This is a genomic window from Microbispora hainanensis (genome assembly GCF_006874475.1).
GTDB classification, from domain to species: domain Bacteria; phylum Actinomycetota; class Actinomycetes; order Streptosporangiales; family Streptosporangiaceae; genus Microbispora; species Microbispora hainanensis.
This window is the reverse complement of sequence record NZ_VIRM01000059.1, coordinates 1-56,108: the sequence shown is the minus strand read 5'-3', so window position 1 is coordinate 56,108 and position 56,108 is coordinate 1. Positions and strand designations below refer to the sequence as shown.

Below are 56,108 nucleotides of genomic sequence, written 5' to 3'. Positions count from 1 at the left end.
GGAGTTCGCCAAGGACAAGGTCAAGGCGGCGACCGGCTGGCTGAAACGGCAGAACTGGTTCGTCCGCATCATCGCGGGCGCGCTCACCCTGCTCTGCGCCGCGGCCATCGTCTGGGCGTCGGTCCGGCTGACCCTCGGCATCGACCTGATCCACGAAGCCCGCGATCTCCTGACCGGGCCCCCGTTGTCGACCTGATCGGTGTCGGCCTGGTCCACGAAGCCTGCGATCTCCTGAGCCGGCCGCGGGTGTCGACCTGATCGGTGTCGGCCTGATCGGTGTCGGCCTGATCGTTGTCGGCCCGATCGGGTCGGCCCGGTCCAGGAGGCCCGCGACCTCCCGGGCCGGCCGTCAGACGCGGGCCAGCCTGCGGATCGCGAGCTCGCCGAGCAGCGTCGCGCCGTCGGACAGGATGGCGTCGTCGAACTCCGCCTCCGCCGAGTGGTTGGCCGGGGCGGTGGCGAGGTCGCGGCCGGGCGGGCAGGCGCCGACCACGAGGAACGCCCCCGGCACCTGCTCCAGCACGTACGAGAAGTCCTCCGAGCCGGTCGCCGGGGTCGGCAGCGGGAAGTAGCGGTCCTGGCCGAGGGTCTCCCGCACCGTGTGGGCGGCGAACTCCGCCTCGGCATCGTTGTTCACCGTCACCGGATAGCCGATGCCGAATGCGCAGTCGACGGTGAGGCCGTGCGCCTCGCCGATGCCGCGGGCGAGCCTGACCAGGCCCTCCCTGACGCGGTCGCGTGCGCCGGCCGAGAACGTGCGCACGGTGGCCTCGAAGACGGCCTCGTCGGGGATGACGTTGTCGGTGGTGCCGGCGTGGAAGCTGCCCACGGTCACCACGACCGGGTCGAACACGTCGTAGCCGCGGGTCACGTGGGTCTGCAGGGCCGTCACGATCTCGCAGGCGGCGGGGATCGGGTCGAGGGCACGGTGCGGGGAGGACCCGTGGCCGCCTCTGCCGCGGACGGTCACGGTCAGCGTGTCGGCCGCGGCCAGCACGGGCCCGCTCCTGGTCAGGAACAGCCCGCGCGGGATCGTCGTGGCGAAGACGTGCATGCCGTACGCCGCGACCGCCCTGGCTCCGGCCGCGTCGAGCACGCCCTCCTCGATCATCAGCCGGGCGCCCTCGTCACCCTCCTCGCCGGGCTGGAACATCAGCACCACGTCTCCGGCGAGGTCGGCGCGGCGCTCGCTGAGCAGGCGGGCGGCCCCCACCAGCATGGCCGTGTGCAGGTCGTGGCCGCAGGCGTGCATGCGGCCGTCGAAGCGCGACCGGTAGGGCACGTCGGTCTTCTCATGCACCGGCAGCGCGTCCATGTCGGCGCGCAGCAGTACGGCGGGGCCGGGACGGCCGCCGCGCAGGACGGCGGTCACCGACGACAGGCGCTCGCCGGTGGTGATCTCCAGGGGCAGGCCGTCGAGCGCCGCGAGCACCTTCTCCTGCGTGCGGGGCAGGTCGAGGCCGAGCTCCGGCTCCTGGTGCAGCGCGCGGCGAAGCTCGACGAGGTCGTCCTGAAGGGTCATGGCTCACCTTGGCGCGAGGGGGGCGGGAGGGGGCGGGAGGCCGGAGACAGCGGCCGTGGGGTCAGAGGTAGAGGCCGGTGCCGTGGTCGGTCTGCTGCGTCGCCACGGCGTGCAGGTCGCGCTCGCGCAGGACCAGGTAGAGCTGGCCGTGGACCTCCACCTCATACTGGTCCTCGGGGTTGAACAGGACCTTGTCGCCGGTCTTGACCGACCTGACGTTGGCGCCCGCGCCGCACACCTCGCCCCAGACGAGCCGGTTGGCCATCTTGACCGTGGCCGGGATGACGATGCCCGCGCTGCTGCGCCGCTCCTCGGAGTCCCGCTGAACCCTGACCATCACGCGGTCGTGGAGCATCTGGATCTCGAACTTCGGGTCAGCCACGCTCGCAGTTTACGCGCAGCGGCCCGGGGCGCCGTCATCGGAGGTGCACGTCCGCCCGGTGGTCAGCGGCGGCCCATGGCCAGCTTGTAGCCCGTTCCTGAGCGGCGGTAGACGCCGCCCTTGCCCCACTTCAGCACCTGGAACCGTACGTGCACGGTGTTGGAGGCGACGCCCGTCAGGTCGGCCATCATCCTCTCGGACAGGTCGACGATCGCCGGGATGTCGTGCTGGGCCACGGCCCACTCGGCCGGGCCGAAGTCGTCGACGACGCCGATCGCGCTCTTCTTCTTGTACGTGATCCGCACCCTGGTGCCGAGGGGCCAGTAGGGGCTGGCGATGGTCCGGTAGCGCATCGGCTTGCCCGAAGCGGTCTGGGCGTCCCAGAAGGACGTGGCGGTGGCGACGCCGGAGGGCATGGAGGCGGCCTTCCTCGCCTTGACGTACGCCGTGCGGAGGGCCGCGTTGAACGCCGCGCCCAGGGCGGCCAGGTCGCCGGGGATCGGGCGGGCGGTGTCCGGGGAGGCGGCGGACGCCGCCGGGGGGACCGGCGCGGGGGATGGAGCCTGAGGGATCACCGAGGCGTCCGCGGCGGTGGCCGCGCCGGCGACGAGTGTGGTTCCGGTCATCGCCATGATGATCACCTGACGGGCTCGCTTGCGCATGAGGTTCCTTTCGTCTCGATCGCGGGGGCGGCCCTCGGGGGAGCGGGGCCTCGCGTCGTCGAGGAGTCCCGGCCGGCGGGCTCCGCACGCGCGCCCGCGCATGGCGGAGCAGCCCTCGGAAGGGAGGAGGAAGGCTCCGGAAGCGGGCCGCGCGTTCCCTGGGGAAGGGGATACGACGGTTTTGCGATGAACGGGATTTACAGGGGCAAAAGGTGATGTGAGGCACGAGTATAAGGAAAGAGTGAGTAAAGTGGACAAATCGATCTAAATACCAGGTAGATCGTCCTTGACGCGGGCGCCCGGAAGGGCTCTCATAGCAAGATCAGTCAAAGCGACGGCAGGGGACCGGCATGGCGTTCGACGACTTCACGTGGATCAACGAGCCCGCCGAGTGGTCGCGGTCGGGGGAGGGCCTGCGGGCCGTCGCCGGCGCCCAGACCGACCTGTGGCAGCGGACGCACTACGGCTACTCGTACGACACCGCCCACATGTTCGGCCGCCAGGTCGCCGGGGACGCGCGGCTGACCGTGACGTTCGAGGCCGGCTACGCCGAGCAGTACGACCAGGCCGGGGCCGTGCTGCGCATCGACGAGGAGAACTGGATCAAGGCCGGGGTCGAGTTCGTCGACGGCGGCCACCAGCTCAGCGTCGTCGTCACCCGCGGCTTCTCCGACTGGTCGGTCACGCCCGCGCCCGCCGGGCTCGTCTCCGCGACGTTCGACCTCGAACGAGCGGGCGACGCCGTGACCGTCCTATACGGCGTGAACGGCGCGGAGCCGGAGCACCTGCTGCGCCTGGCCTACTTCCCGCCGCAGGAGCCGGCGCTCGCCGGGGTCATGTGCGCCGCTCCCGTGGGCAAGGGCTTCGAGACCCGCTTCACCCGCGTGTCGCTCAGGTAGCCCCTCACGCGCCGGTGAGGCGCTCCCGTCCGCGTGCCGTGTGCCGCTCCTGGGCGTCCAGCACGGCGTCTCCGTAGCGCACGGCCCACTCGCCCATCGCGCGCATGGGGGCGAGCAGGGCCGTGCCCGCCTCCGTCAGCGCGTAGTCGACGCGCGGCGGCGCCTCGGCATACGCCCGGCGTTCGACCAGGCCGTTGCGCTCCAGGCGGCGCAGCGCCTCGTTGAGGACCTTGGGAGAGATCCCGCCGATCCGGGCGCGCAGCCGCCGCGGCCGCATCGGACCGGCCTCGCCGAGCGTGAAGACCACGACGCTGTCCCAGCGGTTCGCGAGCACCTCGAACGCGAGGCGCGCCCGGCAGTCGGAGGTGTACGCGCGCTCGCCGGGGAACTCGTCCATGGCCTCATCCTGCCCGGTGCGAAGGACACCGTGTGGTGTGCGTCGGCCGCTCTAGCCTCAGGGGCCGTCACCTTGTTCGTACGGAACGGAAGAAGGCACCATGCGCATCGGCATCCTCGGCACCGGCGCGATGGCCACGGCGCTGGGCGGCGCCTGGGCCCGCGCCGGGCACGACGTGCTCGTCGGCGGACGCGACCGGGCCGCGGCCGCCGCCACGGCGGCCCGCATCGGCGGCGCGAAGGACGGAACGCTCGCCGACGCGGCGGCCCACGGCGAGCTCGTCCTCGCGGCGGTTCCCGCCGGGGTCGCGCCACGGCTGGTGGACGCTCTCGCGGACGCCCTCGCCGGGCGGACCGTCGTCGACTGCTCGAACCCCCTTGAGCCGGGCGATGACGGCCCGGTGCTGACGACGGGCGGCACGACCTCGGTCGCCCGGCTGATGGCGGACGCCGCGCCGGACGCCCACGTGGTCAAGGCGTTCAACCTGTGCCACGACAGCGTCTGGACGCTGCCCCGGCCGGTGTTCGACGGAGCGCCGCTGGCCGTGCCGTTCTGCGGCGACGACCCGGCGAGCCTCGGCAGGACCGCCGCGCTGATCACGTCGATGGGATGCGAGCCGATGCCCTGTGGTGGGCTGTCCCGCGCGGTCTACGTCGAGGCCGCGGCGGCCTTCGCGATCGGGGCGTGGTGGTCCGGGGCGGAGCCGCGGTTCGCCTTCCCCGCCTCCGAACGGGCCCCGCGATAACGCATCAGGCGTCGGTCGTGGGCAGGACCAGCTCGGCGAAGATCGCCCGGTGGTCGGTCTCCGGCAGCCGGTGGACGCCGAACGCCCGCACCGCGACGCGCGGGTCCACCAGGACGTGGTCGATCGTGACGGGCGGCACCGGCAGGCCGCCGAAGTCCGACGACCTCCGGTAGGGCCAGGTGCCGGCCAGGCCCTTGCCGGTCGCGTCGGCCGCGTCCCGGTAGCCCGCGTCGAGCAGGCGCCGGACCCGGGCGTGGTCGAGCGTCGCGTTGAAGTCGCCCGACAGGATCCGTACGGGCCCGCCCGGGGCGGGCAGTGAGGCGAGTGAGCGCGACCAGCACCTGAACCGGAACGCGTAGCGCGGCGCGCACGGGTGCACGGACACGATGGAGACGGATCCCGCGCCGGGCACGTCGACGATCCCCGCCGCCTGCCGGCGGCCGTTCACCGTCGTGAGCTCCTCCGGCCGCAGGGGGAACCGCGTGAAGAGCCCGGAGCCGCTGGAGCCCTCCTCGGCCCGGTCGTCCGCGTACGGCAGGAGCGCGCGCAGGCCCGCCGCCCGCAGGCCCTCCGACGCCTGCGGGGTCAGCTCCTGCAGCGTCAGGACGTCGGGGCGCAGCCGCCGCACGAGGTCCACCAGCGCGGCGGGCGGCACCGAGCCGTAGAGCAGGTTGGCCGACAGGATCCGCAGGGCCGGGCCCGCGTCCCCGGCCGCCCGCACTCCGGAGCCGGCCGAGACGCGCGTGGACGGGTCCGACAGCGCGCGCGGCAGCACGCAGGCCGCGAGCGTCGCGGTGACCGCGAGGCCCGCGACCAGCGCCGCCGGACGCCGCACGAGCAGCGCGACCAGCGGCGCGACGACCGAGGCGAGGGCGACGTACGGCGTGAACGCCACCAGTTGCACCCACCGGAAATGGACGTCGCCGGGCACCAGCCGCAGCACGGCCCACAGCGCGAACGGAGCGACCGCCGGCCACGCGATCAGGCCGCGCCAGACCCCCGGGCGGCCCACCCAGCCGGCTGTCAGTCTCCCCATCCCGGACTCCTTCCTGAAAGATCCACCGTACGACGGAATGCACGTGCATTCCGGGGCTCCACGCCGGTCGGCGGCAGGCCGTACAGTCTGCGCCATGGATGTCGAAGCAAGAGTCCTGGACGCCATCGACGAGGCGGAGACCGTGCGCCTGCTGGCCGACCTGGTGAGGGTGCCGAGCGTCACCGGCACCGACGCCGAGTCGGACCTGCAGGACAGGTGCGCCCGCATGCTCACCGAATGGGGCCTCGACGTCGACATGTGGAAGCTCGACCTCGACGATCTCCGCTCCCGCGAGGGGTTCCCCGGCACGGAGGCGGAGCGCGCCGAGGGATACGGCGTCGTCGGCGTCACCGAGGGCGAGGGCACCCCCGCGCTGATCCTCCAGGGGCACGCCGACGTCGTGCCGATCGGCGACCCGGGCAAGTGGGAGGGGCAGGACCCCTTCGGCGCCCGCCTCACCGCGACCACCCTGCACGGCCGGGGCGCCTGCGACATGAAGGCCGGTCTCGCCGCCAACCTCGCCGTGGTGCGCGCCTTGCGCGCGACCGGTGTGCGGCTCGCGCGCCCCCTGGCCGTCCACTGCGTGGTCAGCGAGGAGGACGGCGGGCTCGGCGCGTTCGCCACCCTGGCCAGGGGCCACACGGGGGAGGCGGCCGTGATCACCGAGCCGACGAGCGGGAAGCTGATCACCGCCAACGCCGGGGCGCTGACCTTCCGCCTGGAGGTCGCCGGCCGGGCCGCGCACGGCGCCACCCGCTATGAGGGGGTCAACGCCGTCGAGGCGTTCGTGCCGGTGCTCCAGGCCGTCCGGCGGCTCGAACGCGAGCGCAACGCCGATCCGGACTCCCTGTTCGCGGGCAACCCGCTGCCGTACCCGATCGAGATCGGCACCGTCCGCGCGGGCGACTGGGCGAGCACCGTGCCCGACCTGCTCGTGGCCGAGGGCCGGCTGGGCGTGCGGCTCGACGAGGACCCGGCCGACGCCCGCGCCGCCCTGGAGAGCGCCCTCGCCGACCTGGACGACCCCTGGCTGCGGGACAACCCCGTACGCGTCACCTGGCCGGGCGGGCAGTTCGCCAGCGGCCGGCTGCCCGAGGGGCACCCGCTGGCGGAGGAGGCGGCCCGGGCGGTGGCCGACGTGACCGGGGCGCGGCCGGGACGCACCGCCGCGCCGTACGGGAGCGACCTGCGCCTGTACGCGGCGGCGGGCGTGCCGAGCCTGCACTACGGGCCGGGCGACGTCCGGTTCGCACACGCCCCGCGTGAGCAGGTCGACCTGCGGGAGCTCCGCGACGTCACCCGCGCCCTGGCCCTGCTCGTCCTGCGCCGCTGCGGCGTCCGCTGACCGTCGTTCGCCGATCGTCGTTCACTGTTCGTCGTTCGCCGAGGGCGGGTCAGCAGTCGGCGGTGACCGAGGCGATCTCGTTGAGCGGAAACTCCAGGTAGTCGCCGGCCTCCTCGCACCACGCGTCGAGCACGCCGCTGCGCAGCTCGCCGTGGCTGACCGTGGCGGTGACCCCGTCGGCCAGCGTGATCATCGCGCGGACGTCGCGGTCGACGACGAAGCCGAGCAGCGACTGCTGCGCCGCGGGCAGCCGGGTCGCCATGCGCCCGATGACTGCCCAGGTCTGGCGGGGCTGCGCCGTCGCCGCCACCGGGCCGCCGCTGACGAGCAGCCGCCTGGCGTGCTCACGCGGGTCGGGCGGGGGCTCCAGCAGGGGTCCGGAAGGTTCGAGCTCGGCGACCCGCCCACCGGGCAGGAGGATCAGCCGCCCGCCCTGCGGCTCGCGCCGGACGGTGATCTCCCCGGTGTCGTCCACCGGCACGGGGGCGTAGCCCGCATCCCTGAGGGCGGCCAGCGTGGCCGCGGCGGGCGCCGCACCCGCGAGCACGGTCGGCGCCAGCAGCCGCAGGCCCAGCTTGGCCAGTTTGCGGTGCGCGGCGATCTCGGCGAGCAGCGCGGGGTCGGAGCCCTGGACGATGCAGCCGACCGACGACACCGTGACCTCGCCGTGCCGCCGCGCCACGTCCCTGATCAGGTAGGTCAGCGGCTGGGGGAGCGTGCCGGCCTCAGACAGGTCGGCGATGAGGGTGTCGGCCGTGTCCCCGCCGTCCAGGGCCCGCCGTACGCTCGCGGGGCTGAACCGCCAGACCGACGCGGTGCCCTGCGACTCGCGGTCGGCCGCCCGGTCGAGCAGCGCGGCGAGCTCGACCGACGGCGGGCCGGTGACCACGGCGGTGAGATCGGCGCCGAACAGGGCCGTGCGCTGGGCGCTCGCCATGGCGTGCGTGGCGGCCTTCGCCAGCGCGGGGTCGTGCTCGACCTCGGGCACGCATTCGCGCGTCTCGTCCCCGGCCACGGCCGCGAGCGGGGCCAGGGCCCGGCCCAGGGCGGTGAGCGTGTCGCAGGCCACGAGCCCCAGCAGGCGGGCCTCGGCGAGCACGGCCGCCGCGCAGCCGTCCAGCAGTTCGCGGTCGAGCAGCGGGGCGCGCCAGTGCACCCGCTGCACGAGCTCCGGCAGCGTCGCGAAGGCCCTGCCCTCCGGGATCTCGGCGAGCGCCGCGAACAGGGCCCACCGGATCCTGGCGATCGTCTCGCCGGCCGGGTCGTCGCCGAGTGCGGCGGGGTGGCGGCCGTCCACCCGGCGCAGCGACGAGCGCTCCATCCGCCACCACGCGGCCAGCAGGACGCGCAGCCGCGTGGGCGCCTCCTCCAGCCGCCACGCGTCGTAGCGGGCGGCCGGCGTCAGCCCGCCCGCCTCCTCGTCGATCGAGATCAGCCGGGCGACCGCGCAGACCTCGAGCAGCAGCCGGGTCTCGTCCTCGGCGCAACCGGTCTCCCTGGCCAGGCGCTTGATCTCCCGCACGCCGACCCCGCCGTTCTTGAGCAGCGGCAGCGGTGTCTTGTCGACGTTCTCCAGCAGCGCCGTGGCCCGGTCGAGCACGTGCGGCGCGGCCAGGCACATGGCGTGCTCCACGCCGTCGGCCTCCGCCTCGGCCGTGGCCAGGTCGGGCGGGTAGGGCGTGAACGGCCCGCGATAGTCGGGCCCGCGCAGCGCCAGCGCGACCTCGCGGGGCATCTCCGCCAGGTCCCACTGGGTGCGGAAGAGCAGGCCGCGGTCGAGGGCCCACTTCTCCGGCGTGCCCGGGGTGATGAACCGGTTGCCGTTCACGCTGCGGACCGGGCCGTCCCAGGCGAAGTCGTCGAGCATGCCGAGCGTGCCGTCGGGGGCGTCGTCGAGAAGCGCCCCCAGCCGCTCGCAGTCGCCGAGCAGTGCGGTGATCCGGGCGATCACCTGGCGTCTGCCGCCGTGCGGGGACAGGTCGAGCACCCGGCACATGCGGCGCAGCGCGTCGGTGCTGAGCTTCCAGGAGTCGAGGTAGGCGCCGAGCGGCTCGCCCAGGCCGCAGGGCGCGGTCCACCAGCGGGCGACGGCGCCGGCCGCGGTGATCCTGCCGTCGCGGCCGGGCCAGGCGACGGCGTGGTCGTACAGATGGTCGAGCCAGGGGATCACCGCCGAGGTGCTCACCCCGAGGAACCGGGCCAGTTCGTCCTCCGTCGGACGGCCGCCGATGACCAGGCACGCCTGCAGGAGTTCGAGCGGGGGGAGGGGGAGGCCGCGCATGACCTCCATGACGGCGAAGGTGTCGGTCAGACGCTGCGCGAGAGCGTCCAGGCGCCGGGGCCACGGCGCGGCGATCGCGTCCGGCCGGTTGGCCAGCACTCGGGCGAGCCTGTCTTCGTCAAGACTGGTCAGCCAGCCGATTAGGTGATCGTCCATCGTAGATCTCTCGGGAGTCCCAGGAAGCCACCGTAGTGCAGATCACCGTCGTGCCGGGGTCCGTGGGCGAACAAAGAGCGCAAAGTCACGGATCCCGAGATCACGATATTTCTCCGCCGATCGCTGGGGAACGAGCACGACGCCGGGCCGTCACGGCCCGCGCTCAGCCCATCATCGCGCGCCGCGCCCGGCCTCAGGGGCGGTTCCGGGGAATCCGGGCCGCCGGCCGGAGGGCGCTCCCATGCATTCCGGGCTGCACGGGAGCGCTCTTCGGCCGGCGGACCATGACCGGCGACAGGAAGATCTGGCGATCGGGTTAGGTTTTCCGGTGCCCTCCGAGGGAGGGCCGGAACTCCCCGCCCGGCCGGCACTCCCCGTCCGGGACGGCCGGAGCCCACGGCGAAGCGAGTGGCCCCGTCGTCCGGCCGCGGGCCGGTGGTCAGGCCGCCAATACGGCCCACACCGCCTTGCCCTGCGGGACGAGCGGGCACCATCCCCAGCACACGCTCAGCGATTCCACGATATGCAGCCCGAGGCCGCCCGGCTCGAAGGGCGTGGGGTCCCGCAGCACCGGCGCGGACGACCCGGGGTCGGTGATCGCGCAGGTCACGTGCCCTCCCCGCCGGATCAGCGACAGCCGCATGGCCTCCCGCACGCGGCCGTCCGCGAGCGTCATGCCGTGCCGCAGGGCGTTGGTGACCAGTTCCGAGACGACCAGTTCCATCCCGTCGAGCAGGTCGGCCAGCTGCCAGCCCGCGAGGGTCCCCGCGGCGAAGCTGCGCGCCGAGTGGACCGATTCCGCACGGGGTGGCAGGACGAAGGTGGCGCTGGCGGTGGCCGACCCGGGTTCGAGGAGATCGCGTGCCGGCTCCGGCCACCAGCCGATAGGAGGCCACCAGTCGAGCGCCGACCACTGGTTCTGGCCACGAGTCAGGTTCGTGGACTGCACGGGATCATGATGAGGGACACTCCCGTGCATGTGCAAGAGCGAATGCACGTGCAAGCGTGTTGTGCACGCGCTACGGTTACCCCCGAACACCACTGGGACGAAGGGGGCGATCTTTGACAGACTGTGAACCAGTCCACAAAGCGGAGGAATAGCACGTGTCCATAGATCCGCCCGGATCCGGTTCCACCGTTCGGCGCATCATGCTCGGCGCGAGCCTGCGCCGGCTGCGTGAGCAACGGGGCCTGACCCGCGAGGTCGCCGGATTCCACATCCGTGCCTCGGAGTCGAAGATCAGCCGGATGGAGCTCGGCCGGGTCGGGTTCAAGACACGTGACGTCGAAGACCTCCTCACGCTGTACGGCGTCCACGACGACGCCGAGCGGCGTGGCCTGCTGGAGATGGTCCGCGAGGCGAACACGCCGGGGTGGTGGCACAAGTTCGGCGAGGTGCTGCCGAACTGGTTCGTCACCTACATCGGGCTGGAGGAGGCCGCCAGCGTGATCCGCACCTACGAGGTGCAGTTCGTGCCCGGCCTGCTGCAGACGGCGGAGTACGCCCGCTCGGTGATCATGCTCGGTTATCCGGACGCCACGGAGGACGAGCTCGAACAGCGCGTCCATCTGCGGCTCCAGCGGCAGGAGCGGCTCACGCGCAAGGACGGTCCCCGGCTGTGGGCCGTCATCGACGAGGCGGCGCTCAGGCGGCCCATCGGAGGGAGTCCGACGATGCGGGAACAGCTCCAGCATCTGCTGGAGGTGTCCACGCTGCCGAACATCACCCTTCAGGTGATGCCCCTCCGCTATGGGATGCACGCGGCCGAGGGAGGCGCGTTCACCATCCTCCGCTTCCCGGAGTCCGACCTTTCGGACGTGGTCTACGTCGAGCAGCTCTGGGGTGCGCTCTACCTGGACAAACGTGAGGACATCGATCCCTACCTCACGGCCATGGAGCAGCTGTGCGTGGAGAGCACCACGCCCGGCGGCACTGCCGAGATCCTCGGCGAACTTCTCAGAGAGACATAAATGCACGCATATAACGGGATGCCCGCAACCGACATCGCCGGGGTCACCTGGCGGAAAAGCGCCCACAGCAACTCGACCGGCAACTGCGTGGAGCTGGCCGAGCTTCCCGACGGCAGCGTGGCCGTCCGGAACTCCCGCTATCCCGACGGGCCGGCCCTCATCTACACCCGGGACGAGATACGGGCCCTGGTGCTCGGGGTCAAGGACGGCGAGTTCGACGGCCTCCTGGTGTGATGGACTCGTGTGACCGACTCGTGTGATCGACTGGTGTGACCGGAACGGTCTGACCGGCTGTGGGGTGGCCCCGTGTTCACACGTGTCTCGCGGGCGTAACGTCGCGACGCGAGAGGCGTAACACGGATCCGGCAGAGTGGGGTCCCAGGAAAGCTCACAAGGGGGACCCCGTGCTGGACCAGATGACTCTCTACCCGGTGGCCGACGACGTGCTGTTCGCACCCGGAGGCCGCGTGGTGATCCGCACCTACGGAGTCGCCGCGCCGGCCGACCCGGCGAACGGGCGGCCGAGGTCGGTGGCCTACCGGACGTGGGTCACCGGGGTGCGGGAGCAGCCCAGGTACTGGCGGTGGGGGCACTTCGAGGACGCCCGGCGCGGCCACCGCAAGGTCCTGGAATGGCTCACCGGCCGAGGTCCGCAGCCCCAGCAGGTCGCCCAGGTGGACGCTGCGTGACACCCGGGTCCCGGGTCGCGTGACTCAGGCCGGCACGTCCGTGGCCGGCACATTCCAGTGGAGCAGGACGGGCGCGTCGTGCTCGTGGCCGAGGACGGAGTACGTCCCGGTGTCGAGCCGGAAGAGCCTGCCGTGGTCGGCGGGCAGCGACAGCCAGCGGGCCGCCAGCACACGCAGTATGTGGGCGTGCGCGACGACCAGCACGTCCCCGTCCGCCTGGCGGATCCGGGCGAGCACCTTGTCCGCCCGTTCCCCGACGTGCTCGACGGTCTCGCCCGGGTGCGCCTCGTCTCCCGGGACGACGCCGTCGCGCCAGACGTACCAGCCGGGGCGTGACCGGCGGATCTCGGCGGTGGTGATGCCCTCGTAGCCGCCGTAGTCCCACTCCCACAGGTTCGGGTCCACCTCGTACGACCCGGCGCCGGCCAGCTCGGCCGTACGGCGGGCCCGTAGTGCGGGACTGACGAGGACCAGTGCGAACGACCGGCCCGCCACCAGGCGGGACAGGGCTCGTGCCTGCTCCTCGCCGTGGGGTGTCAGCGGCAGGTCGGTGCGGCCCGTGTGCCGCCCGGCCCTGCTCCACTCGGTCTCGCCGTGCCTCAGCAGGATGACGTTCATAGAGCGTCCATCTTGCCCGTACGGGCGTTTTCACGCGCGACGGGCCCCCTTGACCGCCTGCCTGCGACCTGCAGTAGGGTCCCCCCGCGGGAAAGGGGGCGCCACATGGAGCCGGTGCGGGTGGGACTCGTCGGTGCGGGACCGTGGGCGGAGATGGTGCACGCGCCCGCTCTCGCGGCCGGGCCGCACACGACGCTGTCCGGGGTGTGGGCGCGCAGGCCCGAGGCGGCGCGGGCGCTGGCGGACGCCCACGATGCGCCCGCCTTCGAGCGGCTTGAGGACCTGTTCGCGGCGTCGGAGGCGGTCGCCTTCTGCGTGCCGCCCGCCGTGCAGGCCGAGCTCGGCGTGCTCGCGGCCAGGGCGGGCAGGGCGCTGCTGCTGGAGAAGCCGCTCGCGGCGGGCCTCGACGGCGCCCGGCGCCTCGCCGGGGCGATCGAGGAGGCGGGCGTCGCCTCCCAGATGCTCTTCACGTTCCGCTACTCGGCGGCGACGGCCGGATTCCTGGAGCGGGCCCGGCGGATCGAGCCCTTCGGCGGGCACGCCGCGAACATCTCGGGAAGCCTGCGCGGCGGCCCGTTCGCCACGCCCTGGCGGCTGGAGCGCGGGGCGGTGCTCGACGTGGGCCCGCACACGATCGACCTGCTCGACGCCGCGCTGGGCCGGGTGGTCGCGGTCAAGGCGCACGGCGACCCGCTCGGCTGGGTCGGCCTGCTGCTGGAGCACGAGGGCGGCGCGGTCAGCGAGGCGTCGCTCAGCATGGCCGTCGAGGGCGAGACCCCGCCCAGCCGCATCGACGTGTACGGCCGGCTCGGCACCGCCTCGCTGCTCGGCTCCGAGATCGGCGACGTCTTCCCCGAGGTGGTGCGGCAGTTCGCGAGCACGGTGCGCGACGGCGGCGGGCATCCGCTCGACGCCCGCCACGGCCTGCGCATGCAGGAGATCATCGACGACGTGGAGCGGCAGCTGCGGGCCGGCTGACCAGGGCGAGGCCCGCCACCAGAGCGACGGACGCGACCACCGGCGCGGGGCCGGGCGCGAACCCGGTGATCGTGAGCGTGAGCAGCGCGCCGCCCACCAGCGGGACGGCCGCGGGCACGTGCCGGTGGGCGGCGGCGCCCGCGGGGTTTTCGAAGCGGCCGAGCAGCGCGGTGAGCGCGACCAGCACCAGCGCCAGGACGGCCAGGCACAGCGGGGCGGCGCTCCACCAGGCCGCCGGGCCGGCGGAGGTCGTCAGCCCGAACCCGATGATCGCCACACCGGCGACGGCGACGAGCGCGGTCATGTGCCACAGATAGACGGTCATCATGCGCGGCGCGAGCGCGGTGAGCACCCTCTCGGCCCTCGGCCGGGAGGCCAGCGCGTTCACGGCGGGGCGCAGCAGCATCGCCAGGCCGAGCTGACCGGCGAACAGCGCGAGCAGGCAGGCGCTCGGCGGGGCCATGTTCGAGATCATCCCGGGCATCCCGATCATGCTGGAGGGGTAGGGCCCCGTCGCCACCAGGGCCGCCACCATCGCGAACCCGGCGACCGCCAGCCCCGCGGCCCGCCGCCCCCTCAGCCACTCCAGGCCGCCCTCGGCGTACCGGAACCCGACCTGATGGACGGCCAGCCAGACGAAGGCGACGTTGAGATAGCCGGCGGCCTCCAGGCCGGAGAACCGGACCACGTCCGTCAGCACCGCGCCGCCCGCCAGCACCGGCAGGACCACCCCGGTCCGCATCCGCAGCAGGTGCGGCGTGGCCACCACGGCCAGCAGGTAGACCGCAAGGAACCACAGGAGCTGCCCGACCGTCCGCGCGGCCACCTCCACCGGTTGCGCGGGCACGCCGAGGGCCGTCAGGAGGTGGGGGAGCGGCAGCCACACGACCGCCAGCGGCACCACCGGCCAGGCCAGGCGGCGTACGCGCCGCGCGGTCCACTCCCGCGCCACGCCCGGCCGTGCGTGCGGCCCCGCCCGGCGCGCCGCCGACCGGAAGCTGATCGCGTTGGCCGCGCCCCCGGCGAAGAAGACCAGCGGCATCACCTGCGAGATCCAGGTGACGTACGGGATCCCGGCCAGGGCGTTGCCGGTTGTGAGACGCCCCTGGGCGTACGACAGGACCGGCATCGTCCAGTGCTGGACGACCACCAGGACCATCCCGAAGACGCGCAGGACGTCGATGAAGCGGTCTCGTGGCGCGGGCGCGGCCGGGGCTCGCTCGGGTGCGGGGGGAAGCATGGTCAGGGACACGGGAAGCCGCCTTCGCTGTTTCGGGCCGCCGCGGGGGGGGGCGATTCCGCGGGTGGTGGGGCGTCGAGCACGTCAAGCGTCCCGCCGCTGACCCGCCCGGCGCAGCGACGCGGTCCCTACTTCCGATCTTGGGAGGCCCCTACCACCGGAGGTAGGGCCTGCCCTACCGTCGCCGCGTACGCCCAGGTGGACGGCCCGCCCGAGTGGAGCGCCGTCCGCCGGGGGCGGCGGGCCGCCGGGCCGGGGGTGGACGCCGCGTGAGGGATTGGTACCGTTGCGTCCGACGCGCGCCGCGCAGCGAAGTCCGGTGAGAATCCGGCGCTGTCCCGCAACTGTGGTTCCCCTCCCCCGGGGACGAGCCAGGTCGCCTGCGCTGCGCGCCGACGCTATCGACCCTCGTGGAAAAGGGTGATCCGTCGCTTCCAGCGGGTCCCTCGATTCCCGGCATTCCCCCTGATGGAGGACCTCGTGAGGCCCGTACGCACGGCCGTCGCGGGTGTGGTGCTGGGCGTGCTCGCTCTGGCCGGCTGCGGCCAGAGCGACGGCGCCGCCACGTCCGCGACCCCCACCCCCGCCGCCTCGGACGGCACCGGTCAGGCCGCCTTCCCCGTCACCGTTCAGGCGGGCAACGGCGCGGTGACGATCGCCAAGAAGCCCGAGCACATCGTGTCGCTGTCCCCGACGGCCACCGAGATCCTGTTCGCGATCGGCGCGGGCGCGCAGGTGACGGCGGTGGACGATCAGTCGAACTACCCGCCCGAGGCGCCCAAGACCTCGCTGTCGGGGTTCAAGCCCAACGTCGAGGCGATCGTCGCCGCCAAGCCCGACCTCGTGGTGCTCGCCAACGACCTGGAGGGCGTGGTCGCCGGGCTCGGCAAGGTCGGCGTGCCGGTGCTGCTCGAACCCGCCGCGACCAAACTCGACGACACCTACGACCAGATCAGGGACCTCGGCGCGGCCACCGGCAACGCGGCCAAGGCCGACGAGGTGGCGACCGGCGTCAAGCAGAAGATCGACGCCCTCGCGGCGGCGGCGCCGAAGGACAAGGAGCTGACGTACTACCACGAGCTGGACACCACGCCCTACGCGGCGACGTCGAGCACGTTCATCGGGCAGGTCTACAGCCTGTTCGGCCTGAAGAACATCGCCGACGAGGCACCGGACGCGGCGGGCGGCTATCCCAAGCTGTCGGCGGAGTTCATCGCCAAGGCCGACCCCGACCTGATCTTCCTCGGTGACACGAAGTGCTGCGGGCAGGACGCCGCCGCGCTGGCCGAGCGGCCGGGCTGGTCCGGCCTGACCGCCGTGAAGAAGGACCGCGTGGTGGGGCTGGACGACGACCTCGCCTCCCGCTGGGGGCCCCGGGTCGCCGACCTCGCCCAGGCCGTCAGCGACGCCGTGCAGAAGGCGGCGAGCTGAGCACATGGTGCCTGGTGGCGCGGCGCTCGGTGGTCTTGTGCCGGGCGACGCGGTGAGGCCGGTGGTGGCGTCATGACCCCGGCCCGGCCGCGCGGCCGGGCGCTGCTCGTCGCGTCCGTCGTGCTGGCGGCCAGTCTCGCCCTCGGCCTGATGGCGGGCGCGGCGGGGATCTCGCCCCGCGCCATCGCGCTCGCACTGCTCGACCGGCTGCCGCTGGTGTCCGTGCACTCGGGCCTCGCGCCGGTCGAGGAGGGGCTGCTGTTCCAGCTCCGGGTGCCGCGCGTGCTGCTCGCCGCCGTCGTGGGCGGGCTGCTCGCCACGGCCGGGGCCGGCTACCAGGGCGTGTTCCGCAACCCGCTGGCCGATCCCTACCTGCTCGGGGCGGCGGCCGGAGCCGGCCTCACGGTGACGCTCGTCGTGGTCTTCCTGGGCGGCGACACCGGGGTGACCGCCGTGCCGATCGCCGCCTTCGCCGGGGCCGTCGGCGGGGTGTTCCTCGCGTACGCGCTGGGCCACACGGCGGGCCGGGGCGGCGGCACCGCGACGCTCGTGCTCGCCGGTGTCGCGGTCACCTCGTTCCTCACCGCCATCCAGACCTTCGTGCAGCAGCTCAAGGTGGAGGAGCTGCAGCGGATCTACTCCTGGATTCTCGGCGACGTGGGCGGCGGCTGGGACCAGCTCCGCATGATCGCGCCGTACGCCGCGGTGTCCACCGTCGTCATGCTGCTGCACGGCCGGCTGCTCGACGTGCTCTCGGTGGGCGACGAGGAGGCCGTCAGCCTCGGCCTGCGCGCGGCGCGGGTGCGCTTCGTCGTGCTGCTGGCCGCCTCGCTCGCCACCGCGTCGGCCGTGGCGGTCAGCGGGCTGATCGCGTTCGTCGGGATCGTGGTGCCGCACGTGGTCCGGCGGCTCGCCGGCTGGTCCTACCGGATCGTGCTGCCGGTGTCGTTCCTCGGCGGCGCGGCGTTCCTCGTGCTGGCCGACACGATCGCGCGTACGGTGCTCGCACCGGCCGAACTGCCGATCGGGGTCGTCACGGCGTTCGTGGGGGCGCCGTTCTTCGTCACCATCCTGCGCGTGACACGGCGGGTGGAGACGTGAGCGGGCGGGCCGCACCGGCCGTCGAGACGCGCGGCGTGGGCGTCACGCTGGGCGGGCGGCGGGTGCTCACGGACGTCACGCTGTCGGCCGCCCCCGGCCAGTGGCTGGCGATCATCGGGCCGAACGGCGCGGGCAAGTCCACGCTCCTGCGGGCCGTCGCCGGGCTGGTGCCGCGGGAGGGCGAGGTGCTCGTCGCGGGGACGGCCGTCGACGACCTGCGCCCGCGCCGCCGGGCCCGGCTGATCGCCTACGCGCCGCAGAGCCCGGCGCTGCCGCCCGACATGACGGTCTACGACTACGCGCTGCTCGGCCGCACGCCGTACATCGCCTATCTCGGCAGCGAGAGCGCCCGGGACCGTGAGGTGACGCGGTCGGTGCTGGAACGGCTCGACCTGGACGGCTTCGCGTCGCGGCCGCTCGGGCACCTGTCCGGCGGCGAGCGCCAGCGTGTCGTGCTCGCCAGGGCGCTGGTGCAGCAGGCGCCGGTGCTGCTGCTCGACGAGCCGACCACGGCGCTCGACCTGGGCCACCAGCAGCAGGTGCTCGAACTCGTCGACCGGCTGCGCCTGGCCGACGACCTCACCGTCGTGACGACGCTGCACGACCTCAGCCTCGCCGGGCAGTACGCCGACGCGCTCGTGCTGCTCGCCGCCGGGCGCGCGGTCGCGGCCGGGCCGCCCGAACGGGTGCTGGCCGAGCCGCTGCTGGCCGAGCACTTCGGCGCCCGTGTGCGGGTGGAGCCCGGCCCCGGGGGACGCCCGGTCGTCCACCTGGTCCGCCCGTCGGTCTCCTCGATGGTGGAGGAGGCATGACGGGCCTCCTCCGGCCGTCCCTGACGCACCGGACGGAGGACGGCCTGCGGCTGGGCACGCTGCTGTGGCGGTTCGGGCCCGGCTGGCGGATGATCTCCTCGGCGATGCTGGGCGGCGGCATCGGTCCCCGGGAATGGGTGCTGAACGCGCAGGTGGCCGCCGGTTACTCGCGCATGGACCCGGTCGAGCACATGGACGCGCTCGGCCCCGGCGGCCCCGGGGTCGGCATGATGACGGCAGCGGTGGTGGAGCGGTACGTCACGGCGGCCGACGGGGGAGCGGAGGCCGTCGCGACGGTCGGTCTGGGCGTGCCGACCTGGGCGGCCGCGCCCGAGGGCGTGCCCGACCCCGGCGTCCCGGCCGTCCCCGAGCCCACCGCCGAGGGCGTGCCCGACCCCGGCCTACCGGCCGCCCGCGAGCCCGCCCCGGAGCCTGCCCCCGAGCCCGCTTCGGCGTCCGCGCGGGAGCCCGTCGGTTCTGCTGTCTCCGGTCCCGCGCGCGAGCCGGTCGGCGCGGGCGACGCCGGGATGCCGGAAACCGGCGGGCGCGCGCCGCGGCCGGGGACGATCAACATCCTGGTGGCCGTGCCGGTGGCGTTCTCCGACCCCGCCCTGGTCAACGCCGTCATGACGGTCACCGAGGCGAAGACGCAGGCGCTGCTGGAGGCGGGCTTCCCCTGCACCGGCACCGCGTCGGACGCGGTGTGCGTCGCCGTACGGGAGGACGGCCCGGCGGAGGAGTTCGGCGGCCCGCGTTCCGTCTGGGGCGCGCGGATCGCCCGTGCGGTCCACCGGGCCGTCCTCGACGGCGCGCGTGACTGGCACACCCGGCGGGCGCCATAGCCCAACGGGCACTCCACCTCCGTGCCGCGATGATCTGGAGGTCAGAGGATCTGCTGGCCGTGGCGTTGGCCGGCCTCGATCAGGCGGGGGATGTCGGGCGGGGTGGGGGCGGGCAGGCCGGGGTGCTCGGCCGGGCGGCCGAGTTCGGTGACGAACTGCTCGAATCCCGACGGTGTGGTGATCTGCAGGCCGCGTACGGGCCCGTCGGTGACGAGGAAGGAGTGGGGTATGCGGCGGGGCAGGAAGGCGAAGTCGCCGGGCCCGGCTGCCCACTGGTGGTCGCCGCAGTCGATGGTGAGCTTTCCCTCGAGGATGTAGAACGCCTCGTCCTCGCGTTCGTGGATGTGCCGGGGTGGCCCGAAGCCGGCGGGTGCGGACCACTCGATGAGGGTGAAGGCGCCGCCGGTCTGGTCCGCGCCGGCCTTCACGGTCATGCGGGTGTCCAGAAACCACAGGTGGGGGCCGTCGGCGGGGGTGAGCAGATAGCCGGTGGGGTCGAAGCTCATCGGGCGTCCTCGGGGTCGTCCTGGGCCGGGTGGTAGAAGCGGATCTCGATGCCGTCGGGATCGTGCAGGCCGACCAGGACGTGGCCGACGTGACCTGTGACGATGCCGCCGTGCGGTTCGGCCAGGTCGTCCAGTCGCTGCTGCCAGGCCTTCAGGTCGCGCAGGGTGGGTACGCACAGGGCCATCGGGTCGAATCCGGCCATCGCGGCAGCTCGTACCGGATCGCGGCGCAGGGCCACGTCGACGGCGTTGTTCGCGTCGCGGAGGGCGACGCCCATGAGCGTGCCGTCTTCGACGAACTCGATGAAGACGCGCAGGCCCAATACGCGCTCGTACCAGTCTCGACTGCGTTCCACGTCCGTGACGGGGAGTTTGACGTGGTGGAAGCCGTTGAGTGTCGCAGTCATGGGCGCCTCCGGGGGAGTTCACTAGAGTCGTCTCTAGTGAGTTTCTCTGTAGTAGGCTCTAGCGAATGAGCGACCCTGTCAAGAGCGCGACCGGACAGGGCTCCCGCCGAGCCGCTCAAGCGCGCGCCACCCGGAGACGGATCATCGACGCCGCGCGGGAACTGTTCCTGCGGCAGGGGTACGCCTCGACCACCCTGGATCAGATCGCCGCGGCGGCCGGGGTGGCGGTGCAGACGGTGTACTTCCACTTCGGGAACAAGGCCACGGTTCTCAAGGAGATCGTCGATGTGCTGTCGGTCGGCGACGACGAGCCGATACCGGTGCTGGACCGGCCCTGGGCGGAGCAGGTGCGCGACGAACCCGACGGCCGGCGGGCGCTGGCGATCTGGCTGGCCAACAGCCGCGTCATCTTCGGCCGCGTGGCGCCCATCATGAAGATCGTCCGCGATGCCGCAGGCGCCGACGCCGAGATGGCCGCGCAGTGGGAGACCAACCAGAACCAGCGCTTCCTCGCCCACGACACCCTCGCACGGCAACTCGCCGACAAACAGGCCCTGCGCCCCGGCCTGTCGACCGAGGAGGCGGCCGACGTCATCTTCACCTTGGTCAGCGTCGAGGTCTACCTCTTGCTCACCGGCGTACGCGGGTGGACGCCCGAGGAGTGGGAACGCTGGATCAACAAGATCCTCGCCGCCGCGATCCTGCGATGAAGCCGACGTCAGGGCAGCCTCTCGCCCCCATGTGCAAGGGCTGTCCGGAGGTCACTCACCGGCGTCGAGTCAGTCGTCGTACTAGGACGTGAAGGCGATGCTGTTCACCATGTGGTCGATGTTCGACTGGTTGAACTTGCCCGGCGGGCAGAAGAACGTGATCAGGACGGTCGTGCCCGTGTCGCCCTGCCGTACGACGTAGGCCACGAATTCGAGCCGTCCGCCCTGCTGGGGGTCGCTGAGCACGCCCTCGATCTTGAACGCGGGTTTGGCCCCGACCGTCGCGGCCGTCGGCAGGCCGTAGTAGGTGGTCACGCCGGGCAGCGCCGGGCCCAGGCTCTCCTGCAGCTCCATCGGCGAGTCGGATGTGCTCAGGGCGTTGCTGACCTGGGCGAACACCCCGGCGGCCCGATCGGGCTGGTCCTTGATGATGGGGTTCACCTTCGACCAGTCGGTGTTGCCCGGCACCGCGAACAGATCGTCGAACTCGTGCACCGCGGGGGAGGCGATCATCCACTGGTCGGCGTTCGTCTTGGCCTCGCCCCACGACGAGGGGTAGGACATGGTGAACGGCGCCGCCGTGCTGCCCGGGTAGGTGTTCCACGTCGCGGCGGTGTCCCCGCCCTTGGTGAGCAGCAGCGCGGCGGCGACGGCGATGGACACCAGGATCGCCAGGCCGCCGATCAGCGGCCCGAGCGGCAGCCCGCGCCGTTGGCCTTGCGCGGCCGCCGACGCGAGGGTCGCCTGCGAGTGCGGCGATCCGGGAGGGTACGACCCCTGTCCCTGCGCATGGCCCACGGCGCCGGTCGGCTGGCTCACGGGCGGGTGGGACGACGCCGTGGGCGCCGAGTGGGAGGGATGGGTGACGGGCGGCCTGGTGCCGGGAGGGAAGGAGGTGGGCGTGCCCGGCGGATAGGACCCCTGCGGACGCGTCCCGGCGGATCCCTGCGCGACCGGAGAACCCGGAGAGGCATGGGAGACCGGCGGGTACGAGGGAACCGGGGGATGGGACGGGGTGACCGGGGGATACGACGGGGAGGCCGCCGCCGGGTCGCCCGTGCCGCCGCTGATCGCGTCGCGGAGCGCGGACACGAACGCCTGGCACGTCTCGAACCGTTCGGCCGGCGACTTGGCCAGCGCCCGCGTGAGCACGGCGTTCACCGCGTGCGGCAGGTCCGGCCGGTACGGCGTGAGCGGCGGCGGGTCGTGGGACACGTGGGCATAGAGCAGCGCGAGCTCGGTGTCCCGCTGGAACGGCGGCTGCCCGGCCAGCGCCTCGTACACGACGCAGGCGAACGCGTACAGGTCGCTGCGTCCGTCGACGGGCAGGCCCCGGATCTGCTCCGGGGCGACATAGCGTGGGGTGCCCATGAAGTGACCGTGGCTGGTCAGCCCGGCCTCGGCCGAGGAGCTCTTGGTGAGCCCGAAGTCGGTCAGATAGACGTGGTCGGCCTGCGTGACCAGGATGTTGGCCGGTTTCACGTCGCGGTGCACCAGGCCGTGGGCGTGCGCGGCGTCCAGCGCCGAGGCGATCTGCACGAACAGCGGGTTGGCCCGCCCGACCGGCAGCGGGCCCTCCGACTGCACGAGCTTGCGCAGGTCGCTGCCCTCGACGTAGCGCATGGCGATGAACAGCAGCTCGTCGCGCTCGCCGGCCTCGTACACCGGGATGATGTTGGGGTGGTCGATGCTCGCCACCATCCGCGACTCGCGCACGAACCGGTCGCGGAACCGGTCGTCGTGCGCGAGCTGCGGCGCGAGCACCTTCAGCGCCACGGCCCGCCCGAGCCGCTGGTCGCGGGCCCGGTAGACCGTGGCCATGCCACCCCGTCCGACGACCGCCTCGACCGTGTAGTCGCCGAGCCGCCGCCCGACGAGCGGCGGCATCACGGGCCCCTCGGTCATACGGTCTCCCCCTTGAACGTTCTTCCGATCACGAATCGACTGGGTTCCCGCAGAAGCCGCAGAAACGGTGGCCCTGACCCAGTCGCATGCCGCACTGCGTGCAGAACTTGAGCTGCGCCTGTCCGCGTGGCGGCGACGGGTTCGGCGGGTACGAGTGCCCGCGCGGCGGCGAGACGTCCTCCGGATGCGCGTGCCCGTGCGGCGGCGACAGGTCCACGGGGTACGCCTGCCCGCCGGCCGGGGACGGATCCGCGGGCACGGGAGCCGGCGGCGGTCCCACGACGTCGGGAGACCGGGCGGCCTCCGCCCCGAACACCCGCGTCACGGCGTACGGCGGCCAGGAGTTCTCCGGCGGCGGGTAGGACACGGCCTCGCCGGCGAACTCCCCCTGAACGGCGTCGCCGGGCGCCGCGAGGGCGGGGTCGGTCTGGCCGCCGGCGCCGGCGCGTGCGGCGCTCCTGCGGCGCAGCAGCACGACGCCCACGGCCAGCAGGGCGAGGACCACGACGCCGCCGGCCGCCCACACGTACGGCGGCACCGACGACTTCGGCTGCGCGACGGCGGCCGGGCTCGCCACCGCTTTGGACCCGGCGTCCTCCGCCGTGCCCGCCTTGGACTGGGCGACCCGCAGGTGGCCGGCCGCCACCGCGTGGTCGGGCCGCAGGTTGAGCACCTGCTGCAGGGCCGGTATCGCGCCGGTGTAGAGCTTGTTGTGGTAGGAGGCGAGGGCGTTCTCGTACACGACGTCGACCGGGCCGCGGCGGGGGGTGACCCCGGCGGCGACCAGCGCGCTGCGGATGTCGTCGGCGGGGGTGATGGTCAGCTGTTCGCCGCCGCCCCCGGAGACGAACCCGACCACCTCGCTCTTGCCGTCGTCGATGAGGGCCGCGCCGGGCGCGCCGTCGTCCAGCAGCTTGAGGACCTTGTCGCGCTCCTTGACGGTCCGGCTGCCCGGCGGATTCAGGTGCGCGGTGTCGAGCTTGGGCGGGGTCTTCGCCGAGGGCCTGCCCGGGAGCGACATGACGTCGAGCGACTCGACCGCGCCGCCGATCGTCGTGCCCAGCGGGACGGTGGGCAGCGACTGCTTCTCACCGCCCTTGGTGACCTTCAGCACGGCCGGGGACGAGGGGGAGGTCCCGGTGGTCAGGATCTGCGCGGGCAGGCCCCCGGGCGGCGGCGGGTCGAGGTAGGGGTAGACGGTGACGTTGGTCGTGACGTCGGCGATGCAGGTCGAGTCGGTCTGCTGCGGCGGGTAGCACGCCCTGAGCCGGCGGTCGAGGTCGGGGTCGTCCAGCGAGTGGCGCTTGAAGTCGGCCGGGATCTTCACCTTGAAGTATTCGGCGAACACCCGGTTGGCCGCGTACACGCGGGGGTCGTCGGCGTCCTGCACGACCTGCGTCGCGGTCACGACCACGCCGTCGGGCGTCACGGTGAAACCGCTGCCCTTCGCCAGGTCGACGTCGTAGTCGCGGGCCAGCTGCTTGATCACGCCGCGGTCGTCCAGCAAGGTGATGCGGACATGCGAGGAGGACTCGACGCGTACCGCGCCGGGGGTGACCCGGTCGGTGGAACCGCTGGGGTGCGGGTGGAGCATGGGCGCCGTGAGCGCCGACAGCGCGCCCAGCCCCGCGATAAGGGAGTGCAGGCGGGGCATCTGCTTCTCCTAAGCCTGATCGGAACGCTTCAAGCGTCTCAGCGCGGACAGTGCTCGACAAGGTGAGTATCGTGACCGACACCCACTTGATACAGCGCGATGATCGCGCGGTCGCTTGACGATTGCTTGCAGGCCGATTGCGGGGCCTCTGTTCTCTGATGCGCACCATGCCGGCAGGGATTACTCTGCGCGCATGCGCACGTCCCCCCTCCGCTCGGTTCCCCGCGTCGACCTCCTGATCGGCCTCGCGATCATAGCGCTGGGCACGCTTGAGGCGTTCACGGACGCCATGGACTACGGCGCGGCCCGCAGTCCCGAGCTGTGGTGGGTCGGGCAGGCGCTGGTCACCGGCGTCCTGGTCTGGTATCGCCGCAGGGCTCCCGTGGCGGTCTTCATCCTCATGATCCTCGCGCAGTACGCCTGGCACCGGCAGGGCAACGAGTCATGCCCGGTCTGGCAGCTCGCCGCGCTGCTCATCGTCTTCCACACGATCGGCGCCCACCTGTCGGTCAGGCACGGCGGCGCCTGGGCGCTCGCGGGCATCCTGATCTTCGACTCGGGTGCCGTCGACCACCGGTTCCTGCCGTTCCAGGAGGCCGTCTTCCTCACCGTGATGTTCGGCTCGGCCTACCTCACGGGACTGGCGCTGCGCGGCTACCTCCTGCGGGCGCACCGGATGAGCGAGCGGGCGGCGCGGCTGGAGCTGGAGCGGGAACGCCGGGCCGCCGAAGCCGTCGCCGCCGAGCGCAACCGGATCGCCAGGGAGCTGCACGACGTGGTGGCCCACAGCGTGAGCATGATGGTCATGCAGGCGGGGATCCTGCGCCGCCGGATGGGCGCATCGCAGGAAGGCGGCCCCTCCCTGGAGGCCGAGATGCTCGGCGGCATCGAGCAGGCGGGCCGGGAGGCGGTCGAGGAGCTGCGGATCATGCTCGGCGCCCTGCGGATGCCTCAGGACGAGGCGCTGCCCCAGCCGGGGCTCGACATGGTGTCCAACCTCATCTCGACGGTGGGGTCCTCCGGGCTGCGCGCCACCCTGGAGGTCGAGGGCGACGCCGTACGGCTCGCGCCCGGTCTCGACCTGTCGGCCTACCGGATCGTGCAGGAGGCGCTCACGAACGCGGTCAAGTACGCCGGGGACGCCGACGTGCGCATCCGGATCGCCTATCGCCCCGACCGGCTGGAGCTGGAGATCACCGATAATGGCGGGGGCGCCGGACCGGCGCTGTCCACCGGCAACGGGCTCATCGGCATGCGTGAGCGGGCCGAGCTGTTCGGCGGCTCCCTGGACGCCGGGCCGCTGCCGGAGGGCGGTTATCGCGTCCGCGCGAGGCTGCCGATCTCCCAGGGAGTGCCGATGAGCGAGGCCGCGAAGTGACCGTGCGCATCGTCCTCGCCGACGACCAGGCGATGATCCGGGCCGGCCTGCGCATGGTGGTCGAGAGCGAGCCGGGGATGGAGATCGTGGGCGAGGCCGCCGACGGCGCCGAGGCGGTCGCCCTGGCCCGCCGGGTGCGGCCCGACATCGTGCTCATGGACATCTCGATGCCGCGCATGGACGGGCTCACCGCGGCCAGGCAGCTGCTCGACGCGCCGCATCCGCCCAAGGTCATCATGCTGACGACGTTCGACACCGACGAGAACCTCTACGCCGCGCTGCGCGCGGGCACCAGCGGCTTCCTGCTGAAGGTGTCGCCGCCGGAGCAGCTCGTGGAGGCCATCAGGGTCGTCGCCGCGGGTGACGGCCTGCTCGACCCCGCCGTCACCACGCGGGTGATCGCCTCCTTCGCGGGCCGGCACGAGCCGGTGCGGCCGCCGCAGCTCGCCGAGCTCACCCCGCGCGAGCTGGAGGTGCTGCGGATGCTCGCCCGGGGCCTCACCAACGCCGAGATCGCCAAGGAGCTCTTCGTCGGCGAGGCCACGGTCAAGACCCACGTCGCCCGCGTGCTCATGAAGCTGAACCTGCGCGACCGCGCTCAGGCGGTCGTGTTCGCGTACGAGTCGGGCGTGGTGACGCCGGGGTCGGCGCTCGGGTAGTACGACGCCCACTCGGCGTTCGTCATGCGCAGCACCGTGAGGCCGAGGTAGCCGAGCACCAGGAGGTTGCCGGCGCTCCAGACCAGGCTGATCGGGCCATACTCCACGGTGTTCGGCAGGATCCAGACGAGGATCCCGAGGACGGGCATCCACCAGCGGACGATACCGGCCCGGGTGAGCCCCGCCAGGAGCAGCAGCAGGCCGAGCGGGCCGAGGAACACCCACGGCATCTGGAACCCGAAGACCACCCCGGGCAGGTTGTAGACCTCGTCGAACAGCTTCTCCGCCTGCTCGGGCGGATAGTGCCGCCCCATCCACCACTCGACCGGGTCGCCCATCAGCAGCGCCGAGACGTTGAGGAAGCCGAGCGCGGTGAGCACGCCGCCGAGGTGCCCGAGCACCGTTCCCCGGCGGCTCGTCAGGCGCATCAGGCCGAGCGCGGCCGGCGGCAGCAGCAGCCAGCTCCAGTGGTAAAGGGCCGACTGGAGCTGGGCCAGGGCCGGGTTGTCGCCGTAGCTGACCGCCTCGCGCGAGTCGCCCCAGGTGCCGGGGTCGACCAGGGTGGCGGCGAGCTGGAGCAGCGGCGAGGCGATCAGCGTGAGGCCGATCGCCGATCGGCGGAAGTCCGTGGCGTCGGACGGTTTGAGCATCGATCTTTCCCTTCGGGTCCTTCTTCCTACGGCCGGTGACGGTAGGTGAGCGACCCCTGGGGACTCGTCCGCCGCTCGGGTGATCCCTCCTCACCCGCTAGAGCGACTTATCGCTGCAAGGTGAGCTATGTGTATATTTTCCGGAAGAAGGCTCACACTACGGGAGATTTTTCATGAAGGCGTTCCCGGCGGTCCTGTTCGACGAGGCGCACAGCGAGGCATGGACGATCCGGCGAGAGGTCGCCGAGGCCATGAATCCCGCCCACCCCGACGACAACAGCTACGCGGAGGCCGCCGGGGCGCTGCGGCGGCTCGGCCACACGGTGCGCGCGCACACCGACGGCCCGATCACCCCGGCCGTGCTGGACGGGTGTGACGTCTTCGTGGTCGCGCACCCCTCGGCCGAGCGCTGGGAGCGCACCACCGGGGTCGGCAGCCCCGTCTTCGCCGCCGAGGAGATCGACGCGCTCGAGGCGTACGTCGCGGGCGGCGGCGGGCTGATCGTGCTGGCCGAGCACGAGCAGGAGAAGTACGGCAGCAACCTGGGCGAGCTGCTCGCCCGGTTCGGGGTGACGGTCGAGCACGCGACCGTCCAGGACCCCGGCAACTGCCACAACAGCGTGGCCACCTGGGTCCTCGGCGTGCCCGCCGCGCAGGCCGTGACCGAGCCGGGCGGCGTGGCCCAGGACCTGCTGGCCCAGGTCGGGCGGGCCTGCTTCTACCGCGCGGGCACGCTCGGCGTGCCGGCCGGGGCGAGCGTCCTGTTCACGACCTCCGGGTCCGCCGACCCCGCGGACGCCCCGCTCGTCGCCGCCGTACGGCACGGCAAGGGCCGCGTGGTCGTCCTGGCCGACTCCGACCTGTTCGGCGACGACTCGATCCGCGACTACGACCACGAGAAGCTGTGGGGCAACCTGGTGACCTGGGCGGCCCGCGTGCCCGAGGCGTCCGGCGCCGCCCGCGCCTCCCGTCCCGAGGTGGCGGAGGAGTTCGCCCGGCTGAAGGACGCAGTGGAGCGGCTGCGCCCCCTCCAGGCCAAGGACGGCTCGGTCACCGGCGACCACGACGAGGCCGTGGCGTGCATCAGCGAGATCGTCGACGGCGTCGCCCGGCTCGCGCCGCACTTCCCGCACGACGCCGAGTATCTCGACGCGGTGATGAAGGACTTCCGCGCGTGGGTGGCGGCCGGGCTCGGCAAGCCGGACTTCCTCGACTCGCTGAACCTGTTCCACCCCGACGCCCAGCGGATCGACGGCCTGGAGCACCTGGTCGTCTTCCCGATGTACACCCAGAACGGCAACCCCAACCGGAACGTCGAGGCGGTCTGGATCCGGGTCGTGTGGCCCGACTGGCTGGCCGAGCTGGAGGCGGGCGGCTACGACAACCCGATGTTCGTGCCGATCACTTTCGTCGACTTCACCTCCGGCTACGACACCAACTCGGCCGTGCTGTTCCCCGAGACCGTGGTCGTGCGCCAGACCCCGCCGCGCTTCACCTGGGGCGGCATCTTCTGCGACCGCGAGGCCGCCCGGTTCCGCCGGGTCAGCGAGGCCGCCGCGGCGACGCTCAAGCTGGAGCTGCCGCCGGACGCCGCCCGGCTGCTGGCGTCGCAGGACCTCGCCCAGGACACGTTCGTGCTGTGGGACCTCGTCCACGACCGCACGCACAGCCACGGCGACCTGCCGTTCGACCCGTTCATGATCAAGCAGCGCATGCCCTACTGGCTCTACAGCCTGGAGGAGCTGCGCTGCGACCTCACGGCGTACGGCGAGGCCGTGAAGCTGGAGGCCGCGGGGGTGCCGCACGCGCGGTACGTGCAGTACGCCATCCTGTTCGACCGGCTGTTCCGCTTCCCGATCACCGGTGAGCGGGTGCGCAACTACGACGGGCTCGGCGGTCAGCTGCTGTTCGCCTACCTGCACCGGCAGGGCATCGTGCGGTGGACCGACAACCGGCTCAGCATCGACTGGTCGCGGGTCGCCGACGGCGTCGCCGACCTGCGCGGCGAGGTGGAGAAGCTCTACCGCGACGGCATCGACCGGTCCAAGCGGGCCCACTGGCTCGCCGCGCACGAGCTGGTCGCGACGTACGTCGAGCCCGACCCGGCCTCGGTCTGGAAGCAGGGCGTGCACGCGCTGCCCACCGAGCAGAAGGCCATGGTCGACGCCGTGCTGCCCGACGAGTTTCCCCTGAGCATGTTCTACGAGGCCCTGCGCCGTAAGCTCACCGACGTGGTGGAGTCGACCCGGGGCATCCGGGCGTGAGCGCGGACCACGTGGAGCGCGATCGCGTGGGCGAGATCGGGAGGGACGTGCGATGAGCAGGGTGATCGTGGTCACGGGGGCGGGCGGCCCGGCCGGCCGCGCGGTCGTCGGGAAGTTCGCCGAGCTGGGCGACACGGTCATCGGCGTGGACAAGTCCGGCGCCGAGGGGTGTCTGGCCGTCGACCTGCTCGACCGGGACGCGGTACGCGCCCTGGCCGAGCGGGTGCGGGCCGAGCACGGCCGGGTGGACGGCGTCGTCCACCTGGTCGGCGGCTGGCGCGGGTCGAAGACCTTCGCCGGCACCTCGCTCGACGACTGGGACCTGCTGCACGACCTGCTGATCAGGACCCTGCAGCACGTGTCGCTGGAGTTCGAGCCGCTGCTGCGGGAGAGCCCGAACGGCCGTTTCGTGATCGTGTCGGCACGGGCCGCCCAGAAGCCGACGCAGGGCGGCGCGGCGTACGCGGCCGCCAAGGCCGCCGCGGAGGCGTGGACGCTGTCGCTGGCCGACGCGCTGAAGGACACCTCGGCCGCCGCGGTGGTCGTGGTGGTCAACGCATTGGTGCACGATGAGATGAGGGCCGCGAATCCGGACAAGCCATACCGGACCTTCACCGACGTGAAGGACCTGGCGACGACGATCGCGGGCCTGTGGGACGAGGAGCCGGCTGCCGTCAACGGCCGCAGGATCGACCTCGTGCCCTGATCTACGCTGCTCGATCCGGGCCCGCCGTCCGGCCTGACCGGCCGGCCGCGGGCCCGAAACCGCGATGGGGAGACATCTCGTGACAACCGATGCCGTACGCCGGCACGACCCGGCGAGCCGGACGTTCGCCAGTGACAACTACGCGGGGGTGCACCCCGAGGTCCTGGAGGCGATCGCCCTCGCCAACGGAGGACACCAGACCTCCTACGGCGACGACGTCTACACCGAGGCGGCCCGGGGCGTCTTCCGCAGGCACTTCGGCGAGCAGGCCGAGGTGTTCCCCGTGTTCAACGGCACGGCCGCCAACGTCGTGTCGCTGCGCTCGATGTGCGCCCACTGGGAGGCCGTGGTCTGCCCCGAGACCGCGCACATCAACACCGACGAGGGCGGCGCGCCCGAGGTCACCGGCGGGCTGAAGCTGCTGACCGTGCCGACGCCGGACGGCAAGCTCACGCCGGAGCTCATCGACCGGCAGGCGCGGGGGTTCGGCGACGTGCACCACGCGCAGCCCCGGGCCGTGTCGATCTCCAACGCGACCGAGCTGGGCACGCTCTACACGCCGGCCGAGATCAAGGCGATCTGCGACCACGCCCACGAGCTGGGGATGTTCGTCCACCTCGACGGGTCGCGGATCACCAACGCCGCCGCCGCCCTGGACGTGCCGCTGCGCGCGCTGACCACGGACGCGGGGGTCGACGTGCTGTCGTTCGGAGGCACCAAGATCGGCCTGCTGCTGGGCGAGGTCGTCGTCGTGCTCAACCCGGAGGCGTCGCGGGGCCTGCCCTACCTGCGCAAGACGAGCATGCAGCTCGCCTCGAAGATGCGCTTCGTGTCGGTGCAGTTCGAAGCCCTGCTCGGGGGCGACCTGTGGCTGCGCAACGCCCGCCAGGCCAACGCGATGGCCCGGCGGCTGGCGGACGCCGTACGCGACCTGCCCGGGGTGAGCGTGCCGCGCCCGGTCGAGGCCAACGCGGTCTTCGCGGTGCTGCCGGCCGACGTGGCCGACCGGCTGCGCAAGCGGTTCCGGTTCTACAACTGGGACGACCAGATCGGCGGGGGCATGGTCGAGGTGCGGTGGATGTGCGCCTTCGACACCACCGAGGCCGACGTGGACGCGTTCGCCGCGGCGCTGGCCGAGGAGCTGCGCGCCTCGTAGCGCGTCGTCAGGCCGGCCTTTCGCTCCTCCGGCCCGCCGGGATCGGCTTGCCGGAGGAGCCGGCCTCGGTGGCGCGCGTGGTGACACGCGCGCTGGCACACGCGTTGTGGCGCACGGTGGTGGCGCACGCGTAGTGGCTCAGGCGTTTTGACACAGGTCAGCGCGGCGCCAGGATGCGCAGTTGCAGCATCGCCGCGAACCGTTGCTCCGGATCGTCCAGGTCGATCTCGCCCACCTCGGCGACGCGCCTGAGGCGGTAGCGCAGCGTGTTGGGGTGGATGAACAGCGCGCTCGCCGCCTTGCCCACGTCGCCGAGGGCGTCGAGCCAGGCCTCCAGCGATTCGACGAGCCCGGCGTTGTGCCGCTCGTCATACTCCATCAGGCGGGCGATCGCGCCGGCCGGCCGCTCGTCGCGCGCCGCCGCGAGGTCGCGCAGCTCCAGGACCAGGGCGAGCGTCTGAACGTCGTCGAGCCGGGCCACCCGCAGGTTGGTGTGGCCCTCGCGCATCACCCGGAGCACCCGGTCGGCCCGGGCCCTTCCCTGGACGATCCCGCTGATGTCCGATCCCGCGGAGGCGACCGCCACGAACGCGCGGAGGCTCCCGCCGACCCGCTCCACGAAGTCGGCGGCGAGCCGGACGGCCCGCTGTTCCGGGCCGCCGGTCGAGACGACCACGGGCAGCAGGCCATAGACGGTGCCGCCGACGGCCGCCACCGCGGACGACGGCACGGTCACCGACAGATGCGCCGACAGCGCGTCCGCGAGCCGTTCGAGCCGGGCCGATCTGGCCTGGTCCGCACCGGTGTGGTCGTCGTCGGCCGGCAGGCCCGCGCCCACGACGACGAGACGGCGGCCGGACAGGCCGAGCCGCGCGAGGGCGTCCCGCGCCCCGGCGCCCCCTTCCAGGACGGTCCCGATGAGGTCGGTGCGCAGCCTCCGCTGGACGTCGGCGCCGGCCCGGATCCGCAGCAGATGCAGCGCGACCAGCTTCGAGGCGTCGAGCAGCGCCTCCGTACGCTCCTCGTCGACGTCGCCGTCCATGGCCGCCCAGATCGAGCCGAGCACCTCGTCTCCGGCGCGTACGGCGATGGCGACGCGTTGCACCGTGATCGCGTCGTATCCCAGGTCCTGCGGCTTGACGACGACCGGCCACGGGTAGCGGTAGAGGTCCCGGAAGACGCCGAGCTCCGTCAGCCGCGTGGCGTACCGCTCGGGCACCTGCCGGCCGATGACCGTCTCCACCCGCGAGGCGTCCGCCTCGTCCTGGCGCCCGGAGAAGGCGAGCACCCGGGAGTTGCGGTCCTCGATGGTGATGGGCGCGTCGAGGAGCGCGGCCACGGCGTTGGCCACGGCGAACAGGTCGCCGGACGGGAGACCCCCGAGCGACTCCTGCCCGTCGACTCCGATGTCCCCTTCGGCGAGCACCGAGCGGATGAGCGCGGTGAGCTGTGCCCACGTGGCGCCCCGGCGCAGCCCGATCAGGGCCACGCCGCTCGCGAGGACCGCCTCCCGCAGCTCCGGTGTCACGGCGACCGGGGCCCGGACGACGAGACCCACCGTGTCGTGGTCACCGAGCGAGCGGAGCAGCCGGCCCAGCGTGCCACCGGCCGGGTCGACCCCGACGCCCAGCACGAGCGAGCGCGGCGGAAGCACGGGTTCGTCGAGCGGGTCGAAGATGACGAGCCCGCTGATCTCTCCCGGGTGGTCGACGTCGCCGGCGACCAGTTCGAGCAGCGTGGTGCCGAGGTCGTCCAGCACACGACCGAGGCTGGCACGCGGACGCCGGCTCACGCCCGGAAGTATAGGCCGCCGGTCCGGGGTGCGATCCGATCGGCCGATGAGCGGAGGGGGATCCATTCGGCTCGGCATCCGGGAGAAGCGCTCAGCGGCCGGGGCGGCGCGGTGTCATGACGTGTCTCCTTGAGGCCCGTCTCCTTCAGGCCCGTCTCCTTCAGGCCCGTCTCCTTCAGGCAGGGGGAGCTCGACGAGGTAGCCGAGCGTGAGGTCGAAGTCGACGACGCGGCCGCCGGAGGCCATCAGCGGCTCCAGCTCGCCGCGCAGCCGGCGGCGCCAGGCCACCGCGGCGGCCGTGTCGCCGGCCCGGAGCGCCTCGATGTCGGCCGGAGCCGCCACCCTCCTGCTCCACGGGCCGCCGGCCGGGCGTTCGTACGGCGCTCCCGCGCAGGCGGCGAGGACACGCGGCGAGAGCAGCTCCCAGTGGACCAGAAGCCGGTCGGTGTCGTCGCCGCCGTTGACGGCGTCGTGCATCGCGCCGTAGAAGTTCGGCAGATACGCCACCGGGAGCGCCCCCAGCTTGACGATGTTGAAGTAGGCGTTGCGGCCCACCAGCGGATCGAAGGTCCACTCGATCGTGCCGATGCCGCGGGCGAGCGCCCACGCGCGCTGGTGCAGCTTGAGCGCCGTCCCGACGCCGCGGCCGGCCAGCCCCGGCGCCACCCCCGCGATGTGGCTGTGCAGGGTGCGCGCCGCCGGCTCCGCGTGGAAGCCGATGCAGACGCCGACGAGCCGGTCTCCGTCATAGGCGCCGGCGACGTAGTTGCCCGCCATCGTCAGGGCGCGGAGGAACTCGACGGTGATCAACGGGTTCTCCGGCCGGCCCCAGATCCCGACGAGCAGGTCGATCACGGCGTGGGCCTCGTCGAGGTCCCGGAGCTCCCGGATCGCCACTCCCGCCTTCGCCGCCCATCTCGCCGCGTGCTCCGCCGCGACGCCGAGGGAGGATGCCTCGATGCTCACGCCTCGTCCTCCAGCGGTCCGGCGGCCGGGATCGCGTCGAGGCCGGGGGAGCCATGCGAAGTGCCGGGCACGGTCAGCCGTGCTTCCTGGGGGTCGCGCGAGCGCCGTAGTGGACGTACTCCTCGCCCGTGGGCAGCGAGTAGAACCGCACCGGCGCCCACGTCTCCATCCCCTCGGGCCGTACGGCGTAGACGCCCTGCCCGGCCGGGATCATCTCGTAGGTCTCGACAGGGTCCTCGAGCTCGGCCAGCGGGCCCATCACCGTGACGCGCAGGACCGGCTTGCCCTCGTCCTCCAGCACCTCCATGCGCACCGACTCGCGCTCGTACGTGCCGGCGTACGGCGTCACGTCGGCCGTCCCCGGCTCGGCGGGCGGCTCGAACGGCTCGGGCAGGCTCACACCGGTGAGCTCGGTGAAGATCTCGTCGTAGAGGTTCGCGTAGAGATCGCGGGTGTGGCCGCCGTTCGTGTTGAGCGCGACCGCGACGCCGGCCTCCGGCAGGACGCGCAGGAACGCCGCCTGGCCGACCGTGTTGCCGTCATGGCCGTAGGCCCGGTGGCCCCGCCAGTCGCACCGGAACCAGCCCAGGCCCCACGAGTCGCCGAGCAGGTCCTTCTCGGGGCAGTCGGCCTGGAAGGCCGACATCGCCGTGACGCTCTCCTCCGACAGCACGCGGGTGCCGTCGGCGGCGAGCCCGCCGGTCAGGTGCATCCGGGCGAAGGCGAGCACGTCGGTGACGGTCGCCGTGATCAGGCCGGCCGGGCCGACCGCGCGGGGCAGTCCGCCCCACACCGGCGCGACCACCGGCTCCTCGCCGCCCTTGAGATGGCCCATCGCGTGGGCGAAGACCATGGCCTCCTCGGGCAGGGTCGTGGTGTGGGTGAGGCCGAGCGGGGCGAACAGCCGCTCCCTGATCGCCTGGTCCCAGGTCTTGCCGGTGACGACCTCGATGATCCGGCCGAGCACCGAGTAGCCCGCGTTGCAGTAGGACCAGGTGGCGCCGACGGGGTGGTTCTGCGCGCCGTCGGCCAGCAGCGCGACGTACTTCTCCAGCGCGTCGTCACCCCGGCCGGTGTCGGTGAACACGTCGCCGTCGATGCCGCTGGTGTGGGTGAGCAGGTGCCAGACGGTCACGGCCGCGGTCGTCTCCGGCTCGCGCAGCCGGAACTCCGGAAGGACCTCCACGACCGGGGTGTCGAGGGCGAACCTGCCCTCGTCGACGAGCTGCATGACGACGGTCGCCGTCCACACCTTGGAGATCGAGCCGATCTGCCACACCGAGTCGGTGGTGGCCGGCTGGCCGGTGCCGGCGTGCAGCACGCCCGTGGCGGCGGTGACGAGCTCGTCGTCCCCGCCGTCGGCGCCGAGCCGGAGAATGCCCAGCTGGGCGCCCGGCACTCCGTGCTTGGCGGCGAGCTCGTCGAGCCGGCTCTGCCAGTGCTGCTGGTCGATGGTGGTGGTCACGTGTGCTCCTTCGGGGTGGGGGAGAGGATGCCGTTCCTGTTTTCCGCGGACGCCTGGTTTCCAACGGACGCCTGGTTCCCCGCGGACGCCCGGTCTCCCGCGGACGCCCGGTGTGCGGCTCCGGGAACGGCGGCGAGGAGATGGCGCGTGTACTCGTGCTGTGGCGAACCGAGCACCTGGGTGGTGGGGCCGTGCTCGACGATCTCTCCGTCGTACATCACGGCGACGCGGTCGGCGACGTAGCGGACGACCGCCAGGTTGTGGGAGATGAACAGCATGGACAGGTCCAGTTCCCGCCGCATCTCGCGGACGAGGTTGAGCACGGCGCCCTGCACGGAGACATCGAGCGCCGAGGTGATCTCGTCGGCGAGGATGACCTCGGGCCGGGCGGCCAGGGCGCGGGCCAGCGCGACACGCTGGCGCTGGCCGCCGGACAGCCGGCCGGGGCGGTCGCCGGCGCGCGCCGCGTCCAGGTGGACCAGCGCGAGCAGACGCGTGATCTCCGCTCGCCGGGCCTGCTTGCCGAGGCGCTCCCGCATGGCCTCGGCGATGCTCTCGCCCACGGTCATGCGCGGGTCGAGCGAGGAGTAGGGATCCTGGAAGACCATCTGCACCGGGCGCGCGCGCCCTCGGGTCGGCACCGGCCGATCGTCCAGCAGGATCCGGCCGCCCGCCAGGGGCGCCAGGCCCACGGCGGCCCGGGCCAGGGTCGACTTTCCCGACCCCGACTCGCCGACGAGGCCGACGATCTCGCCGTGGGCGATGTCGAGGCTGACGCCCTTCAGCACCGTGTGCGAGCCGTAGCGTACGGAGACGTCGCGGAAGCTGAGGACGGTCATGCGGTCACCTCCGCGGTGTCGGGAAGCGCCTGCCCGGCCTTGTGGCACGCGACGCGGTTGCCCGCCGCGTCGGCCCGGAGCGGGGGATCGGCCGTGCGGCAGTGGTCGTCGGCGAGTGGGCAGCGGGCCGCGAAGGCGCAGCCGTCCGGAATCCGGGAGGGATCGACCGGCAGCCCGGGAATGACGGCGAGCGGCCTGGTCAGGTCGGTCTCCATGTCGGGCACGGCCGCGACGAGCGCGCGCGTGTACGGGTGCCGGGCGAGCGTCCGGAGGTCCCGCGCCGGAAGTTCCTCGACGATGCGGCCGGCGTACATCACCAGCACCCGGTCGCACACGTCGGTCACGACCGAGACGTCGTGGCTGATGAGCAGGAGGGCGGCGCCGGTGTCGCGGCGCACCTCGGTGAGGAGTTCGAGGACCTGCCGCTGCACGGTGACGTCGAGAGCGGTGGTCGGCTCGTCGGCGATGATGAGCCGCGGAGTCCCCATGAGGCCCATGCCGATCATCGCCCGCTGGCGCATCCCCCCGGAGAACTCGAAGGGATACTGCCGCGCGCGCCGTTCGGGATCGCGGACCCTGACCGCGCGGAGGCGGTCGACCGCACGGGCGAGGGCCGCCCTGCGGCTCAGGCCCTGGTGGAAGCGGCTCACCTCGGCCAGTTGCGGACCGACCCGGTGCACCGGGTTGAAGGACGTCATGGGGTCCTGGAAGACGACGGCCAGCGACGTGCCGAGGCGCTTGCGCCGTGCCGCGGAGTCGCCGCCGGCCATGAGGTCCTCGCCCGCGAAGACCAGGTGGTTCGCCTCGACGCGGATCGGCTCCTCGATGAGCCGGGCCAGGGCCAGCGCCGTCATGGACTTGCCCGAGCCGGACTCGCCGACGACGCCGACCGCTTCGCCGTCCCGGACGGCGAAGCCGACGCCCCGCACCGCCCGGATCGGCCGCTGGGCACCGGGAATCGTCACCCGCAGGTCGTCCACCGACAGGATCGTGCCGGCGTCGGTGGAGGCCGTCGTGGCCCCCGAACCGCGGGCCTCGGCGGCGGCGTTCCGCACCTGGCGCAGCCGCGCCACGCCGGGGATCACGTCGACGCCGAAGGCGGCCGCGAACGCCTCACCCGTGAGGTTGAACGCGAGGCCCGCGAGGACGACGGCGATGCCCGGCCCGAGCGCGGCGAGAGGGTGGACGTAGATGCCGTTGAGCCCGTCCTGCATGAGCCTGCCCCAGTCGTAGGACGGAGCCTGCACGCCCAGCCCCAGGAACGAGAGCCCGGCGAACGTCAGCAGCGCCCCGCCCGCGGCCATCGTCGCGTTGACGATGAGCGGCTCGGCGATGTTCGGCAGCGCGTGGCGGCGCAGGATGCGCCATCTGCTCACGCCCGCGATGCGGGCCGCGGCGATGTAGTCACGCGCCGAGATGCCGGCGATGAGCGTGTGACACAGCCGGGCGAACGCGGGCGCTCCGGCCAGGCCCACCGCGAGCGCCGCGCCTCGCGCGCCGACGCCGAAGACGACGGCGAAGAACAGCACGAGCAGCAGGCCGGGGAAGGCCACCAGCACGCTGACGGCCCCCGTGACGAGCCGGCCCGCGCGCCGCCCGGCCAGCAGGGGCGCGGCGCCCAGGACGATGCCCAGCGCCACGCTGATGCCCGTCGAGGCGAGTGCCAGCGCGACCGAGAGCCTGGTGGCCACCAGCACCCGGAAGAAGAGGTCCCGGCCGAGGTTGTCGGTGCCGATCCAATGCTCCGCCGAGGGCCCGGCGAGCAGGTTGCCCGTGTCGACGACCGTCGCCCGCCCGTCCCACAGGACCGGGCCGAACACGGCCACCAGCAGGACGAGGACGAGGAGGCCGAATCCGGCCAGGCCGACGGGCCTGAGCAGGACACGTGCCGCGCGCATCTCAGCCGTCTCCGATCGCCGAACGGGGGTCGAGCAGCGCGAGCGCCACGTCGACAAGGGTGTTGATCAAGAGGACTCCGACTCCGTAGACGAGCACGGTGCCCTGCACCAGCGGATAGTCCTTCGACGTGATCGAGGAGACGATCGTGGAGCCGAGACCGGGCCAGGCGAAGACGTTCTCCACCAGGACCGTCCCGGCCACGAGCGAGCTCAGCAGCAGACCCCCGAGCGTCAGGGTCGCCGTGACCGCGTTGGGCAGGGCGTGCGTGAGATGGATCCGCACCGGGGTCAGCCGCTTGGCCCGGGCCGTACGGATGTAGTCGGCCTCCATCACGGCGAGCATCTCCACGCGGACGATGCGCGACAGCACCGCGGCGGGACCGATCGCCAGCGCGAGCACCGGAAGCACATAGGAGCCGAGGCCGTCGCGGCCCGCCACGGGGAAGACGTGCGTCTGCACCGCGAGCAGATAGACGAGCCCCACGCCGAACAGGAAGTCGGGGATCGCGCCGAGCACGACACTCGTCCCCGTGAACGCGAGCTCCGTGCGCCGCCTCCTGCCCCGGCGGGTGAGCACCGCCATCCCGACGCCCACGGGCACCGCGACGAGCATCGAGACGACGAAGGCGGCCACGGCCAGCTGGGCCGACGCGGGCAGCCGCTGCGCGATCGTCTCGCTCACGGGAAGGCGGCTGGTGATCGAGGTGCCCAGCTCCCCGTGGAACAGGTGCACCAGATAGTCGGCGTACTGCCGCCAGAGCGGGTCGAGCAGGCCGAGCTCCCGCGTCCGCGCCAGCACCAGGTCGGCCGGCGCGGTCGGCCCGAGGGCCGCCCGCACCGGATCGCCCGGCACCAGATGGATCATCAGGAACGAGGCGGTCACCAGGATCCAGAGCGATATCAGCAGCCGTCCCGTCCGCCGCAGCGCGAAACGGAACCACCTGTTCGCCCACAGGCCGCCCGGCCTGCCGGGGAGGCCGCGCGAGACGGCCGCCGACGTCGTTTCGCTCATCGTCAGCCGAGCATCCGGATGCTCGTCGGGACGACGCTGCCGATGACGTCGAGCATCGCTCCCTTGAGGAAGGTCGGGATCGTGCTGTTGGCGAACGGCACCATGTCGGCGGCCTTGTAGAGCGCCTGCTCCGCGGCGAACCAGTCCTGGCACCCCTCGGCGCCGTTCGCCTTCATCGCCTTCGTGGCGGAGGCGAGGTAGTCGGGGTTGTCGATGGAGGCGAAGTTCGTGCCCTTCGGGGCCGCGGGGCCGGAGACGAACGGCATGACCTGGTCGGGGGTGCTGACGGCGAGCGGCAGCCAGGCGATGTCCCAGGCGCCGGTGCCGAAGATCACGCCGGACGCCTCGGTCTGGGTCTGCTGGGAGGCCTTGACCTCGATGCCGGCCGCCTTCCAGGCCGCCACCGCGAGCTCGGCGGCGGCGCTCCCGCCGGTCCCGAGCGAGTTGGGGAAGAGGAGGGTGAGCGAGAGCTTCTTCCCGTCCTTGACGCGGATGCCGTCCGGGCCCTTCACCCAGCCGGCGGCGTCGAGGGCGGCCCCGGCGGCGGCGGCGTCGAAGGACGGCACGTTGCCGGTCACCGCGTCACCGGTGCAGGCGGCCGGCGGGAGGGCGGCCAGCTGGGTCGCGGGCAGGCCCTTGCCGGAGGTCAGGGCGACCTGGAGCTGCTTGAGATCGACCCCCTGGGTCAGTGCCATCCGCACCGCGGGGTCGGCGGTCGCGTGGCCGTCCGCGTGGTTGTACCACTGCTCGCCGATGAGCGTCTGCGTGTCGGCGGACTTCAGGCCCGCCTGGGTGAGGCGGTCGCGGTCGGGGCCGATGATCTGGACGGCGTTGATGGTGCCGGCGAGCAGCTCGTTGGCGGAGGTGGTCTCGTTCGCGACGACCCTGAAGACCACCGTGGCCGGCATGCCCGTCTCGGCCGTGGTGGCGCCGCCGGGTCCCCACGTGTAGCCCTGGCGGAGCTCGTAGGTGTAGTGGTCGGACGGCACCGCCTCGGTGAGGACGTACGGGCCGGTGCCGTTCACCCCGGCCTTGAGGCTCGCGCGGTTCTTCATGCCGGCGTCGCACACCATCGGCAGGCTCGCGAACGCGTTCAGCACGAACGGCGCCGGCGCGGCCAGCGTGACGGTGACGGTCGGGCCCGAGGCCGTGGCGGTCGCGCCGGCGGGGATGAACACGCCCAGGAACGGGCTCTTGTTGTCCGGGTTCTCGACGTACGTGATGTTGTCGACCACCGTCTGCGCCGTGAACGGCGTGCCGTCCGAGCAGGTGACGCCGTCCTTGATCGTGAAGGTGACCGTGGTGCCTTCGACGGTCCACTTCGCGGCCAGCTGCGGCAGGATCTCGCCGCTCTTGCCGGTGGCCACGAGGTTGTCGTAGGCGAACTGGGTCATGCCGTACAGGGTGCTCACCACCGAGCCCTGTGGGTCGAGGGCGCCCGGGTCCGAGGAGACGTTGATGGTGAAGGTCTTGCCGTTGACGTAGCCCGCGGCACTCGGCGCGGCGGAGTCGGACGCGTCGCCGCCGCAGGCGGCGAGACCGGCCGAGCCGGTCAGCGCCAGAGCGAGCGCCGCGAGAGCCCTGGTACGGATGGGAGTCATCTCATTCCTTTTCCGGGGGGTGGGCCGGAGCCGATCCGAGCTCTCAGGCGCGGGCGACCACACGGCCGTAGTGGATGTACTTCGCGAGGCCGGCGTCGTCGCGTCCGATGAAGGCGAAGAGGGGGTGGATGCCATGGGTCGGCTCGAGGGCGATCAGGGAGTCGCCCTCGAAGTGCACCAGTCGCGTGCGCATGGGCTTCTCGCCGATCTCGGCGATGACGTCCTTGGGCACCCGGTCGAGCCAGATCGCCCCGTCGGCGTCCTGGCTCACGGTGATGTCGTAGATCGTGTCCGAGTAGCGGCCCAGGTAGGGCGCGGCGTCGATCGTCTCCGGCTCGGCCGGCGGCACCGGATGGCCCGGCAGGGTGATGCCGGTGAGCTCCGTGAGCAGGTGCGCCAGCACGTCGGTAAAGACACCGAAGACGCCGCCGCCGTTGGTCAGCAGCGCGATCGCGACGCCGTGCTCCGGCGCGAACCGGAGGAAGGCGGCCTGGCCGATGGTGCCGCCGTCGTGGCCGATGACGGTCTGGCCGTCGTGCTCCTCCATCTCCCAGCCCAGACCCCACGCGCCGCCCATGCCGGTGAGCCGGGGCACTTTCACCTGCGGCCGCTGCATGGCGGCCACGGTGCCGGGCTTGAGGATGACGGAGCCGTCGGGCGCCGCACCGCCCGCCAGGTGCATGGCGACGAAGCCGAGCAGGTCGCGCGGGGTCATCGCGAGCATCGAGCCGGCGGGGGCGTTCGACCGCGCGAGCGCCCAGGCCGGCGCGGCCGTGCTCGTGCCGTCGGGACCGGGCACGTGGCCGACGGCCGCCCGGTGCAGGATGGCCTCGTACGGGCTCGGACAGACGTGGGTGAGCCCGAGCGGCGTGGCCAGGCGTTCGGCCAGCACCTGGTCGAAGGGCTTGCCGCGCAGCACCTCGACCAGGCGGCCGAGCACCACGAAGCCGGCGTTGTTGTAGGAGAAGACCTCGCCCGGCGGGCAGAGCTGCGGGAGGTCGTGAATCGAGGCGACGTACTTCTCGATGGCGTCGTCGCCGCGGCCCGTGTCGGTGAAGATGTCGCCTTCGAAGCCCGCGACGTGGCACAGCAGGTGGCGGGTGGTGATCACGACCGACGCGGTCTCGTCGCCGACGGTGAACTCCGGCAGATAGGTGCGCAGCGGGGCGTCGAGGTCGACCAGGCCGTCGTCGACCAGCTGCATGACCAGGGCGCTGGTCCAGAGCTTGGTGATCGACCCGATCTGGAAGACCGAGTCGGTGGTGGCCTCGACGCCGGTGGCCAGGCTGAGGACGCCCGCGGCCGAGGTGAGCACCCGCCCCTGGGTGAGCACGGCGACCGAGGCGCCCGGCACCTCGTGCTCGGCCACGAGCCGGGAGAAGTTCTCGTCAAGCCAGCGCTGCACGCTCTCCGGAGACATCATGCCGCTGAGGCTAGAGGCCGCAAATGCCGCCGTACTCGGCCGATCGGACAACCAAAATCGCGGGTGATTGTCCGATCGGACAAGCCACGTCCCACGCGACCACCCGCCGGAAGCCGGCGGTTGCGGACGGGGGGAACAGACGGGGGAACAGACGGGGGGAACATTCGTCCAAGACGCCGGCGCGCACCGGCGGCGACAGTGGGCGCATGACTGTTTCCGACGGCAATCCGCGGGTGGACGACGAGACCACCGCGAGTTCGACGCTCTCCCTGGACGACGGCGACATCCACGTGTGCCAGGACGGTCCCCGCGACGCCCCGGCGCTCCTGCTGATCCACGGATCCGCCTCCTCGGCCCGCTCGTGGGACCGGCTGGTCCCGCTGCTGACCGGAGCACATCGCGTCATCCGGATCGACCTGCTCGGGCACGGACTGTCGGGCAAACCGGCCGGCCCGAGCTACGCGGTGCCCGACCAGGCGCGCAGGGCCGGTGAGGCACTCGACCGGCTCGGCGTCGAGCGCGTGATCGTGGCCGGTCACTCCAGCGGCGGCGCGGTCGCCACCGCGCTCGCCGAGCAGCGGCCCGGCCTGGTGGCCGCGCTCGCGCTCGTCAACACCGGGCCCGGCCTGCACGCCTTCATCCCGTCGGAGTCCGCCGTGATCGCACCGTCGCAGTGGCCGCCGACCGACGAGCAGCTCCGCCGCTTCGCCGAGACCGGGTTCAGCCGCCCGGGCTACCAGGTGCCGCAGGATCTCCTGGACGAGGTGCGCATGATGACCTACCACACGCTCGCCGCGACGATGCAGGGGGTCCGCGACTACCTGGAGCAGCGTGCCCTTCCGGATCGGCTGGCGGTCCTCGGCACACCGCTCCTGGTGATCTTCGGGGCGGACGACCGGAGATGGCGATCCTCGTCCGCCGCCGACTACCGCGTCGTACCGGGGGCCGACGTCGAGCTGCTGCCGGGTCTCGGGCACTCACCCATACTCGAGGACCCGGAACGGACCGCCCGCTGCCTGCTGGCCTTCACCGCGCTCCACCCTGCGCGGGCGGACTGAACGAGACCGCCTGACGGTGCCGTAGGAGGCCGTAGGAGAGGGTCACGGCGCGGGGAGCGGCTGGGCTCCCCGCCTGGCCAGCAGCTCCTTCATCGTGCGGATCTCGGCGTTCTGGCCGTCCACGATGTGCTGGGCCAGGGCGCGCACCTCGTCGCGGTCCGACAGCCTGAGCAGGCCCTCGGCCATCTCCACGCCGCCCTGGTGGTGGCGGATCATGAGCTGGAGGAAGAGGATCTCGGCGTCCTTGCCGGTGGCCTGGCGGAGCCGGTTCATCTCCTCCTCGGTGGCCATGCCGGGCATCGTGCCGGGAGCCGGGGCGGTCGCGGCGGCCCCGCCGTGCCCGTGCCCCGCCATCCAGGCCATCGCGGGCCGGTCGGAGCTCTGGTCGAGCCCCCACTGCTGCAGCCAGCCCATGAAAATTCCACGCTGGGTGCTCTGCGTCGTGATGATGTCGTACGCCAGGCTGCGCAGCGCCTCGTCGGAGGTCTTGTCCCTGACGACGAAGGACATCTCGACCGCCTGCGCGTGGTGGACCCCCATGTCCCTGGCGAAGCCGGCTTCGGGGGAGGTGTCGCCGGGCGTCCCCTGCCTGGTGAAGAACAGCACGAGCGCGGCCGCCGCGAGGAGGACGACGACCAGCCCGAGGACGGGGAGGCGGCGCCGGGCCGGGGGAGCGGTCTCCACGGCGCTGTCCTCTGGGACGTCGATGTCAGTGCTCACCGCCCACAGGCTACTCTCCGGGGCCCTCGCCCTGCCCGAAGCAACACCTTTAGCCACTATTCTCCATACGCAGCGGGGGTGTCAGTGATCAGCGGATGGAGGAGCGATGACCAAGGAGAAGTCGCAGGCGAGGCGTGACCACCTCGCCCGCATGCGCGCCGAGCAGAAGCGCAAGGAGCGGCGCGCCGCACTTCTCATGTGGGGAATAGGCGGCCTCGTGATCGTGGTCCTGATCGCCCTCGTCGCCGTCTACGTGGTCAACGACCGGTCGGCCAAGTCGCTCAGCGCCGTCAAGACCTTCACCTACAAGGGCTCCGACCACTCCTGGACGAAGGTCTCCTACAAGGAGAACCCGCCTGTCGGCGGCCAGCACAACTTCTACTGGCAGAACTGCGGCATCTACGACAAGCCCATCCACAACGAGCACGCCGTCCACTCGCTGGAGCACGGCGCGGTGTGGATCACCTACCGGCCCGACCTGCCCAAGGCCGAGGTGGACAAGCTCAAGACCATCGCCTCCGCCGACTACATGCTGCTGAGCCCCTACCCGAACCTGCCGTCCAAGATCGTCGCCAGCTCCTGGAACCACCAGATCGCGCTGGACTCGGCGGACGACCCCCGGCTGCCCGAGTTCGTGAAGAAGTACAAGCAGAACCCGACCAGCACTCCCGAGTACGGCGCGTCCTGCTCCGGCGGCATCGGCACCACCGACGAGCAGCCGCTCCCGCCGCCGCAGGCGGAGACCACGCAGGAGCCGATGCCGAGCACGGCCCCGTCGTCCTGACCGGCCCCTCTGATCGGCACAGCCCTGACCGGCACGGTCTGACCGGCACAGCCTGACCGCAGTCCCGGCCGCAGTCCCGGCCGCCGTGCCGCGGCCGGGACCGCTGTCGTGGTCTCTCAGGGAACCAGCAGGCGGTCCACGGGCACGGCCTCCAGCCCGTGGGCTTCGGCCACCGGGCGGCTCGCCAGGTGGCCCTCGTGGGTGCTCAGGCCGAGGGCGAGCGCGGGGTCGGCGGTCAGCGCCTCGCGCCAGCCCAGGTCGGCGATCGCCAGCGCGTACGGCAGCGTGACGTTGGTCAGCGCGTACGTCGAGGTGTGCGGCACCGCCCCCGGCATGTTGGCCACGCAGTAGAACACCGAGCGGTGCACGCGATAGACCGGGTCGGCGTGGGTGGTCGGCCGCGAGTCCTCGAAACAGCCGCCCTGGTCGATGGAGATGTCCACCAGCACCGAGCCCGGCTTCATCCGTGCGACGAGGTCGTTGCTCACCAGGGTCGGCGCCTTGGCGCCCGGCACGAGCACCGCGCCGATCACCAGGTCGGCGTCCACCACCGCACGCTCGACCTCGTACGCGTTGGACGCCACCGTCTGGCAGCTCCCCTGGAAGACGAGGTCGGCGTGGCGCAGCCGGTCGACGTCGCGGTCGAGCAGCAGCACCTGGGCCCGCATGCCCACGGCGATCGCGGCGGCGTTCATGCCCGAGACCCCCGCGCCGATCACCACCACCTTGGCCGGGTAGGTGCCGGGGACGCCGCTCATCAGCACGCCGCGCCCGCCGCCCTGGCGCATGAGGTGGTAGGCGCCCACCAGCGGCGCCAGCCGTCCGGCGACCTCGGACATGGGTGCGAGCAGCGGCAGCGTGCGGTCGGCCTTCTGCACGGTCTCGTACGCGATGCCGGTCACGCCCGACTCCAGCATGGCCCGCGTGCAGGACTCCGAGGCGGCCAGATGGAGGTAGGTGAACAGGACCTGGCCCTTGCGCATCCGGTGATACTCCTCCGGCACCGGCTCCTTGACCTTCAGGATCAGGTCGCCCTCGGCCCACACTTCGTCCGCCGTGTCGAGGATCACGGCCCCCGCCGCGGTGAAGTCCTCGTCCGGGATCGCCGACCCGATCCCTGCGCCCTTCTCGATGAGGACCCGATGACCCTTGCGTACGAACTCGTTGACCCCCGCGGGTGTGAGCGCGACCCGGTACTCGTGTGTCTTGATCTCTCGGGGAACTCCCACCTTCATGTCTTCACTGTCTGCTCTCGGCCTCCGTATGGGCATCGGTCAACGGGCAACCATTTGGCGGATATTCATGACAAATTGTCAATAAAAGACCGCGTTGAACGTTCCATGGTCGGCCGGTTACCCGCAGTTGGCAGACCTCGGTAGGCTCTGCGAGCGGTGTAAGGGATCGAGGTGGGAATGCACAACGCGCCCGTGCCGGGAGACGAAGAGCCCGGCCCGCGGCCCGGCGGCCTGACATCGGGAGCCGAGACGGCGCCCATGCCCAAGCCGGTCGGCCCCGAGAACCGCGGCGGCGTGCCCGCCCAGACGTCCGGCGAATGGGGCGGCTGGTTCGGCGACACGTCCGGCGGCGCCGGTGCCGCCGCGGAGACGACGACCGTTCTGCCGGCCGCCGGCGGCGAATCAGACGACCCGTACGGCGGGCCCGGCGACCACGGCGGAGGCCGCCCGGCGCCTCCCGCCGATCCGTTCGGCGGCCCGGGTGGCACGCGGGGTGAGTACGGCGAGCCAGGCGGGCCGGACGATCCGCTCGCTGCGCCCGGCGAGCCGCCGGGCAGGCCCGATGATCCGCTCGCTGACACGCTCAGCGGTCCGGTGGGCGTGCCCGGCGACCCTCTCGGGGTTCCGGGCGGAGCGGGCGACCTCCCCGGCGTGCCGGGCGTGCCCGGTGGGCCGGATGACCCGCTCGGCGTGTCCGGCGGACCCACCATGCCGGGTGACCCACTGGGGGTACCGGGTGGAGCGGACGACCCTCTCAACGCTCCGGGTGGGGCGGGCGCCACGCTGGCGATCCCCGGCGATCTCGGTGGCGTGCCCGCCGCCGCCGGTGCTCCCGCCCGTCCCGGCGAGCCGGTGGAGCCCGCCACGCCCGGCGCGCCCGATGACGCGCCCCCGGGTGGAGCCGCAGGGCCGGGTGACAAGCCGCCCGCCCCCGACGGCCCCACGGAGCCGCGGGCGGCGAGGGGGACGACGATCGCCCTCGTCTCGGCCCTCGTGCTCGTGGTCATCATGTCCGGCGTCCTCGGCGCCGTCGCCGTGGTGATGACCCAGAACCCGGACGCCCCGCCGCTCAAGCAGACGCCGGTGCGCACCCTCCTGACGCCCGTGCACTTCGCCCCGGTGACCGGGGTGGGAGCGGCGCCGTGTGCCGGAGCGGACGCGATTCCCGACGACAAGGGCACCTCCTGCTACCAACTCGACCCCGGGGTCACGGTCACGACCGTGCAGAAGATCGAAGAGGTGACGGAGAACGACGGCACCTACTCGATCAGGCTCGTGCTGTCTCCCTCTAGCCAGGAGCAGATCGCGGCCCTCACCCGCGAGACGGTCAAGCAACAGCTCGCGATCGTGGTGGGGGAGAAGGTCGTGGCCGCCCCGCGGGTGGCCCAGGAGATCACCCAGGACAGCCTCGGCATCGCGGGCTTCGAGAAGGCCCAGGCCGATGCGATCATGGCGTTGCTGACCGGGTCCGCTCCCGCCGGCCAGTCGGCTCCGGCCGCCTCGCCCGCCGCCACCGACGCCGGCCAGCCCGGCGGCACACAGCCGGGCGGCACACAGCCGGGTGGCACACAGCCGGGTGGCACACAGCCGGGTGGCACACAGCCTGGCGGGACCCAGCCGGGTGGCACGCAGCCCGGTGGAACGCAGCCGGGTGGAACGCAGCCGGGCGGCACTCAGACCGGTGGCACGCAGCCTGGCGGAACGGTGTACGAGGGCCGGCCGCAAGGGTCGCAGCAGGGCGGCACTCAGCAGGGAGGGGCGGGACAGCAGGGAGGCACGCAGCCCACCCCTGAGGGGTTCCAATGATGACGCATCACGGCCCGGGCCCGCGCCCGCGGACCTGAACCGGCCGACCGGCGGCCGGGGCACGCTCGCCCCGGCCGTCCTCCCGCCCGGCGCGCAGGCCCTGCATGAGCCGGCGGGTGTGAGCTCCTCGCGGTGATTCAGGCGCGCCGCTCACCACAGGTGAGCCGACGGCGTCCGGTGGCTGGTGATCGCGATACCGGTAGGGTCGCCGTCATGCAGCGTATGACCGGTTTGTTGGTAGGTGCGGTTTTTGGGACCGTCTTCGTGTTCGTGAACTCGCATCCACCTCTTGGCCAGGCTCTCGCGCTCGTCCTCCGGATCGCCGCGGCCGTCGCCCTGGCCGGTGTCGTCGCCGTCTGGATCCTCGCCGTCGGGCACGCCAGGTCCACCGGTGCCGAACCCGGCATCGGGGGAGGCGGTGCGGCCGGGAAGATGTTCGGCCTCGGCTTCGCCGTGGTCGTCGTGATCGAAGCCGTCGCGCTGTTCGGCGGCATCGCGGTGCTGCGGGCCCTGGGCCGCCCGGAGGCGAGCAACGTGGCCTGGATCGCTCTCGTCGTCGGCGTCCACTTCGTCGCCCTCGGGCCGATCTGGAGGGATCGGACGATCATGGTGCCCGGTGCGGTCCTCACCGCGCTCGGGGTCGCCGGGCTCGTCATGACCGCCACCTCGGCCGTGGCGTGGGTGCCCGTGGTCAGCGGAGTGCTGTCCGGCGTGACGCTGCTGGCCGGATGCCTGTCCGCCGCAGGGCGCGGCCTGGCCGCCCAGAAGTCCGGCGGTCGTCAAAGGGCAGAACTCACTTCACCACCGCTCTGAAATGGGAAAACTCGCCGTGCAAGGTACAACTTGCAGTTGGTAAACCTCCCCCTCTGCGGTGACCGAATCGATCTCGGACTCGACGTTGCGAATGGCGGATTCCCGGCCATTCCGCCCCGCAGCCCTGTTGATGCCGGAGGACGACGTGCCGCACATCAAGCGGGTGCGGCCGGAATGTCGAGGCCGCCGCATGGCGACCTTGGTCGCCACATCTATGTGCCGAGGCAGCCCGTCCTTCGTCGTAGATCTTGCCGCCCGTCGTCGGCTCCCTCCAGCGTGGAGGCACGGCTTCGGCGAGGGGAGCACAGATGGCACGGGCTCGTTTAGCAGGGGCGGCGCTGGCCATGGCCGTGGTGGTGACCACGACGGTGGCTTGCAGCACCGACACGCCTCCGCAGCACAAGGACCGGTTGCGTAAGGCCGCCGGTGTGGTCGCCTTCCGCATCGTGTGCGTCAAGGACCTGTGGGAGCGGACCAGCAAGGCCAAGTACGGCGACGAGGAGACGATCAACGCCAAGGTCACCCCGGGCAGCGACGGGACGGTGACCGTGCAGCTGACCGGCCCCCAGCTCGTGGACTACCTCAGCATGCTGGAAGACCGGGCCTACAACGACAATCCCGCAGGCGACCCGGTGCAAGGCGATCCTCTGGCCTACCGCATGTACAACGCGATCGCCCCGGTCATCGACAAGATCCAAACGGCGCCCGCGCCCGGTCAGCCCATCCCTGAGGTCCGCGTCGACTACGGGATTGGCACTCCGGCGCCGTCCCCTGCTCCCAGATCCGGATGACTGACCACGTGTGACGCCGGCGACTGACGATCTCTCGGCGCCGCCGTGGTCGAGTGTCCGGCGCTCATGCGTCCTGACGAGTGGAAAGCCGCCGTTCCGCCTTCGGCTGCCCGTTCTTGCGCCCCGGCCGCTGCTCTGGGTCGGGTTCTGGCCCCGGATCCTGGGCGATTTTCACGACGCTGAGGCCGGCGGCGCGCGCCCGCATGGACTGGCTTGTGTCGTAGGTGATGAGCATCACCCGGCGCCCGGCGAGGGGCTCGATACGCAGCGCCGCGTCGACGATCTCGTCGTCTGGGATGGGCAGCCGGGTGTGGCCGGGCGAGTCAAACACGATTTCCACGGTCACCTGGCCGCGTGGGATCCCGCCGTTGTTCAGCGGCGTGTAGTCCTCCGGGCGCAGTTCGCCGGGCTCGCTGGGGTTGCGGAGCCGGTCGTCGAGCACCTGGAGGGTGTGCCTGGCCCGCCATCGTTCATGCTCGCTCTTGGACTTCTTCAGGCTGTCGAGTTCGTCGATCACGATGATCGGCAGCAGCAGATGGACAGGCTCCTGGCGGATGCCCAGATGTCGCCGCAAGTCCATGTCGGCGATCTTGTCTGGGTGCTGGATGAACATCGAGGTGTCGGGCACGACGAACACGCCGTCGCGGGACCAGCGGGCGATCTGGTGTTTCAGCGCTTTGACAGCCGCTTCGAGGTCGGACACCCGCTCGCTGAGTTCGGCGTTGATCACCCGCTGCATGGTGCCCTGGACGAGATGAGCCGTGGTCAAGGGCTGAAGCATCCAGTAGCGGCGGGTGAGGATCAGCCGGTCGAGGTCAGCGGAACTGATCCTCCCCCGCAGGGTGTAGACGGCGTCGTCGACCCACCTCAGATACGTGTCATGCTGCAGGATCACGTCGCCGCCCGCGCCCCTCGCGTTGATCGCTCCTGTGAGGACGCTGGTGAGGGCTTCGACAAGGGTGTCCCGGTCCACCCCGGGACGTGGCGTGATCAGCATTCCCGAATCGTCCCAGAATGTGGACGGCCTATCAGTCGATTTGAGCGGCACAGGTCGAGCGCCGGCGGCAACTCGTGCTGAGCAAGCCAGCATGTCGATCTTGGTCCTGTCGATGTCGAAGGGGTGGCCCGCACACCAAGCCGGCCATGATGACACCGGGCTGGCCCACTTCTTCGTCTCCACCCCCCGACATCCTGCAGCTTCACGGGTGTCGTCGAGCCCTGTACCGGGTGGCGGATGGTGGCACGACGTGGAACGGACCTACGCCTGGGGGAGGGAAACCCGCATTCTTCGGGGCGAAAGAACCACTCGCGCCCGGTGCGCTGCCGCCGGGTAGGGCAGCATCTGCGTGTCGGGTTGCTTCACTGCCGGGTCCGCTTCCCCTCGGGGCGTACGGCCGGCGCCGCCGGATGGCCCGGTGGAGAAGGGACTGAAACGGCATGGAGCCGGCCCGTCGTGAGGGTGATCGCTTCCAGAAGGTCCGCCTGGTGTTGGCGGCCGTCAGGTTCGCCGCCTGGCTGGTGTGGGTCTTCTGGTTCGGCGATCACTAGGGCGCCCGGATAGGGCGCCGGGCCTCCTACCGGCCACGCTTGGATGCCTGGGCAGGTAGGAGGCCCGTCACTGTTGAGATTACGGTGTACGGTTCGCGGTGCCGAGGGGGGGAGCGGTTCTTCCTCTCCCTGGTTTGTGATCCTTCCCTTCCAGCGGGGCAATCGCCGTCCCTGCGGTGGGACGCACCCCCTCTGGAGCGTCCCGCAAACGGTCGTTTCCGGGACGGCACCCGGCGGCCGGGTGCCGGGCCGTGTTCTCCCAAGAACGAGCGTCCCGAAACTCGTCCCGAAACACCCTCTCCGAACATTGAGTTTCGGGACCGTTTTCGGGACGATCTTTCGGTGACCGTCCCTACCGCCCCCGTCCCGGCACCGTCCAACGCCATCCGCGTCGGCTACGCCCGCGTCTCCACCCGCGCTCAAGACCATCTGTTGCAGATGGAGGCGCTGGAGGCCGCCGACTGCCGCCAGATCGTGGAGGAGACCGCCAGCACCCGCAAGGACCGCCCGAAGCTGCAGGCGACCGTTGCGAGCATGAGGCCGGGCGACACGCTGGTCATCTACAAGCCCGACCGCGTCGCCCGCTCGGTGAAGGAGCTGCTGGTCTTCCTCGAAGACGAGCTCGCCCCGCGTGGGATCAACCTGCACATCCTGACGGGGATCTGCGCCGGCCTGCACCGGCCCGGCGGGCAGACCGTCGCCGACAAGATGCTGTTCATGGTCGCGGCGATGGCCGCCGAGATGGAACGCGACCTGATTCGTGAGCGGACCCTGGACGGCTTGGCGGCCGCCGCCGCCCATGGCCGCAAAGGCGGTCGGCCCGCCATGGTCAACCCCGACGCGCTGGCCATCGCCCGCTCCCGCCGCGCCCGCGGGGAGTCGGTCACGGCGATCGCCAAACACCTCGGCATCGGCCGCTCCACCTTGTACCGGGCGCTGGAGGCCGACTCACGGTGAGTCCCCGCATCAGATAAGGCACCTCGCCATATCGGAGTATGGTTGCCTGTATGGCGCATGAGAAGATCACCATAACGCTGCCCGATCACCTGGTCAGGGCTGCCCGGGGGGCCGCCGAGGATGCCGGCCAGTCCCTGTCGGCGTATGTCGCCCGAGCCGTACGCTCGGCTGTGCTCGCTCAGCAGCTGGCGGCCACCCCGCTGCCGCCCGATCCCGACTGGGCCGCGTTCACCGAGGAAGGCGAGCCCGGCAACGGCGGCGAGGTCGCCGCGTGAGGCGAGGCGAGATCTGGAGCATCGAGGGCATCGGCCGGGCCATCGGCAGGGAGAACCGGCTTGTCCTGATCATCAGCCATGACGCTCTGGCGGCTCAGGCGCCGATGGTCACCACGGCGGCCTTGGACCAGACCGGCGCCGCACCGGAGACCCTGGTGACCGTACGGATCACCGAGCCGGTCCCCGCGCTGGTCCGGCTCGACACCATCACCTCGGTCCGCCGGGAGCGTCTGGCGGCCCTGGCCGGCCGCCTCAGCCCCGAGGATCAAGAACGCGTGGACATCGCCCTTCGGACCGCGCTCGACCTGTAAACGGCAGCCGGCGAAACGGCCCCGAGGAAGATCCCCCGGGGCCGTTTCGTATTCGTCGCGCCCTCCCCGAGCGACCGGATTCCCAGGGGCCCGCGGCGTGCTGAGAGCTTCGGCGCGGCCTGACTTCCTCGTCCTGAGGTTCACCTGTCTCCGTGATTGCGCCGCAGACAGGCTTACAGCCTCGAAAATCGGCCGATCTTGCAATCAAGATCGAATAGTTTCGACTTATGGAAACAATTAAGTCTTTCGACTTTCACGAAACGATAGTGGTATGATGGGACTGTGACCGAGAAGACGAGCGAAGAGTCCCAGAACGAGGCCGGCACGCGGGCCTGCGGCTACACCAAGTGCGACCGACGTGTCGTCTACACCGGCTCCGGCCGGCCGCGGGAGTACTGCGGCCCGCCGGATCGGGTGTGGCCGGACGGCAAGACCTGCAAGCAGCTCGCAGCCGAGGAGCGGCGAGCCGCGCAGACCGCCGGAATCGACGGGGCGCTGGCCATGTATGCCGCGACCGCTGACCCGCTGCTGGCCGCGATCGCCGCCGTGCTGCCCGCGCTTAACGAGCACGCCACCGCGCTGACCGAGGTCCGCGACGCCGCCATGGCCCGCATCGGCGAGGCCGAACGCCAGGCCGCCGAAGCCATCGAGGCCGCCCAGCGGGCGGAGACCGCCCGCGCCCAGGCCGAACGCCAGGCCGCGGCCGCCGTCCGCGAGCGCGAACAGGCCGTCGAAGCGCGCAAGGTGGCCGAGCGGACGGCCCGCGACGCCGAATCCGACCGGCGCCGCCAGGTGGAGGCGGCCTGGCGGGAGGTCGTCGAGCACGAAGGCCGGCGCGCGGCCGCCGAACAGCGCGCCAGCGAACAGACCGCCGCCGCCACCCACGCCCACCAGCAGCGCCAAGCCGAATGGGAACGCGCCGAGGCCCTGGCCAAAACGAACCGGGCGGTGGAGAAGGCCAACCGCGAGCTGGAGACCAAACTGGCCGCCGCGATCGCCCGCGCCGAGGCCGCCGAACAGGCCCGCACCGCCGCCGAGGGCCAGGCCGCCGACGCCAAAGCCGCCGCCGCGGCGGCGACCCAGCTCGCCGAGCAGCATGTCGCCGCAGCCGAAAGGCGAGCCGAACAGCTCCGCGCCGACGCCACCCGCGAGCGGGAGACGCTGCGCGAGGCCTTCGAGGCCCGCATCAGCACGCTGGAGGACACCCGAGACGAGCTGCGCCGCCGCGCCGAACGCGCCGAGGCCGACCTAGTGGCGGCTCGCGAGGAGCTGGCCACCGCCCGAGCCGAGGCCGCCCAGCTTCGCGAGCCCCTGGAACGGCCCCAGGACTGAGCGCATCACGCCGCGGCGTCGGAGTCTTCTCGAGCGGGCTGTCATCCGCGTGGCGCTGCCGGACATAGACAGGTGCAGATGGATAGGCGGAGGGCGGGAATGGATGTCAGAGCAGGTGATCAGGTTCACCCGGATTTTCGACACCTGCTACGAGAGCGTGCTGCGCTATGCGGCACGCCGGGTGGGAAAGGACACCGCCGGTGACATCGCCGGGGAGACCTTCTCCGTCGCCTGGCGCAGGATCGAGGACATGCCGCAGGATGACAACGACGCCCTGCCCTGGTTGTACGGAGTTGCGCGGCACGTCATCGCCAATGAGGAACGCCGGGAACGACGAAGCGGGCGGCTCGTCGCGCGGTTGATGCACCTGTCGTGGTCGGGCCGGGCGGCTGCCGGCGACCACGGCGAGGACGTGGTGGGGACGACGGCGTTGGAAGCAGTCCTGGGCCGGATGTCCCCTACAGATCAGGAGATTTTACGGCTGATCGGCTGGGAGGACCTGTCCATCTCCCAGGCCGCCGTGGTCTTCGACTGTTCTCCCGCAACGATGGCCGTTCGTGCTCGCCGCGCTCGGCAGCGTTTCCTCGCCGCCTTGAAGGATCACGGGGTGACAACCACCCCCTCAGATGCGCCGACGTATCGGTCAGCATGGGAGGAGACAGGTCGTGAATGAAGACTTCACCGACGTGCGGCGCTTGATGGCGCCGGTCGACCCGGTGTCGCCACAGACGTTTGCCGGAGCAGCTCGTGATCCGCAGGCACGTGCGACTCTGCAGCGCATCCTTTCTTCATCTCCAGCGGAGGCTTCCGCACAAGGGCCTCAGCTGAGCCGCCGGCGCGTCCTTGTGGTGGCAGGTGGTGCCGTGGCGGCCGCTTCCATCGTGGGGATCGCACGGATGGTTCCCGCCGATCAGCCTGCCGCCCATGTCCCGACCGTCGCCATGCTGTCCTACCACCAGGTGAAGGGTGAGTCACCGATGTCAGGGAGCCTGCCACCCGCGCGTTCGGTTCTGCTGAAACTGGCAGAGGCCGCCGAGCGGCAACCGGATACGGCCAGGCCGGCCAACGCCAGGTACACCTACCTGCAACTCAACGAGTGGCATCTCAACGTCGCCGTCTCCGGTGGGCAGGCCAGCACCGCAGTTGTTCCCACAGTTTCGGAGCTATGGGTCCCGATCTCGGCTACGGACATGGTGCGGCGGGTCGAACGTCCCGGCACCCCGATCGTCATCGGCTACGGCAGCGAGCGGACGGCAGGCGCCGTCGCAAGCGGGGCCCCAAAATCAGACGAACAGCTTCCGCCAGACGCCGTGCTGACGAGCCGGTCGCCGGAGGAACTGCCGTTGGACACGGCTGCCCTTCGACGGGCTCTGCTGCCGACGGGGCGCGTTCCCGACGACGTCCCCGAGGTCGACCAACTCGTCCAGGCTGTCATCAACCTGTCCAGCGAACGGAACGTACCGCCGCGGCTTTCCGCCGCCCTGTGGCGGGTGCTTGCCGACCAGCCGCGCCTTGGGGCCCTGGGTGACACGACGGACAGGGCCGGCCGAGCGGGGGAGGCAATCGCCCTGGACATGACAACCAGGGGCCTGCCCAAGAGGCTGGTTCTCATCATCGACCCGGAAACGGGCCGCCTGAATTCCAGCGAGGAGATCCTCACAAAAGACGCCGGAAAGCTCAACGTGACCATCCCAGCTGTCATCGGCTACAAGCTCTTCCTCCATCAGGGATGGACGCCAGATAACCAGACGACGGCGCGGTGAGCCCCAGAAATGGGAAAGCCTGTGCCCGGTCACTGACCGGGCACAGGCGAGGCAGCATCAGCAGTTGTCGTCTGTCTTGTTGAGGTAGATGTACTCGCTGTACCGGTAGTAGCTGCTCCCGAGGTTCGAGGAACTCGAATGCGCCGAGTAGCACTGCGGGCTGTCGGTGACGGCCACCTTCAGCATGAAGTTATTACCCCGGTTGTTGTAGAAGGAGAGGAAGGGGGTGGCGCCGTACGCCTCGAGGTTCTGCCAGTAGCCCTCATCACGGAACTGGTACCGGCTGCCGGCGAAGCTCGCCTTCGACCACAGGCAGACCCAGCCGCTGCTGCAGTCGGTCTTCGCGAAGGTCGTCAGCACCCCGCACGAGTCGGGGTAGGGGACGGTGACGATGACATTCCCGCCGTCGTACGTGATGGTGTTGTCCCGCACAGTCCCGCCCGGGGCCCGCGCCAGCTGCTTGTTGACGATGGTCTGGAGCTGCTCCTGACAGCGGTCCTTGGCGGTGCTCGCCTGAGCGGGTCCAGTCAGGGCAGTGGTGCCGACGAGAGCGGCAAGCATCAGCGCGAAGACGCCAATGGCGGTGGTGATGCGACGCAGAGGTGAACTCCCCTTAA

Annotated in this window: 54 protein-coding genes, 1 pseudogene and 1 riboswitch (1 of these 56 running past the window's edge); of the genes and pseudogenes, 29 read left to right on the top strand and 26 right to left on the bottom strand. The window is 72.0% G+C overall.

Annotation, left to right across the window (positions count from 1 at the left end):
- Positions 1–196, top strand: the 3' end of a protein-coding gene (locus FLX08_RS33945) for a TIGR02611 family protein (protein WP_244313096.1). The gene continues 245 nt to the left of window position 1, outside the view; 196 of the gene's 441 nt are visible here — the last part of the coding sequence; its start codon lies beyond the left edge, outside the window; its stop codon occupies positions 194–196.
- 153 nt (positions 197–349) lie between these two features.
- Here the strand turns inward: FLX08_RS33945 and FLX08_RS33940 are convergent, their stop codons facing one another.
- From FLX08_RS33940 to FLX08_RS33930, 3 genes are all read right to left on the bottom strand, one after another.
- Positions 350–1,522, bottom strand: a complete 1,173-nt coding sequence (locus tag FLX08_RS33940; RefSeq protein WP_142624350.1) for a M20 metallopeptidase family protein — start codon at positions 1,520–1,522, stop codon at positions 350–352.
- A gap of 61 nt (positions 1,523–1,583) precedes the next feature.
- Positions 1,584–1,904, bottom strand: a complete 321-nt coding sequence (locus FLX08_RS33935) for a GroES family chaperonin (RefSeq protein WP_142624349.1) — start codon at positions 1,902–1,904, stop codon at positions 1,584–1,586.
- 62 nt (positions 1,905–1,966) lie between these two features.
- The gene (locus FLX08_RS33930; protein WP_142624348.1) at positions 1,967–2,566 is read right to left on the bottom strand and encodes an RlpA-like double-psi beta-barrel domain-containing protein; all 600 of its coding nucleotides are present in this window, start codon (positions 2,564–2,566) and stop codon (positions 1,967–1,969) included.
- Positions 2,567–2,916: 350 nt separating this feature from the next.
- Between FLX08_RS33930 and FLX08_RS33925 the strand changes: the two genes are divergently transcribed.
- The gene (locus FLX08_RS33925; protein ID WP_142624347.1) at positions 2,917–3,465 is read left to right on the top strand and encodes a DUF1349 domain-containing protein; all 549 of its coding nucleotides are present in this window, start codon (positions 2,917–2,919) and stop codon (positions 3,463–3,465) included.
- Between the two features lie 4 nt (positions 3,466–3,469).
- Here the strand turns inward: FLX08_RS33925 and FLX08_RS33920 are convergent, their stop codons facing one another.
- Positions 3,470–3,862, bottom strand: a complete 393-nt coding sequence (locus tag FLX08_RS33920) for a winged helix-turn-helix transcriptional regulator (protein WP_142624346.1) — start codon at positions 3,860–3,862, stop codon at positions 3,470–3,472.
- A gap of 97 nt (positions 3,863–3,959) precedes the next feature.
- Here FLX08_RS33920 and FLX08_RS33915 point away from each other — a divergent pair.
- Positions 3,960–4,607: pseudogene (locus FLX08_RS33915) on the top strand (NADPH-dependent F420 reductase); the annotation flags it as partial.
- 4 nt (positions 4,608–4,611) lie between these two features.
- On the opposite strand, the gene FLX08_RS33910 reads toward FLX08_RS33915, so the two are convergent.
- Positions 4,612–5,643: an endonuclease/exonuclease/phosphatase family protein gene (locus FLX08_RS33910; RefSeq protein ID WP_142624344.1), complete on the bottom strand. Its 1,032-nt coding sequence runs from the start codon at positions 5,641–5,643 to the stop codon at positions 4,612–4,614.
- 94 nt (positions 5,644–5,737) lie between these two features.
- On the opposite strand from FLX08_RS33910, the gene FLX08_RS33905 reads away from it, so the two are divergent.
- Entirely contained in the window at positions 5,738–6,988 is a 1,251-nt protein-coding gene (locus FLX08_RS33905) for an ArgE/DapE family deacylase (RefSeq protein ID WP_142624343.1), read from the top strand.
- Positions 6,989–7,037: 49 nt separating this feature from the next.
- On the opposite strand, the gene FLX08_RS33900 is transcribed toward FLX08_RS33905, so the two are convergent.
- Both FLX08_RS33900 and FLX08_RS33895 read right to left on the bottom strand, forming a co-directional pair.
- Complete coding sequence (locus FLX08_RS33900) at positions 7,038–9,425, bottom strand: helicase-associated domain-containing protein (protein WP_142624342.1); 2,388 nt, start codon at positions 9,423–9,425, stop codon at positions 7,038–7,040.
- A 439-nt stretch (positions 9,426–9,864) separates the two neighbouring features.
- Complete coding sequence (locus tag FLX08_RS33895) at positions 9,865–10,374, bottom strand: ATP-binding protein (protein ID WP_244313095.1); 510 nt, start codon at positions 10,372–10,374, stop codon at positions 9,865–9,867.
- A 200-nt stretch (positions 10,375–10,574) separates the two neighbouring features.
- Here FLX08_RS33895 and FLX08_RS33890 point away from each other — a divergent pair, with 200 nt between their 5' ends.
- From FLX08_RS33890 to FLX08_RS33880, 3 genes are all read left to right on the top strand, one after another.
- On the top strand, positions 10,575–11,396 hold the full coding sequence (locus FLX08_RS33890) for a helix-turn-helix domain-containing protein (protein ID WP_142624359.1): 822 nt from the start codon (positions 10,575–10,577) through the stop codon (positions 11,394–11,396).
- On the top strand, positions 11,397–11,630 hold the full coding sequence (locus FLX08_RS33885; protein ID WP_030508262.1) for a DUF397 domain-containing protein: 234 nt from the start codon (positions 11,397–11,399) through the stop codon (positions 11,628–11,630).
- Positions 11,631–11,800: 170 nt separating this feature from the next.
- Entirely contained in the window at positions 11,801–12,085 is a 285-nt protein-coding gene (locus tag FLX08_RS33880) for a hypothetical protein (RefSeq protein ID WP_142624340.1), read from the top strand.
- A gap of 24 nt (positions 12,086–12,109) precedes the next feature.
- Here the strand turns inward: FLX08_RS33880 and FLX08_RS33875 are convergent, their stop codons facing one another.
- Positions 12,110–12,703, bottom strand: coding sequence for a histidine phosphatase family protein (locus FLX08_RS33875; RefSeq protein ID WP_142624339.1), 594 nt, complete (start codon positions 12,701–12,703; stop codon positions 12,110–12,112).
- 105 nt (positions 12,704–12,808) lie between these two features.
- On the opposite strand from FLX08_RS33875, the gene FLX08_RS33870 reads away from it, so the two are divergent.
- A complete protein-coding gene (locus FLX08_RS33870; protein WP_142624338.1) occupies positions 12,809–13,681 on the top strand; it encodes a Gfo/Idh/MocA family protein in 873 nt (290 codons plus the stop codon).
- Here FLX08_RS33870 and FLX08_RS33865 read toward each other — a convergent pair.
- Complete coding sequence (locus tag FLX08_RS33865) at positions 13,644–14,933, bottom strand: acyltransferase family protein (protein WP_244313094.1); 1,290 nt, start codon at positions 14,931–14,933, stop codon at positions 13,644–13,646. The genes FLX08_RS33870 and FLX08_RS33865 overlap by 38 nt on opposite strands.
- 259 nt (positions 14,934–15,192) lie before the next feature.
- A riboswitch (cobalamin riboswitch) is annotated at positions 15,193–15,323 on the top strand.
- A 78-nt stretch (positions 15,324–15,401) separates the two neighbouring features.
- Here FLX08_RS33865 and FLX08_RS33860 point away from each other — a divergent pair.
- The 4 genes from FLX08_RS33860 to FLX08_RS33845 all read left to right on the top strand — a co-directional run bounded on the left by FLX08_RS33860 (position 15,402) and on the right by FLX08_RS33845 (position 19,107).
- The gene (locus FLX08_RS33860) at positions 15,402–16,352 is read left to right on the top strand and encodes an ABC transporter substrate-binding protein (protein WP_142624337.1); all 951 of its coding nucleotides are present in this window, start codon (positions 15,402–15,404) and stop codon (positions 16,350–16,352) included.
- Positions 16,353–16,424: 72 nt separating this feature from the next.
- Entirely contained in the window at positions 16,425–17,453 is a 1,029-nt protein-coding gene (locus FLX08_RS33855) for a FecCD family ABC transporter permease (protein ID WP_142624336.1), read from the top strand.
- Complete coding sequence (locus tag FLX08_RS33850; protein WP_142624335.1) at positions 17,450–18,265, top strand: ABC transporter ATP-binding protein; 816 nt, start codon at positions 17,450–17,452, stop codon at positions 18,263–18,265. The genes FLX08_RS33855 and FLX08_RS33850 overlap by 4 nt, the downstream gene beginning before the upstream one ends.
- On the top strand, positions 18,262–19,107 hold the full coding sequence (locus FLX08_RS33845; RefSeq protein WP_142624334.1) for an adenosylcobinamide amidohydrolase: 846 nt from the start codon (positions 18,262–18,264) through the stop codon (positions 19,105–19,107). Before FLX08_RS33850 ends, FLX08_RS33845 begins: the two co-directional genes overlap by 4 nt.
- Positions 19,108–19,148: 41 nt before the next feature.
- On the opposite strand, the gene FLX08_RS33840 is transcribed toward FLX08_RS33845, so the two are convergent.
- Entirely contained in the window at positions 19,149–19,613 is a 465-nt protein-coding gene (locus FLX08_RS33840; RefSeq protein WP_142624333.1) for a quercetin 2,3-dioxygenase, read from the bottom strand.
- Positions 19,610–20,020, bottom strand: a complete 411-nt coding sequence (locus tag FLX08_RS33835; RefSeq protein ID WP_142624332.1) for a VOC family protein — start codon at positions 20,018–20,020, stop codon at positions 19,610–19,612. Before FLX08_RS33835 ends, FLX08_RS33840 begins: the two co-directional genes overlap by 4 nt.
- 65 nt (positions 20,021–20,085) lie before the next feature.
- Between FLX08_RS33835 and FLX08_RS33830 the strand changes: the two genes are divergently transcribed.
- Positions 20,086–20,730 (top strand): TetR/AcrR family transcriptional regulator, encoded by a 645-nt coding sequence (locus tag FLX08_RS33830; RefSeq protein ID WP_142624331.1) that lies wholly within the window; start codon positions 20,086–20,088, stop codon positions 20,728–20,730.
- Between the two features lie 81 nt (positions 20,731–20,811).
- On the opposite strand, the gene FLX08_RS33825 is transcribed toward FLX08_RS33830, so the two are convergent.
- Together FLX08_RS33825 and FLX08_RS33820 are read right to left on the bottom strand one after the other, a co-directional pair.
- The gene (locus FLX08_RS33825; RefSeq protein WP_142624330.1) at positions 20,812–22,635 is read right to left on the bottom strand and encodes a serine/threonine-protein kinase; all 1,824 of its coding nucleotides are present in this window, start codon (positions 22,633–22,635) and stop codon (positions 20,812–20,814) included.
- Between the two features lie 28 nt (positions 22,636–22,663).
- Positions 22,664–24,289: a zinc ribbon domain-containing protein gene (locus tag FLX08_RS33820; RefSeq protein WP_142624329.1), complete on the bottom strand. Its 1,626-nt coding sequence runs from the start codon at positions 24,287–24,289 to the stop codon at positions 22,664–22,666.
- Positions 24,290–24,482: 193 nt separating this feature from the next.
- On the opposite strand from FLX08_RS33820, the gene FLX08_RS33815 reads away from it, so the two are divergent.
- Positions 24,483–25,667: a sensor histidine kinase gene (locus FLX08_RS33815; protein ID WP_142624328.1), complete on the top strand. Its 1,185-nt coding sequence runs from the start codon at positions 24,483–24,485 to the stop codon at positions 25,665–25,667.
- Positions 25,664–26,326, top strand: a complete 663-nt coding sequence (locus tag FLX08_RS33810; protein ID WP_142624327.1) for a response regulator — start codon at positions 25,664–25,666, stop codon at positions 26,324–26,326. The genes FLX08_RS33815 and FLX08_RS33810 overlap by 4 nt, the downstream gene beginning before the upstream one ends.
- On the opposite strand, the gene FLX08_RS33805 is transcribed toward FLX08_RS33810, so the two are convergent.
- The gene (locus tag FLX08_RS33805; protein ID WP_142624326.1) at positions 26,266–26,976 is read right to left on the bottom strand and encodes a hypothetical protein; all 711 of its coding nucleotides are present in this window, start codon (positions 26,974–26,976) and stop codon (positions 26,266–26,268) included. The genes FLX08_RS33810 and FLX08_RS33805 overlap by 61 nt on opposite strands.
- Positions 26,977–27,149: 173 nt before the next feature.
- On the opposite strand from FLX08_RS33805, the gene FLX08_RS33800 reads away from it, so the two are divergent.
- The 3 genes from FLX08_RS33800 to FLX08_RS33790 all read left to right on the top strand — a co-directional run bounded on the left by FLX08_RS33800 (position 27,150) and on the right by FLX08_RS33790 (position 31,102).
- Positions 27,150–29,240, top strand: coding sequence for a DUF6421 family protein (locus FLX08_RS33800; protein WP_142624325.1), 2,091 nt, complete (start codon positions 27,150–27,152; stop codon positions 29,238–29,240).
- A gap of 52 nt (positions 29,241–29,292) precedes the next feature.
- On the top strand, positions 29,293–29,946 hold the full coding sequence (locus FLX08_RS33795; RefSeq protein WP_142624324.1) for an SDR family NAD(P)-dependent oxidoreductase: 654 nt from the start codon (positions 29,293–29,295) through the stop codon (positions 29,944–29,946).
- 64 nt (positions 29,947–30,010) lie between these two features.
- Positions 30,011–31,102, top strand: a complete 1,092-nt coding sequence (locus FLX08_RS33790; RefSeq protein WP_142624323.1) for a threonine aldolase family protein — start codon at positions 30,011–30,013, stop codon at positions 31,100–31,102.
- Between the two features lie 157 nt (positions 31,103–31,259).
- Here FLX08_RS33790 and FLX08_RS33785 read toward each other — a convergent pair whose 3' ends face one another.
- From FLX08_RS33785 to FLX08_RS33750, 8 genes are all read right to left on the bottom strand, one after another.
- Positions 31,260–32,894: a PucR family transcriptional regulator gene (locus FLX08_RS33785; RefSeq protein WP_208761821.1), complete on the bottom strand. Its 1,635-nt coding sequence runs from the start codon at positions 32,892–32,894 to the stop codon at positions 31,260–31,262.
- A gap of 114 nt (positions 32,895–33,008) precedes the next feature.
- The gene (locus FLX08_RS33780) at positions 33,009–33,860 is read right to left on the bottom strand and encodes a GNAT family N-acetyltransferase (protein ID WP_244313093.1); all 852 of its coding nucleotides are present in this window, start codon (positions 33,858–33,860) and stop codon (positions 33,009–33,011) included.
- 73 nt (positions 33,861–33,933) lie between these two features.
- Positions 33,934–35,325, bottom strand: coding sequence for a serine hydrolase domain-containing protein (locus tag FLX08_RS33775; protein ID WP_142624321.1), 1,392 nt, complete (start codon positions 35,323–35,325; stop codon positions 33,934–33,936).
- Positions 35,322–36,164, bottom strand: coding sequence for an ABC transporter ATP-binding protein (locus FLX08_RS33770; protein ID WP_142624320.1), 843 nt, complete (start codon positions 36,162–36,164; stop codon positions 35,322–35,324). Before FLX08_RS33770 ends, FLX08_RS33775 begins: the two co-directional genes overlap by 4 nt.
- Positions 36,161–38,062, bottom strand: coding sequence for a dipeptide/oligopeptide/nickel ABC transporter permease/ATP-binding protein (locus FLX08_RS33765; RefSeq protein ID WP_142624319.1), 1,902 nt, complete (start codon positions 38,060–38,062; stop codon positions 36,161–36,163). The genes FLX08_RS33770 and FLX08_RS33765 overlap by 4 nt, the downstream gene beginning before the upstream one ends.
- A gap of 1 nt (position 38,063) precedes the next feature.
- The gene (locus tag FLX08_RS33760; RefSeq protein ID WP_142624318.1) at positions 38,064–39,074 is read right to left on the bottom strand and encodes an ABC transporter permease; all 1,011 of its coding nucleotides are present in this window, start codon (positions 39,072–39,074) and stop codon (positions 38,064–38,066) included.
- Positions 39,075–39,076: 2 nt separating this feature from the next.
- Positions 39,077–40,675, bottom strand: a complete 1,599-nt coding sequence (locus FLX08_RS33755; protein ID WP_167530674.1) for an ABC transporter substrate-binding protein — start codon at positions 40,673–40,675, stop codon at positions 39,077–39,079.
- Between the two features lie 43 nt (positions 40,676–40,718).
- Positions 40,719–42,098, bottom strand: a complete 1,380-nt coding sequence (locus FLX08_RS33750) for a serine hydrolase domain-containing protein (RefSeq protein ID WP_142624316.1) — start codon at positions 42,096–42,098, stop codon at positions 40,719–40,721.
- A gap of 206 nt (positions 42,099–42,304) precedes the next feature.
- On the opposite strand from FLX08_RS33750, the gene FLX08_RS33745 reads away from it, so the two are divergent.
- Entirely contained in the window at positions 42,305–43,156 is an 852-nt protein-coding gene (locus tag FLX08_RS33745) for an alpha/beta fold hydrolase (protein ID WP_142624315.1), read from the top strand.
- Positions 43,157–43,198: 42 nt separating this feature from the next.
- Here the strand turns inward: FLX08_RS33745 and FLX08_RS33740 are convergent, their stop codons facing one another.
- Complete coding sequence (locus FLX08_RS33740) at positions 43,199–43,876, bottom strand: DUF305 domain-containing protein (RefSeq protein ID WP_244313092.1); 678 nt, start codon at positions 43,874–43,876, stop codon at positions 43,199–43,201.
- Positions 43,877–43,982: 106 nt separating this feature from the next.
- On the opposite strand from FLX08_RS33740, the gene FLX08_RS33735 reads away from it, so the two are divergent.
- A complete protein-coding gene (locus tag FLX08_RS33735; RefSeq protein WP_142624314.1) occupies positions 43,983–44,660 on the top strand; it encodes a DUF3105 domain-containing protein in 678 nt (225 codons plus the stop codon).
- Between the two features lie 116 nt (positions 44,661–44,776).
- On the opposite strand, the gene ald is transcribed toward FLX08_RS33735, so the two are convergent.
- Positions 44,777–45,895: an alanine dehydrogenase gene (ald, locus tag FLX08_RS33730; RefSeq protein WP_142624313.1), complete on the bottom strand. Its 1,119-nt coding sequence runs from the start codon at positions 45,893–45,895 to the stop codon at positions 44,777–44,779.
- A gap of 177 nt (positions 45,896–46,072) precedes the next feature.
- Between ald and FLX08_RS33725 the strand changes: the two genes are divergently transcribed.
- The 3 genes from FLX08_RS33725 (at position 46,073) to FLX08_RS33715 (ending at position 49,305) form a co-directional block, all read left to right on the top strand.
- Entirely contained in the window at positions 46,073–47,701 is a 1,629-nt protein-coding gene (locus FLX08_RS33725) for a SecDF P1 head subdomain-containing protein (protein ID WP_425280661.1), read from the top strand.
- 270 nt (positions 47,702–47,971) lie between these two features.
- The gene (locus tag FLX08_RS33720; RefSeq protein WP_208761820.1) at positions 47,972–48,514 is read left to right on the top strand and encodes a hypothetical protein; all 543 of its coding nucleotides are present in this window, start codon (positions 47,972–47,974) and stop codon (positions 48,512–48,514) included.
- Between the two features lie 308 nt (positions 48,515–48,822).
- A complete protein-coding gene (locus FLX08_RS33715; RefSeq protein WP_142624311.1) occupies positions 48,823–49,305 on the top strand; it encodes a hypothetical protein in 483 nt (160 codons plus the stop codon).
- A gap of 64 nt (positions 49,306–49,369) precedes the next feature.
- On the opposite strand, the gene FLX08_RS33710 is transcribed toward FLX08_RS33715, so the two are convergent.
- Positions 49,370–50,485, bottom strand: coding sequence for a PIN domain-containing protein (locus FLX08_RS33710; RefSeq protein WP_142624310.1), 1,116 nt, complete (start codon positions 50,483–50,485; stop codon positions 49,370–49,372).
- 710 nt (positions 50,486–51,195) lie between these two features.
- On the opposite strand from FLX08_RS33710, the gene FLX08_RS33705 reads away from it, so the two are divergent.
- From FLX08_RS33705 to FLX08_RS33680, 6 genes are all read left to right on the top strand, one after another.
- Positions 51,196–51,810, top strand: coding sequence for a recombinase family protein (locus FLX08_RS33705; protein ID WP_208761819.1), 615 nt, complete (start codon positions 51,196–51,198; stop codon positions 51,808–51,810).
- A gap of 50 nt (positions 51,811–51,860) precedes the next feature.
- Positions 51,861–52,085: a type II toxin-antitoxin system HicB family antitoxin gene (locus tag FLX08_RS33700; protein ID WP_142624309.1), complete on the top strand. Its 225-nt coding sequence runs from the start codon at positions 51,861–51,863 to the stop codon at positions 52,083–52,085.
- Positions 52,082–52,396, top strand: a complete 315-nt coding sequence (locus FLX08_RS33695) for a type II toxin-antitoxin system PemK/MazF family toxin (RefSeq protein ID WP_167530673.1) — start codon at positions 52,082–52,084, stop codon at positions 52,394–52,396. The genes FLX08_RS33700 and FLX08_RS33695 overlap by 4 nt, the downstream gene beginning before the upstream one ends.
- Positions 52,397–52,678: 282 nt before the next feature.
- Entirely contained in the window at positions 52,679–53,728 is a 1,050-nt protein-coding gene (locus tag FLX08_RS33690; RefSeq protein ID WP_142624307.1) for a coiled-coil domain-containing protein, read from the top strand.
- 103 nt (positions 53,729–53,831) lie between these two features.
- Positions 53,832–54,401 carry an RNA polymerase sigma factor gene (locus tag FLX08_RS33685; RefSeq protein ID WP_142624306.1) on the top strand — a complete coding sequence of 190 codons (570 nt, stop codon included), beginning with the start codon at positions 53,832–53,834 and terminating at the stop codon, positions 54,399–54,401.
- The gene (locus tag FLX08_RS33680; RefSeq protein WP_142624305.1) at positions 54,394–55,491 is read left to right on the top strand and encodes a CU044_5270 family protein; all 1,098 of its coding nucleotides are present in this window, start codon (positions 54,394–54,396) and stop codon (positions 55,489–55,491) included. Before FLX08_RS33685 ends, FLX08_RS33680 begins: the two co-directional genes overlap by 8 nt.
- 57 nt (positions 55,492–55,548) lie before the next feature.
- On the opposite strand, the gene FLX08_RS33675 is transcribed toward FLX08_RS33680, so the two are convergent.
- Positions 55,549–56,108, bottom strand: a 560-nt coding sequence (locus FLX08_RS33675; RefSeq protein ID WP_208761818.1) for a peptidase inhibitor family I36 protein, incomplete at its 5' end; no start/stop codon positions are given.

Coding starts and splice junctions, on each gene's coding strand:
- FLX08_RS33940 (WP_142624350.1), bottom strand. CDS start 1,522: ATGACCCTTCAGGACGACCTCGTCGAGCTTCGCCGCGCGCTGCACCAG.
- FLX08_RS33930 (WP_142624348.1), bottom strand. CDS start 2,566: ATGCGCAAGCGAGCCCGTCAGGTGATCATCATGGCGATGACCGGAACC.
- FLX08_RS33925 (WP_142624347.1), top strand. CDS start 2,917: ATGGCGTTCGACGACTTCACGTGGATCAACGAGCCCGCCGAGTGGTCG.
- FLX08_RS33920 (WP_142624346.1), bottom strand. CDS start 3,862: ATGGACGAGTTCCCCGGCGAGCGCGCGTACACCTCCGACTGCCGGGCG.
- FLX08_RS33910 (WP_142624344.1), bottom strand. CDS start 5,643: ATGGGGAGACTGACAGCCGGCTGGGTGGGCCGCCCGGGGGTCTGGCGC.
- FLX08_RS33905 (WP_142624343.1), top strand. CDS start 5,738: ATGGATGTCGAAGCAAGAGTCCTGGACGCCATCGACGAGGCGGAGACC.
- FLX08_RS33900 (WP_142624342.1), bottom strand. CDS start 9,425: ATGGACGATCACCTAATCGGCTGGCTGACCAGTCTTGACGAAGACAGG.
- FLX08_RS33890 (WP_142624359.1), top strand. CDS start 10,575: ATGCTCGGCGCGAGCCTGCGCCGGCTGCGTGAGCAACGGGGCCTGACC.
- FLX08_RS33885 (WP_030508262.1), top strand. CDS start 11,397: ATGCACGCATATAACGGGATGCCCGCAACCGACATCGCCGGGGTCACC.
- FLX08_RS33875 (WP_142624339.1), bottom strand. CDS start 12,703: ATGAACGTCATCCTGCTGAGGCACGGCGAGACCGAGTGGAGCAGGGCC.
- FLX08_RS33870 (WP_142624338.1), top strand. CDS start 12,809: ATGGAGCCGGTGCGGGTGGGACTCGTCGGTGCGGGACCGTGGGCGGAG.
- FLX08_RS33855 (WP_142624336.1), top strand. CDS start 16,425: ATGACCCCGGCCCGGCCGCGCGGCCGGGCGCTGCTCGTCGCGTCCGTC.
- FLX08_RS33845 (WP_142624334.1), top strand. CDS start 18,262: ATGACGGGCCTCCTCCGGCCGTCCCTGACGCACCGGACGGAGGACGGC.
- FLX08_RS33840 (WP_142624333.1), bottom strand. CDS start 19,613: ATGAGCTTCGACCCCACCGGCTATCTGCTCACCCCCGCCGACGGCCCC.
- FLX08_RS33835 (WP_142624332.1), bottom strand. CDS start 20,020: ATGACTGCGACACTCAACGGCTTCCACCACGTCAAACTCCCCGTCACG.
- FLX08_RS33830 (WP_142624331.1), top strand. CDS start 20,086: ATGAGCGACCCTGTCAAGAGCGCGACCGGACAGGGCTCCCGCCGAGCC.
- FLX08_RS33825 (WP_142624330.1), bottom strand. CDS start 22,635: ATGACCGAGGGGCCCGTGATGCCGCCGCTCGTCGGGCGGCGGCTCGGC.
- FLX08_RS33820 (WP_142624329.1), bottom strand. CDS start 24,289: ATGCCCCGCCTGCACTCCCTTATCGCGGGGCTGGGCGCGCTGTCGGCG.
- FLX08_RS33815 (WP_142624328.1), top strand. CDS start 24,483: ATGCGCACGTCCCCCCTCCGCTCGGTTCCCCGCGTCGACCTCCTGATC.
- FLX08_RS33805 (WP_142624326.1), bottom strand. CDS start 26,976: ATGCTCAAACCGTCCGACGCCACGGACTTCCGCCGATCGGCGATCGGC.
- FLX08_RS33800 (WP_142624325.1), top strand. CDS start 27,150: ATGAAGGCGTTCCCGGCGGTCCTGTTCGACGAGGCGCACAGCGAGGCA.
- FLX08_RS33795 (WP_142624324.1), top strand. CDS start 29,293: ATGAGCAGGGTGATCGTGGTCACGGGGGCGGGCGGCCCGGCCGGCCGC.
- FLX08_RS33790 (WP_142624323.1), top strand. CDS start 30,011: ATGGGGAGACATCTCGTGACAACCGATGCCGTACGCCGGCACGACCCG.
- FLX08_RS33770 (WP_142624320.1), bottom strand. CDS start 36,164: ATGACCGTCCTCAGCTTCCGCGACGTCTCCGTACGCTACGGCTCGCAC.
- FLX08_RS33765 (WP_142624319.1), bottom strand. CDS start 38,062: ATGCGCGCGGCACGTGTCCTGCTCAGGCCCGTCGGCCTGGCCGGATTC.
- FLX08_RS33760 (WP_142624318.1), bottom strand. CDS start 39,074: ATGAGCGAAACGACGTCGGCGGCCGTCTCGCGCGGCCTCCCCGGCAGG.
- FLX08_RS33755 (WP_167530674.1), bottom strand. CDS start 40,675: ATGACTCCCATCCGTACCAGGGCTCTCGCGGCGCTCGCTCTGGCGCTG.
- FLX08_RS33750 (WP_142624316.1), bottom strand. CDS start 42,098: ATGATGTCTCCGGAGAGCGTGCAGCGCTGGCTTGACGAGAACTTCTCC.
- FLX08_RS33745 (WP_142624315.1), top strand. CDS start 42,305: ATGACTGTTTCCGACGGCAATCCGCGGGTGGACGACGAGACCACCGCG.
- FLX08_RS33735 (WP_142624314.1), top strand. CDS start 43,983: ATGACCAAGGAGAAGTCGCAGGCGAGGCGTGACCACCTCGCCCGCATG.
- ald (WP_142624313.1), bottom strand. CDS start 45,895: ATGAAGGTGGGAGTTCCCCGAGAGATCAAGACACACGAGTACCGGGTC.
- FLX08_RS33725 (WP_425280661.1), top strand. CDS start 46,073: ATGCACAACGCGCCCGTGCCGGGAGACGAAGAGCCCGGCCCGCGGCCC.
- FLX08_RS33715 (WP_142624311.1), top strand. CDS start 48,823: ATGGCACGGGCTCGTTTAGCAGGGGCGGCGCTGGCCATGGCCGTGGTG.
- FLX08_RS33700 (WP_142624309.1), top strand. CDS start 51,861: ATGGCGCATGAGAAGATCACCATAACGCTGCCCGATCACCTGGTCAGG.
- FLX08_RS33685 (WP_142624306.1), top strand. CDS start 53,832: ATGTCAGAGCAGGTGATCAGGTTCACCCGGATTTTCGACACCTGCTAC.